This window comes from Pseudomonas sp. MF5691 (genome assembly GCF_016405645.1).
GTDB lineage: Bacteria > Pseudomonadota > Gammaproteobacteria > Pseudomonadales > Pseudomonadaceae > Aquipseudomonas > Aquipseudomonas shahriarae.
This window is the reverse complement of sequence record NZ_JAEKDC010000014.1, coordinates 113628-170562: the sequence shown is the minus strand read 5'-3', so window position 1 is coordinate 170562 and position 56935 is coordinate 113628. Positions and strand designations below refer to the sequence as shown.

Sequence of the window (56935 nt, the reverse complement as noted above, 5' to 3'; positions counted from 1 at the left end):
CGTGAGACTTGGCCCACAACCCATTGATAAATGATGGCACGGCCTCAGCTATACTCCCCGGCATTTGATCGGCCTTCGAGGAATTACTGTGAAGAACTGGACCTTGCGCCAACGCATCTTGGCGAGCTTTGCGGTGATTATCGCCATTATGCTGCTGATGGTTGTGGTCTCGTATTCACGGTTGCTGAAGATCGAAGCGAGCGAAAATGTGGTACGCGACGACGCCGTACCGGGGGTGTTTTTCAGCTCGATGATCCGTAGCGCCTGGGTCGACAGCTACCTGCAGACCCAGGAGTTGATCGGGTTGCGCGAGCACCAGGGCATTTCCGACGAGGATAGGCAGGATTACAAGACGTTCGAGGCGCAGCTGGAGCAGCATATGGCCAGTTACGCCAAGACGGTCAATATCGGCCAGGATCGTACTGAGTTCGACACCTTTGAAGCCCTGCACCAGAAGTACAACCAAGTACTTGCCCAGGTCCTGGAGCTGCATGCGGCCAACAAGGAAGCCGAAGCGGTCAAGATGTTCGACGAGCGACTGACCCCGGCCTGGATCGCCGGGCGCTTGAAGCTCAATGACATCATCAACGAGAACAAAGCAGTCGCGGACAACGCCACCGCGGCCATTGATGATGCCGTGGCTGCAGCGAAAATCGGTATGGGCGTGTCGCTGCTCCTGGCGATCCTCGCCGCCGGCCTGTGCGGGCTGCTGCTGATGCGCGCGATCATGGCGCCGATGAACCGCATCGTCGATATCCTCGAAACCATGCGCACCGGCGATCTGAGCAAACGCCTGAACCTGGACCGCAAGGACGAGTTCGGTGCCGTGGAAACCGGCTTCAATGACATGATGACCGAGCTGACCGCTCTGGTATCCCAGGCCCAGCGTTCGTCGGTGCAGGTCACCACCTCGGTGACCGAGATTGCGGCCACCTCCAAGCAGCAACAGGCCACGGCTACCGAAACGGCCGCCACTACCACCGAAATCGGCGCCACCTCGCGGGAAATTGCCGCCACGTCCAAGGACCTGGTGCGCACCATGACCGAAGTGTCTACCGCCGCCGACCAGGCCTCGGTGGCCGCCGGTTCCGGCCAGCAAGGCCTGGCCCGAATGGAAGAAACCATGCACTCGGTGATGGGGGCCGCCGATCTGGTCAACGCCAAGCTGGCGATCCTCAACGAGAAGGCGGGCAACATCAACCAGGTGGTCGTGACCATCGTCAAGGTGGCCGACCAGACCAACCTGCTGTCCCTCAACGCTGCCATCGAGGCCGAAAAGGCCGGTGAATACGGGCGCGGCTTTGCCGTGGTCGCCACCGAAGTACGGCGTCTGGCCGACCAGACCGCCGTGGCCACCTACGATATCGAGCAGATGGTGCGCGAGATCCAATCGGCGGTATCGGCCGGCGTGATGGGCATGGACAAGTTCTCCGAAGAGGTCCGTCGCGGGATGTTCGAGGTGCAGCAGGTCGGCGAGCAACTGTCGCAGATCATCCATCAGGTCCAGGCCCTGGCGCCGCGGGTGCTGATGGTCAACGAGGGCATGCAGGCCCAGGCCACGGGGGCCGAGCAGATCAACCATGCCTTGGTGCAATTGGGCGATGCCAGCAGCCAGACCGTGGAGTCCCTGCGCCAGGCCAGTTTTGCCATTGATGAACTGAGCCAGGTTGCGGTGGGTCTGCGCAGCGGCGTGTCGCGTTTTAAAGTCTGATGAGCGATCCAGCGGCGAAACGCGGCGCGATGACAGCAGCCAAAAAAGCCTTGTTCCTGGTGTTTCATATCGGCAGCGAGCGCTACGCCCTCAAGGCCACGGAAGTGGCCGAGGTGCTGCCGCGCCTGCCACTCAAGCCGATTGCCCATGCGCCGGTGTGGGTCGCCGGGATCTTTGCCCATCGCGGCAACATGGTGCCGGTGATCGACCTCAGCGCCCTGACCTTTGGTACATCGGCCCAGGCCCGCACCAGTACGCGTCTGGTATTGGTCAACTATCGGCCAGAAACCTGGCTGGAGCCGCGCTGGCTGGGGCTGATCCTCGAACAGGCCACTGACACCCTGCGCTGCGACCCGGCGGACTTCCAGCCCTACGGCCTGGACAATCGCCAGGCGCCCTACCTGGGGCCGGTGCGCGAAGACGAGCGGGGGCTGATGCAGTGGATCGGCGTCGCCGACCTGCTGACCCCCGAGGTCTGCGCTTTGCTGTTTGCCCCCGACCTGACCGTTGGGGAGGCGTGATGAGCAATGATCAACGCTTCTTCGACTTCCTCAAGGAACGCATCGGCCTGGATGTCGCCTCGGTGGGCGAAGCCATCATCGAGCGCGCCGTGCGCCAGCGCAGCCAGGCGTTGCAGGGGCTGAGTGCCGATCAGTACTGGCAACGCCTGCAAACCAGCAGCGAGGAACAGCAGGCGCTGATCGAAGCGGTGATCGTCCCCGAAACCTGGTTTTTCCGTTATCCCGAATCCTTTGCCACCCTGGCGCGGCTGGCGGTGACACGGCTGGGCGAAATCAAGCATATGCGCGCCTTGCGCATTCTCAGCCTGCCGTGTTCCACCGGCGAGGAACCCTATTCCATCGCCATGGCCCTGCTCGATGCGGGCCTTTCGCCCCACCAGTTCAAGGTGCAAGGCATGGACGTCAGCCCATTGTCGGTGGAGCGCGCGCGGCGCGGGGTGTATGGCAAGAACTCCTTCCGTGGCCAGGACCTCGAGTTTCGTGAGCGGCATTTCAGCGCCGAGAGCGACGGCTATCGCGTCGCCGACCGGGTGCGTGAGCAAGTGCGCCTGCAAGTGGGCAACCTGCTGGACCCGCAGTTGCTGGCCAATGAGCCGACTTATGACTTTGTGTTCTGCCGCAACCTGCTGATCTACTTCGACCAGCCGACCCAGAAGCAGGTCTTTGAAGTGCTCAAGGGCCTGACCCATGTCGACGGCGTGCTGTTTATCGGCCCGGCCGAAGGCAGCCTGTTGGGGCGCCTGGGCATGCGCTCGATTGGTGTGCCGCAGTCGTTTGCCTTCAGTCGCCACGCCGAAGCCGCGCCGCCTGAGCCGGTCTTCACCACCATACCGGCGCCGCTGCCGCAACGCAGCGCAGCGCCGATTGCGAGTAAACCGCGAGCCTTCAGTGCATTCGCAGCGCCGGTGGCGCCGATCAAGCCTGCGCCAGTGCATTCGGATGCTGCCGATCTGCTCGGGCAGATCGCAACCCTGGCCAATGAAGGCAAGAGCCTTGAGGCCCGTGCTGCCTGTGAGCTGTACCTGCAAACTCATCCGCCGGCGGCCCAGGTGTTTTACTGGCTGGGCCTGCTCAGCGATGTGGCGGGTAGCGCCCTGGAAGCCCAGGGGTATTATCGAAAAGCCTTGTACCTGGAACCCCAGCATCCGCAGGCCTTGATGCACCTGGCCGCACTGCTGGAATCCCAGGGCGATACGGCGGGGGCGCGGCGCTTGCAAGCCCGTGCTGCCCGTAGCGAGCGAGCCGCTGACAGTGAGCGTAAACGATGAGTAGCTCCGCATCCCCGGACACCGGCCTGAACCTGACGGTCGCCGATACCCAGGCCATTGACGATTGCTGGAACCGCATCGGGATCCACGGCGATAAATCCTGCCCGTTGCTGGCCGAGCATATCCACTGCCGCAATTGTGCGGTGTATTCGGCAGCGGCCACTCGCCTGCTGGATCGCTATGCATTGCAGCAAGAGGATCGTCACCCTGGCGCTGCGACACAGGCGGACGACGAGGTGGCCACCCGGTCCTTGCTGATGTTCCGCCTGGGCGAGGAATGGCTGGGCATCGCCACTCGCTGCCTGGTGGAAGTGGCGCCCCTGCAGCCGATCCATTCCTTGCCCCACCAGCGCTCGCGGGCCTTGCTCGGGGTCGCCAATGTGCGCGGTGCTCTGGTGGCCTGCCTGTCCCTGGTGGAGCTGCTCGGGCTCGACAGCAGCGGCGGCGCCAGTGGCGGGCGGATCATGCCGCGCATGCTGATCATCGCCGCGCAGGATGGCCCGGTAGTGGTGCCGGTGGATGAAGTGGATGGCATCCATGCCATTGAGGAGCGCACCCTGAAAGCCGCGTCTGCCTCCGGCACCCAGGCCAGTGCGCGCTACACCCAGGGTGTGTTGCCGTTCAAGGGCCGCAGCCTGCGCTGGCTGGACGAGACGCAACTGCTGTCTGCCGTGACCCGGAGCCTGTCATGACCCCCGACCAGATGCGCGACGCCTCGCTGCTGGAGCTGTTCAGCCTGGAAGCCGATGCCCAGACCCAGGTCCTGAGTGCCGGCCTGCTGGCCCTGGAACGCAACCCGACCCAGGCCGACCAACTTGAGGCGTGCATGCGTGCGGCGCATTCGCTCAAAGGCGCGGCGCGGATTGTCGGGGTCGATGCCGGCGTCAGCGTGGCTCACGTGATGGAAGACTGCCTGGTCAGCGCCCAGGAAAGCCGGCTGTTTCTGCAACCCGAACATATCGACGCGTTGTTGCAGGGCACCGACCTGCTGATGCGCATCGCCACACCGGGCAACACCGTGGGCCCGGCCGATATCCAGGCGTATGTGGCGCTGATGGAACGCTTGCTGGACCCGTCGCAACCCATGGCCAAGGTGGTTGCACCGCCGCCGCCGCCGCCCGTGGCTGCGCCGCTCGCGCAGCCGCTGCCGTCCCTTGAAGAATCGCTGCTATTGCCCCCGGAGCCGGAGGTCGCGCCGCCGGTCAGCAGTGATGCGCCGCGCCACAACAAACGTATGACCGAAGGTGGCGAGCGGGTGTTGCGGGTCACCGCCGAGCGCTTGAACAGCCTGTTGGACCTGTCCAGCAAATCCCTGGTGGAAACCCAGCGGCTCAAGCCTTACCTGTCCAGCCTGCAACGCCTCAAGCGCATCCAAAGCAATAGCGCCCGGGCCCTGGACAACCTGGATGGCCAGCTCAAGACCGTCGACCTGAGCCTTGAAGCCCAGGAAGCCCTGGCCGATGCCCGCCGCCTGTTGAGCGAAGCGCAGTTGCTGCTGGCGGAAAAGTCCGCCGAACTGGATGAGTTCGGCTGGCAGGCCGGGCAGCGCGCCCAGGTGTTGTATGACACCGCGCTGGCGTGCCGCATGCGCCCGTTTGCCGATGTGCTGGCGGGACAGGCGCGCATGGTGCGCGACCTGGGCCGCAGCCTGGGCAAGCAGGTGCGCCTGGAAATCGAAGGCGAGAAGACTCAGGTTGACCGTGATGTCCTGGAAAAACTCGAAGCGCCGCTGACCCATTTGTTGCGCAATGCCGTCGATCACGGCATTGAGATGCCCGAGCAGCGCCTGCTGGCGGGCAAGCCGGCCGAAGGCCTGATCCGCCTGCGTGCCTCGCACCAGGCTGGCCTGTTGGTACTGGAATTGAGTGATGACGGTAACGGCGTGGACCTTGCGCGCCTGCGCGACAGTATTGTCGAGCGCAATCTGTCGCCACTGGAAACCGCCTTGCGCCTGAGCGAAGAGGAATTGCTGACCTTCCTGTTCCTGCCGGGCTTCAGCCTGCGCGACAAGGTGACCGAAGTCTCCGGGCGCGGTGTCGGCCTGGATGCGGTGCAACACATGGTCCGCCAACTGCGCGGTGCGGTGGTACTGGAGCAGACGGCAGGGCAGGGCAGCCGCTTCCATCTGGAAGTGCCGCTGACCTTGTCGGTGGTGCGCAGCCTGGTGGTGGAGGTTGGCGAAGAAGCCTACGCCTTCCCCCTGGCCCATATCGAGCGTATGTGCGACCTGGAACCCGACGAAATCGTGCAACTGGAAGGCCGCCAGCATTTCTGGCACGAAGGCCGGCATGTCGGCCTGGTCGCGGCCAGCCAGTTGTTGCAGCGCCCGCCCGGGCAGACCAGCCAGGATACCCTCAAGGTCGTGGTAATCCGCGAGCGCGATGCGGTGTACGGGATTGCCGTAGAGCGGTTTATCGGCGAGCGCACCCTGGTGGTGCTGCCGCTGGACGATCGCCTGGGCAAGGTGCAGGACATTTCTGCCGGTGCGCTGCTGGATGACGGCTCGGTGGTGTTGATCGTCGATGTCGAAGACATGCTGCGCTCGGTGGACAAGCTGCTCAACACCGGCCGCCTGGAACGCATTGCCCGCCGCGCGCAGCAAACCGTCGAGGCCACGCGCAAGCGCATCCTGGTGGTGGATGACTCGCTTACCGTGCGTGAACTGCAGCGCAAGCTATTACTTAATCGTGGATATGAGGTGGCGGTCGCCGTTGATGGCATGGATGGCTGGAATGCTCTGCGTTCCGAAGACTTCGACCTGCTGATTACTGACATTGATATGCCACGCATGGACGGTATCGAATTGGTCACACTTTTACGCCGTGACACTCGCCTGCAGTCGCTGCCGGTGATGGTGGTGTCCTACAAGGATCGTGAAGAAGACCGGCGGCGCGGCCTGGATGCCGGCGCCGACTATTACCTGGCCAAGGCCAGTTTCCATGATGACGCCCTGCTCGATGCGGTGGTGGAACTGATTGGAGGCGCCCGGGCATGAAGATCGCCATCGTCAATGACATGCCCCTGGCGGTCGAGGCCTTGCGCCGGGCCTTGAGCTTCGAACCGGCCCATCAAGTAGTGTGGGTTGCCACCAATGGCCTGGAAGCGGTGCAGCGCTGTGCCGAGCTGACCCCGGACCTGATCCTGATGGACCTGATCATGCCGGTGATGGATGGCGTCGAGGCCACCCGGCAGATCATGGCCGAGACGCCATGCGCTATCGTTATCGTTACGGTGGATCGCCAGCAGAATGTCAGCCGCGTGTTTGAAGCCATGGGCCATGGTGCCCTGGATGTGGTGGACACCCCGGCATTGGGGGTTGGCGATGCCAAGGAGGCGGCCGCGCCCCTGTTGCGCAAGATCCTCAATATTGGCTGGCTGATCGGCCAGCGCGGCAGCCGGGTGCGGGCCGAACCTGTGCATCCGCGGGGGACGGGCAAGCGCCAGAGCCTGGTCGCGATCGGCTCTTCGGCGGGCGGCCCGGCGGCGCTGGAAACCCTGCTCAAGGGCTTGCCTCGGAACTTTGCGGCAGCCATTGTGCTGGTGCAGCATGTGGACCAGGTGTTCGCCGCCGGCATGGCCGAGTGGCTGAGCAGCGCCTCGGGCCTGCCGGTGCGCCTGGCACGCGAAGGTGAGCCACCGCAAAGCGGCGTGGTATTGCTGGCCGGCACCAATCATCATATCCGGCTGCTGAAAAACGGCACGTTGGCCTACACGGCGGAACCCGTGAACGAGATTTATCGGCCGTCCATCGACGTGTTTTTCGAGAGCGTCGCCAGCCATTGGAACGGCGATGCCGTCGGCGTATTACTGACCGGCATGGGACGTGACGGAGCCCAGGGACTCAAATTGATGCGTCAGCAGGGCTATCTGACCATCGCTCAGGATCAGCAGAGCTGTGCGGTTTACGGCATGCCCAAAGCGGCGGCGGCGATTGATGCCGCTGTTGAGATTCGCCCGTTGGACAGAATTGCGCCACGATTGCTGGAGGTATTCGCAAAATGACCGATATAACTCGCTGTCCTGGCCTGCACGTAGTAATTCAGGTGACCGCAAATGAATGATTTACAGCTCGACGACTTCAAGACCGACGAGAACGCCGCCATGGTGTTGCTGGTGGACGACCAGGCGATGATCGGCGAAGCCGTGCGACGCGGTCTGGCCCATGAGGAGAATATCGACTTCCACTTCTGTGCCGACCCCCACCAGGCCATCTCCCAGGCGATCCGCATCAAGCCGACGGTGATTCTCCAGGACCTGGTCATGCCTGGGCTGGACGGCCTGACCCTGGTGCGCGAATACCGCAACCACCCGGCGACGCAGAACATCCCGATCATCGTGCTCTCGACCAAGGAAGACCCGCTGATCAAGAGCGCCGCGTTTGCCGCGGGGGCCAATGATTACCTGGTGAAACTGCCGGACAACATCGAACTGGTGGCGCGTATCCGCTACCACTCGCGCTCCTACATGACCCTGTTGCAGCGGGATGCGGCCTACCGTGCATTGCGGGTCAGCCAGCAACAACTGTTGGACACCAACCTGGTGCTGCAGCGGTTGATGAACTCCGACGGTTTGACCGGGCTGTCCAACCGCCGGCATTTCGACGAATACCTGGAGCTGGAATGGCGGCGCGCCATGCGGGACCAGACCCAGTTGTCGTTGTTGATGATCGACGTGGACTTCTTCAAGACCTACAACGACAGCTTTGGCCACCTGGAAGGAGACGAGGCGCTGCGTAAGGTGGCGGCGAGCATCCGTGACGCCAGCAGCCGTCCTTCGGACCTGCCGGCGCGCTACGGGGGCGAGGAGTTTGCCCTGGTGTTGCCCAACACCTCGCCGGGCGGTGCGCGGTTGGTGGCGGAGAAACTGCGCCAGGCTGTTGCCGCGTTGAAAATCCCGCATATCGCACCCTCTGAAGGGGCGAGCCTGACCATCAGCATTGGCCTGGCGACCATGACGCCGCTGCTGGGGACTGATTGCCGGCAATTGATCTCGGCGGCGGACAAGGGGTTGTATCTGGCCAAGCATAATGGGCGCAACCAGGTGGGGATCGAATAGCCTGCAGGACACCGCCAACCCAATGTGGGAGCCCGCTCCCAACTTTGATCGTTATCGGCCTGTAGATATCACACAAACCCGGCCTTTTCGGCCAAGCGGACTGCCGTTTCCAGCCTTTTGCCGTTATACTCGCCGGCTTTCAAAAGTTCGCCAACGAGTGCTGCCCGCCATGGAAATCAACCCGATCCTGAACACCATCAAGGACCTGTCCGAGCGCTCCGAAACTATTCGGGGGTATCTTTGACTACGATCAAAAGCATGAGCGTCTGACCGAAGTCAATCGCGAGCTTGAAGATCCGGCTGTCTGGAACAAACCTGAATACGCCCAGGAACTGGGCCGCGAGCGCGCTGCGCTGGCGCAGATCGTCGACACCCTCGACGAGTTGAACACCGGTCTGGGCGATTGCCGCGACCTGCTGGACATGGCCGTCGAAGAAAACGACGAAGGCGCAGTGGGCGATGTCGTCGCCGAGCTGGCCCGTCTCGAGGACAACCTCGCCAAGCTTGAATTCCGCCGCATGTTCAGCCACGAAATGGACCCGAACAACGCCTACCTGGATATCCAGGCCGGTTCCGGTGGCACCGAAGCCCAGGACTGGGCCAACATCCTGCTGCGCATGTACCTGCGCTGGGCTGACAAACGCGGTTTCGAAGCGACCATCATGGAGCTGTCCGCCGGTGAAGTCGCCGGTATCAAGGGCGCGACCGTGCATATCAAGGGTGAATACGCCTTTGGCTGGCTGCGGACCGAGATCGGCGTACACCGCCTGGTGCGCAAGAGTCCGTTCGACTCCGGCAACCGTCGCCACACTTCGTTCTCCGCCGTTTTCGTCTCCCCAGAGATCGACGACAAGGTGGAAATCGAGATCAACCCGGCCGACCTGCGGATCGACACCTACCGTTCCTCCGGTGCCGGCGGTCAGCACGTAAACACCACTGACTCGGCTGTACGTATCACCCACGTACCGACCAACACCGTGGTCAGCTGCCAGAACGAACGTTCCCAGCACGCCAACAAGGACACCGCCATGAAAATGCTGCGGGCCAAGTTGTATGAGCAGGAAATGCAGAAGCGCAACGCCGCTTCCCAGGCGCTGGAAGACACCAAGTCGGATATCGGCTGGGGTCACCAGATCCGTTCGTATGTGCTTGATGCTTCGCGGATCAAGGATCTGCGCACTAACATCGAACGCAGCGACTGCGACAAGGTACTCGACGGCGATATCGACGAATACCTGGAAGCGAGCCTGAAGTCCGGCCTGTAACACCCTCTGTGGGAGCGGGCTTGCCCGCGATCCCCAGGCCGAAGGCCTGGGGGCAACGAACCTGTGATGGAAAATTTAAAGACATGAGCGACCAACAACTCGACCAGGCCCTGCAACAGGAAGAAAACTCCCTGATCGCCCTGCGCAAGGAAAAGCTTGCTGCCGAGCGCGCCAAGGGCAATGCCTTCCCCAATGACTTCCGCCGCGAAAACTACTGCGATGCCTTGCAGAAGCAGTACGCGGACAAGACCAAGGAAGAGCTGGCTGAAGCGGCGATCCCGGTCAAGGTGGCAGGTCGCATCATGCTCAACCGTGGCTCGTTCATGGTGATCCAGGACATGACCGGGCGCATCCAGGTCTACGTCAACCGCAAGACCCTCCCGGAAGAAACCCTGGCCTCGGTGAAAACCTGGGACATGGGCGACATCATTGCCGCCGAAGGCACCCTGGCCCGTTCCGGCAAGGGCGACCTGTACGTCGAAATGACCAACGTGCGCCTGCTGACCAAGTCGCTGCGCCCGCTGCCGGACAAGCACCACGGCCTGACCGACACCGAGCAGCGCTATCGCCAGCGCTATGTTGACCTGATCGTCAACGAAGAAGTGCGCCAGACCTTCCGCGTGCGTTCGCAAGTGATTGCGCACATCCGCAGCTTCCTGATGGCGCGTGACTTCCTCGAAGTCGAGACGCCGATGCTGCAGACCATCCCGGGCGGCGCCGCAGCCAAGCCGTTCGAAACCCACCACAATGCCCTGGACCTGGAAATGTTCCTGCGTATCGCGCCGGAGCTGTACCTCAAGCGCCTGGTGGTGGGTGGTTTTGAGAAGGTGTTCGAGATCAACCGCAACTTCCGTAACGAAGGTGTCTCGACCCGTCACAACCCGGAATTCACCATGTTGGAGTTCTACCAGGCCTACGCCGACTACGAAGACAACATGGACTTGACCGAAGAACTGTTCCGCGAGCTGGCGCAACTGGTCCTGGGCAGCACCGACGTGCCTTACGGCGACAAGGTGTTCCATTTCGGCGAGCCGTTCGTGCGCCTGTCGGTGTTCGACTCGATCCTCAAGTACAACCCTGAGCTGACCGCTGACGACCTGAACGACATCGACAAGGCTCGCGCCATCGCCAAGAAAGCCGGGGCCAAGGTCCTGGGCTTCGAAGGCCTGGGCAAGCTGCAGGTGATGATTTTCGAAGAGCTGGTGGAGCACAAGCTGGAGCAGCCGCACTTCATCACTCAGTACCCGTTCGAAGTGTCGCCGCTGGCCCGTCGCAACGACGACAACCCGAACGTCACCGACCGTTTCGAGCTGTTTATCGGTGGTCGCGAAATCGCCAACGCCTACTCCGAGCTTAACGACGCGGAAGACCAGGCCGAGCGTTTCATGGCCCAGGTGGCCGACAAGGACGCCGGTGACGACGAAGCCATGCACTACGACGCCGACTTCGTGCGCGCGCTGGAGTACGGCATGCCGCCAACGGCCGGTGAGGGTATCGGTATCGACCGTCTGGTGATGTTGCTCACCAACTCACCGTCGATCCGTGATGTCATCTTGTTCCCGCATATGCGGCCGCAAGCGTAACCGCAGCAAATCATCAAGCCGCCTTTTATAAGGCGGCTTTTTTGTGGGGCCTGAACTAACGTCAAGCAAACGGCGCCAGGCTTCTGTTGATAGGAGAGGACGATCTTTCGTGAAGCGCGTAATGGCTCAAGAAGGCGCCGCTGGCATTGCTGCCGCCGTGGCTGAAAGTGTTCAGTACCAAGGGCGCAAGGCCAGTCGCCAGGGCAGCGAGCAGCGTCGGCAAGACATCCTCGATGCGGCGATGCGCATTGTCGTGCGCGACGGCGTGCGCGCCGTGCGCCATCGGGCGGTAGCGGCGGAGGCGGGTGTGCCATTGTCGGCCACCACCTACTACTTCAAGGACATCGACGACCTGCTCACCGACACCTTTGCCCAGTACGTGGAGCGCAGTGCGGCGTTCATGGGCAAGTTGTGGGTGCGCAATGAGGGCTTGCTGCGCGAGATGGTGGCTTATGGTGATGGCAGCGCCGAGTCGCGCTCGCAACTGGCCGATGATATTGCGCGGCTGACCGCCGATTACGTCCTGCGCCAACTGCTTAACCGTCGCGAGTACCTGATGGCCGAGCAGGCGTTTCGCCAGGAGGCCTTGTTGAACCCGCGCCTGGCCGACCTGGTGCGCTCCCATCAGCAGATTCTGTTGCAGGGCACTTGCCAGTTTTTCCAGGTATTGGGCTCCCGCGAACCCCAGCAAGATGCCAAAGTGTTGACGGCGATTATCAGTCGGATGGAATATCAGGGCCTGCTGTTCGAGCCCGAGGCCCTGACTGGCGAAGAAATGCTCGAGATTCTCAAGCGTTACATGCACCTGGTACTGGCCTCGGTCTAGTCGTGTGGGAGCCGGGCCACCCAAAACAGCTGTGGAGTGATGGATGAAAACCTGGCGTGTGGTTGTGACCGCGATGGTGTTGCTGCTCCTGAGCGGCTGCCTGGTGACCTTCAAGGAGCCCCTGCCGGCCAGCGAGGCCGCACCTGACGCGCTGCTGGGCAAGTGGGCCAGCAGGAACGCCTGGGGCGAACCGCTCGACCTGCAGATCAGTCGCGCTGGACAGCATCGCTACAAGGCGGTGAGCACTTCGCAAACCAAACCGGTCAAGCGCGACGAATATTTGTTCAGCGTGTCCCGCCACGGCAACCGCTGGTACCTGTCGGCGCCGCTGCCGGACAAGCTGGGTGGGCATTTTATCCTCGCCGGCTTTGAATTGAATGAGGCTCGCGAACTGGTGGTCTACAACCTCGACCCCGAGGCAATCAACCAGGCCATCGCGCAGAAAATCCTGATTGGCAGCCACGTGGATACCGTCGAAGGTGACGGCATATTGCTCGACAGCCCCATGAGCCAGATCCTGGCTTACCTGGATGATCCGGCCAACGCCGATGTGTTTGTCGAAGCCGTACGCTATAAGCGTGTGGGCAAATAACGTTTAAAGAGGGAGCACCGGGTGGACGATTACCAGCAGACGATACGCACCTTGTCCGATCGCATTGTGCTGGCGCAGACACCGATTCGCGTCCTCGACGCCGTGAAGTGGGACGACAACATTCGCAAGGGCTTCCTCCAGGGCAAGGGCAAGCACATGCCGGCCGTGGATCGCGACTATTACCTGAACCGGCCACTGTCGTTCGATTCCAGCAAGGTGAAGCTGGAGTTCCAGAACATCGAGCGCGATATCACCCGCCAATTGGGCCAGTTCAACCCGGTCGGGCAGATCATGCGGCGCATGTGCAAGGAGTACCGCATGGTGGTGCGCATGCTCGAAGCCCGTGGCACCGAGGATTTCGGCCTGATTTCCCAGGAGCTTTACGGCGCCGCCTCCGATGCGTTCCATGCCGGCGACCCGACCCTGGCCGACCTGGGCCTGATGCTTTCCGACTACCTGAATAACATCGACGGTCGTGGCGACCTCAAGGACGAAGCCAAGACCCTGACCGCCAAGGACGCTGTGGGCCTGCTGCAAAGCCGCCTGAACAAAGTGTTTGGCGAAGCCGAAGAAACCATTCGCGTGTTTGAGTCCGACGGCATCGTTGCCGACGCGGCGGCGGGCGCCGACTACATCAAGATCCGCGCCGATGCGATGTTCAACGAGCGGGATGTGCGGGCCCTGGAAGTGCACGAAGGGCTGGTCCATGTGGGCACCACCCTCAATGGCCAGAACCAGCCGATCTGCACCTTCCTGTCCAAGGGCCCACCGTCGTCGACCGTGACCCAGGAAGGTCTGGCAATCTTGATGGAGATCATCACCTTTGCCTCTTACCCCAGCCGCCTGCGCAAGCTGACCAACCGCACCCGCGCGATCCATATGGTGGAAGAGGGCGCCGATTTCCTGCAGGTGTTCGAGTTCTTCCGCGAGCAAGGCTTTGAAATGGCCGAGAGCTACGGCAACGCCAGCCGGGTGTTCCGCGGCTCGACGCCGACGGGGCTGCCGTTTACCAAGGATCTGTCGTACCTCAAGGGCTTTATCATGGTCTACAACTATATCCAGTTGGCCGTGCGCAAGGGCAAGCTGGAGCAGGTGCCGCTGTTGTTCTGCGGCAAGACCACCCTGGAAGACATGCGTACTTTGCGCCAGTTGGTGGACGAAGGCCTGGTGGTGCCGCCCAAATACCTGCCGGATCAGTTCCGTGACATGAACGCGCTGTCGGCATGGATGTGCTTCTCCAACTTCCTCAACCACCTGAGCCTGGACCGGATCGAGGCGGATTACTCCAATATCCTCTGACCAAATCCCATCAACTGTGGGAGCAGGCTTGCCTGCGATCGCGGTCTGTCAGCCACCGGTGGAGTAACTGACAGCCAGCTCCCACAGTTAGTCTTCATTGATTATCAGGGTTGTGTCCCCACCCATTTGCGAGGTTTCAACGGATGAGACTCCTCGGCATTCTATGCCTGCTCCTCACCCTCAATGGCTGCAGCTCGCTGCTGTTCTACCCCGAGCCCGGCCTGCCGTTCAGTCCACAGCAGGCGCGCCTGGAATACCGTGACGTCACCCTGACCACCGCCGATGGCCTGAAGTTGCGGGCCTGGTGGCTGCCAGCCAAGGCCGGCGTGCCGCTCAAGGGCACGGTGCTGCACCTGCACGGTAATGGGGGCAACCTCTCCGGGCACCTGGGCGGCAGTTGGTGGTTGCCGGCCCAGGGCTATCAAGTGCTGATGCTGGACTATCGCGGCTATGGCGTGTCAGAAGGCAAACCTTCGTTGCCGGCCATTTACCAGGATCTGGATGCCGCCTTCCAGTGGCTCGACCAGGCCCCTGAAACCCAAGGGCAGCCGCTGGTGGTCCTCGGCCAGAGCCTGGGCGGGGCGTTGGCCGTGCATTACCTGGCCGCACACCCCGAGCGACAGCCCCGGCTCAAAGCGCTGGTGCTCGATGGCGTGCCCGCCAGTTATCGTGATGTAGGGCAATTCGCCCTGAGCACTTCCTGGCTAACATGGCCGTTCCAGGTGCCGTTGTCGTGGCTGGTGCCAGACGCCGACAGTGCGATCCATGGCATGCCACAGCTGACTGGCGTGCCGAAACTGCTGTTCCACAGTCTGGATGATCCGATCGTGCCGCTTTCCAACGGCATCCGTCTGTATCAAGCTGCGCCGCCGCCAAGGGTGTTGCAACTGACCCGGGGCGGTCACGTGCAGACCTTTGCCGACAAGACCTGGCAAACCGTAATGCTGCGCTATCTTGACGATCCGCAGCATTTCAACGGTTTGCGCCGCCTGGGGGAAATTCCCAATTATCCGGCGGCTGCCAATCCTAAAACCGAATCATCAGAGAGCCCGCAATGAGCGAAGAACGCAACATGATCCCCCTGATCCTCACCGGCATCGGCACCATCATCGGTACCGTTGGCTGCCTGTGGTACTACGGCTACCTGCACTTCGCCAAGCCTGAGGATGCGTTGCTGCTCAGCGACTACACCATGCTCAAGACCGTGCCCGGCGAGGACTACAAAGTTTCCCTGACCCCGGCCCCTCAAGTGGCGCAATGCGTCGACGGTGTGCTGGTGCTGTTCGATACCGAGCAAAAGGGGCTGACGGGCGTGCTGGTAAACAGCAAGAAGCAGGCGGTGCGTTGCATGGGCCAGGAAACCCCGCAACTGCAGGAGTGAGCCTGCCGGTAGTTTTTGGAACCATATTCCGTATGACACCACTGATTGGGTCGTCAGCAGCGCTGACGAGTAACCCTTAATTACGTGGAGTATCACTATGAGTATTAATGGAGTAGGCGGTGGTGGCAGCGGGTTCGGTAACTTCGGCGGCGCCGGCATGGGGGATTCCGGCAATATGGTTGGCAAGGGCGTCGAAGGCGGTCAGCAGCAGGGCGGTATGGATCCTGAAGCGCTGAAGAAACTCCTGGCGCAACTGTTGGGCGGTGCGGGAGGTGCAGGCGGCTCCCAGGGCAGTGGCGGCAGTGGCGGTGCTAACGAGGAAGAGGACCCGCTGCGCAAGCAGATGAGTGGCGATCAGCAGCAAGGCATGCAGATGCCTCAAGAGAACAACAGCCAAATCAATTTCGGCTGATCCGCAGAGTCTGCCCGCAGTTCTTATGCAAAAAAGCCCTGCCTGGAACACAGGCAGGGCTTTCAGACCAGTAGCTGTCAGTCGGTTATTGAACCGAAGAACGTGGCTTGACCGGCTGGTTGTCGTTGGAGATGGTCACTTCAACGCGGCGGTTCATGGCACGGCCCGAAACGCTGGCGTTATCGGCAACCGGGTATGCTTTGCCGTAGCCAGCAGTCACGATGCGGCTTGGGTTAACGCCCATCTTGATCAGTGCAACCTGCACCGAAGTAGCGCGGCGCTCGGACAGGGTCTGGTTGTAGGCATCGCTGCCGGTGCTGTCGGTGTAGCCTTCGACGATGACTTTACGATCCGGGTTTTCCTGGAGGAATTGCGCCAGTTTGTTGATGTTCACCAGGCCGCTGGATTTCAGATCAGCCTTGCTGGTAGCGAACAGCACATCACCAAAGGTCACCAGGGTCCCGCGTTCAGTCTGCTTGGCGTTCAAGCTGCTTTGCAGTTGCTTGATCTGCGCGTCACGGGCTTCGAGCAGGGCGCGGGCACGTTGGTCGCCAGCGTTTTTCAGCTTGGCTTCGGACTCGCGCAGGGCGATGGTGTCCTTGGCCACTTCAACGCGCTGGTTGGTCAGGTAGGCCAGTTGGTCGACCTTCTTCTCGTCTTCCTTGTCGCGGTACGCCTTGTCAGCCTTGTCCAGCCATTCGCTGGCGTCCTTGGTTTCCAGGGCGGCGATTTTGGTCGCTTGCGGGTTGGCTTGCAGGGCCGAGAAGTTGGTCCGTGCGTTTTCCAGGTTCGCGTTAGGCGGGGTGGAGCAAGCCGCCAGTGCAACGCTCATCGCCAGCAGGGCAGGGATCATCAATTGTTTACGCATAGTGGTGTCGTCCTTTCAATTCGATTTCGGGTGCGATGCAAACAATGGCGGTGCTTACTTCTGCTGGATCACAGCAGGGCGCATGCCTTCGTTACGCAGCTCCTCAATAGCCTTCTGAGAATCCTTCAGCGCCAGATCGGCCTTGGCAGCCTGGGCCTTGCGCTCTGCCACGCGAGCGTCCCACTCAGCCTGCTCGGCCAGACGACGGGCTTCGTCGTATTTCTTGTCATGCATGGCCAGCTCGGCTTGCTTGAGCTTGTCCTGTGCAGCTTTCATTTCCACGGCAGCGTATTCGGTACCGCCAGCGCTTACAGCGCTGTTCACGGCCGATTGGGTCACTGCGTACTGTTCGGTCGGCGGGTTGCCGGCGCAGCCCGCGAGGACGAAGCTGGTGCCGATTGCCAACGCGGCCAATTTGAGCCCGCGCAGGTGGTTAAACGAGGATTTGGCAGTGCTGGTCTTCATCGTCTTCAACTCCATTAGATAACTCCTGAAAAACATCAAATCCATCTACGGTGTTCAGCGTCTGCGTTTGGCGGTGAAGCTCAGTGTGCCTTTTCAAACGCCTGTTCCAAGTGATGGCTTACTGGCTGTGACCCGAGGCTTTTTTGAATAGTTCAGCCAAAGATGGCGATTTGCCCGAAAAAATATCTGAACAAATCTGACTGAGGGGGCGGCGATAAAAAATCGGAACTTTTGCCACCTGCAGCGGTATGCCGGGCCTATGAAAGGCCCGGTACGCTGGGGGATGGTTTTTATCAGCGAATGTGGATCAGTGTTTCTGATCGTCAGGCGTGGCTGACATGTCGTGCAGGTAGCGCCGTGACAGCGACAGGAAGCGCGGCGTGGGGCCGACGTCTTCATACAGCGGGTCACCCTCTTCATCGGTGGCAACCACATGCTGGCCCCGGATATACGGAAAGCTGGCTTCCAGCTCTTCCAGGGCGGCGCCGATCAGCTCGCCGAGCAATTCCTCGGTGCTGCGCTTGGGGTACATCTCGCGGATGGCCGCCAGCCGGGCAGCGGCCTCTACATCCAGGTGGATGGCATATTCGGTCTTGGTCAGGCGACCCTTGGCGGTTTCTTCCCATTGCTGGGCCAGTTCTCGGATTTTCATGGCAACCTCAGTGATGCCCGGGGTAGCGGGCGGTGATGAGTGACCAGTCGTAGCGTGGATAACGCGACGACGTACCCTTGAGACTAGCTGCAACCGCCAAGGTTTAAAGTTCCTTGTCAGACCAAGGCTTGATCGGCACTCTTAAAGATCAAAGCATCACGGATTCCTGGCTGGAGATTGGCTGATGAGCGATATCGATGCACGTTTGCGTGAAGATGTTCACCTGTTGGGTGAATTGCTGGGCAACACGATTCGAGAACAGTACGGTGATGAGTTCCTCGCCAAGATCGAGCAGATTCGCAAGGGCGCCAAGGCCGATCGCCGGGGCGGGACCACGGATGCGGCGGCCGGTGAAGAACTCAGCGCCAGCCTCAACCAGTTGCAGGAAGACGAGCTGCTGCCGGTAGCACGGGCGTTCAACCAGTTCCTCAACCTGGCCAATATCGCCGAGCAGTACCAACTGATTCATCGGCGCGATGAGTCCCAGTTGGCCCCGTTCGAATCGCGGGTGTTGCCCGAGCTGCTGGCGCGGCTGCAGAGTGAGGGCCACAGCAGCGAATCCCTGGCCCGGCAGTTGGCGCGGCTGGAGATCGAGCTGGTACTCACTGCCCACCCGACCGAAGTCGCGCGCCGCACCCTGATCCAGAAATACGACGCCATCGCCGCACAACTGGCCTTGCAGGATCACCGTGACCTGACCAGCGCCGAGCGCGAGCAGATTCGCCAACGCCTGCAACGGCTGATCGCCGAAGCCTGGCACACCGAAGAAATCCGCCGTACCCGGCCCACCCCGGTGGACGAGGCCAAGTGGGGCTTTGCGGTGATCGAGCATTCGCTGTGGCACGCGATCCCCAACTACCTGCGCAAGGCCGATCAAGCCTTGCACGCCGCCACCGGCCTGCGCCTGCCCCTGGAGGCGGCGCCGATCCGCTTCGCCTCGTGGATGGGCGGCGACCGTGACGGCAACCCCAATGTGACGGCGCCGGTGACCCGTGAAGTGCTGCTGCTGGCGCGCTGGATGGCGGCAGATCTGTATTTACGGGATATCGACCACCTGGCCTCGGAACTGTCCATGCAGCAGGCCAGCCCTGAGTTGCAGGCCAAGGTCGGCGACAGCGTCGAACCTTATCGAGCCTTGCTCAAACAACTGCGCGAACGCCTGCGCGCCACCCGCAATTGGGCGCACGCGGCGTTGACCGGCAGCCTCCCGGCGCCAGCCGATGTGCTGCAAAACAATCGTGACCTGCTGGAGCCGCTGGAGCTGTGCTACCAGTCCCTGCACGCCTGCGGCATGGGCGTGATTGCCGACGGCCCGCTCCTCGATTGCCTGCGCCGTGCAGTGACATTCGGCCTGTTCCTGGTGCGCCTGGATGTACGCCAGGACTCCAGCCGGCATTCGGCGGCGATGACCGAAATCACCGATTACCTGGGTCTGGGTCGCTATGAGGACTGGGACGAAGACGCGCGCATCACCTTCCTGATGAAGGAGTTGGCCAATCGTCGCCCGTTGTTGCCGGGGTATTTCAAGCCTTCGGCCGATACCGCCGAAGTGCTCAATACCTGTAAGGAAATCGCCGCTGCGCCGGCGGCTTCCCTCGGTTCCTACGTCATCTCCATGGCGGGCGCGGCATCCGATGTGCTGGCAGTGCAGTTGCTGCTCAAGGAGTCCGGGGTGCAGCGGCCGATGCGTGTGGTGCCGTTGTTCGAGACCCTGGCCGACCTGGACAACGCCGGCCCGGTAATCGAGCGCCTGTTGCTGCTGCCCGGTTATCGCGCGCGGTTGCAAGGCCCGCAGGAAGTGATGATCGGCTATTCGGACTCGGCCAAGGACGCTGGCACCACGGCTGCGGCCTGGGCCCAGTACCGGGCGCAGGAACGTCTGGTGGATATCTGTCGCGAGCAGCAGGTGGAACTGTTGTTGTTCCATGGTCGCGGCGGCACCGTGGGCCGTGGCGGCGGCCCGGCCCATGCGGCGATTCTGTCGCAGCCACCGGGCTCGGTAGCCGGGCGTTTCCGCACCACCGAGCAGGGCGAGATGATTCGTTTCAAGTTCGGCTTGCCGGATATCGCTGAGCAGAACCTCAATCTGTACCTGGCCGCAGTGCTGGAGGCGACCTTATTGCCACCGCCACCACCGGAGCCGGCCTGGCGCCATTTGATGGATGAATTGGCGGCTGATGGTGTCAGCGCCTATCGCGCAGTGGTGCGGGAAAATCCGCAGTTCGTCGAGTATTTCCGCCAGTCCACCCCCGAGCAGGAACTGGGCCGCTTGCCCCTGGGCAGTCGCCCGGCCAAGCGCCGTGCCGGCGGCATCGAGAGCCTGCGTGCAATCCCGTGGATCTTCGGCTGGACCCAGACCCGCCTGATGCTGCCGGCCTGGCTCGGCTGGGAAGCGGCATTGAGCAAGGCCCTGGAGCGCGGCGAAGGTGAATTGCTGGGGCAGATGCGCGAACAATGGCCGTTCTTCCGCACCCGTATCGACATGCTGGAAATGGTCCTGGCCAAGGCTGACGCCGATATCGCCCGGCTCTATGACCAGCGTCTGGTGCAAGCCGACCTGTTGCCATTGGGTGCGCATTTACGCGACCTATTGTCGCAGGCCTGCGCCGTGGTGCTTGGCCTGACCGGCCAGTCGCAGCTGCTGGCCCATAGCCCCGACACCCTGGAGTTCATCCGCCTGCGCAACACCTACCTCGACCCGTTGCACCTGTTGCAGGCCGAACTGCTGGCCCGCTCCCGCCAGCAGGAGGCGACACAGGACAGCCCTCTGGAACAGGCGCTGCTGGTGTCCGTGGCCGGTATTGCCGCCGGGCTGCGTAACACCGGCTGACATTTCTGGCGTGTTCTCAAGGGCTTGCACACAAAACCGCCGGCTGACCCGAAAGGGCTGTGCCGGCGGTTTTGTGTCCGGGTTGCACCAAGGGATACCGCGACCAAAAGGCTTGTGTGGTGCGGGTTCTTCCGACTTTTGGCGGCTTGTGTGGTTAGGGCTCGCTGTGTATCTTGATCAGCCTTTGGCCGGTTGGGCGGCCTGGATTCGTATTTTTACGAGCATATTCTACGAGATTGGCCCCACGCGGCGAATCCGAGCGTCATCTCTATAAAAAATTGAGGAGCACATCGATGCGCGTCATTCTGCTGGGAGCTCCCGGGGCCGGTAAAGGTACTCAGGCAAAGTTCATCACTGAAAAGTTCGGCATTCCACAAATCTCCACTGGCGACATGCTGCGCGCTGCCGTCAAGGCCGGCACCGAGCTGGGCCTGATCGCCAAGAGCGTGATGGACAGCGGTGGCCTGGTCTCCGACGACCTGATCATCAACCTGGTCAAGGAACGCATCAGCCAGGACGACTGCAAGAACGGTTTCCTGTTCGACGGTTTCCCACGCACCATTCCCCAGGCCGAAGCCCTGGTGAAAGCCGGCGTCGAGCTGGACGCTGTGGTTGAAATCGCCGTTGAAGATGAAGAGATCGTCCAGCGTATCGCCGGTCGCCGCGTTCACGAAGCCTCGGGTCGCGTCTACCACATCGTCTACAACCCGCCAAAAGTGGCTGGCAAGGATGATGTAACCGGTGATGACCTGGTGCAGCGCAAAGACGACACCGAAGAAACCGTGCGTCATCGCCTGTCGGTCTACCACTCCCAGACCAAGCCGCTGGTAGAGTTCTACCAGAAGCTGTCGGCTGCCCAGGGCAAGCCGAAATACAGCCACATCCCGGGCGTTGGCTCGGTGGAAGCCATCACCGCCAAGGTGCTGGAAGCGCTGAACTGATCTGACGATTGGCTTGACGTTCAACGGCCCGCTTGCGGGCCGTTGTTGTTTATACTGGCGCACTTTTTTTCGATTTGGACACCCATACCGATGAGCACCCTGCTGGCCCTGGACACCGCGACTGAAGCTTGCTCCGTTGCCCTGCTGCATAACGGCAAGGTCACGAGCCACTATGAGGTGATCCCGCGCCTGCACGCGCAAAAGCTGCTGCCGATGATCAAGCAGCTATTGCTCGATGCCGGCACCACCCTGTCGGCGGTAGACGCCATCGCCTTTGGCCGCGGCCCGGGTGCATTCACCGGTGTGCGCATCGCCATCGGTGTGGTGCAGGGCCTGGCGTTTGCCCTGGAGCGGCCGGTACTGCCGGTGTCCAACCTCGCCGTGTTGGCCCAGCGCGCGTTGCGTGAACATGGCGCACGCCAGGTCGCGGCCGCCATTGATGCGCGGATGGATGAGGTCTATTGGGGCTGCTACCGCGAAACCGCTGGTGAGATGCGCCTGGTCGGCGTCGAGGCCGTGCAGCCGCCCGAGGCCGCCGCGTTGCCGGCCGATGCCAGTGGCGACTGGTTTGGCGCTGGTACGGGGTGGGGTTATGGCGAACGTATCGCCGTGGCCACGGCCGGCCAGGATGCCGGGATGTTGCCCCATGCCGAAGACCTGCTGAGCCTGGCGCGTTTTGCCTGGGAGCGCGGCGAGGCGATCCCGGCTGATCAGGCCGCTCCGGTGTACCTGCGCGATAAAGTGGCACAGACCAAGGCCGAGCGCGGGCTCTAGGCTTATTGCGCTCAGCCTCTAGTGTGGGAGCTGCCGAGCCCCACCGTTGATCGCAGGCAATTCGCGCCAATCGTCAGAATTTGTCCCTGGGTTTAAACCTTTGCCCGTTTATGTGTTCTAGTTATCACCAGAGCATTTGCGTGCCAAGGAAAGTGCCGCTAAATTGCCATCATTGATAGCGGATCTGCATGTATGCGTATAGACGGCTTTTCTACCCAGTCCTACCCCCTCAAGCGCAAGCCACGCAAGGCGAACGTGACGGTAGACGAGTCCGTCGAAGAATCCCCCGACTTTATTGAAGTCCAGCCCGAAACCTCCCAGGGCGCGGCAGTTTCCGCCCGTGCCCAAGGTGCCAGCGGTTCGCGTATCGGCGGCGTTCCGGCCCGCCAGCAAGACATGATCTTCCCGCGCTCCATGAGCAAAAACGTCGCTACGGCCCTGGCCAGCTACCTGACCACTGCCGGCTTTGTCGAATGGGATATGGAAGTGCTGGGTCTCGATATCCACATCTGATGCTGTTGCCTTATTTCCTCGGTTGCCCGTCCTGGAGTGAAAACGCCTGGCGCGAGTACCTGTATCCGCAAGACGCCCGCGCCACGGATTTTCTCGGGCTGTATTGCCAAGTGTTCAATGCCTGCGAAGGCAACACCACCTTCTACGCGCGGCCCTCGGTGGCCACCGTGCAGCGTTGGGCCGAGATCATGCCCGCGCACTTTCGGTTTACCGCCAAATTTCCCGGTGATATCAGCCACAGTGCCGACCTGCGCGAACAGTTGCCCGCCGCCGAAAGCTTTCTTGGCTTGATGAGCCCGCTGGGCGAGCGGGTGTCGCCGTTGTGGCTGCAACTGCCGGCCAGCTTCACCCCGCAGCGGCTGGGGGAGCTGGCAGGGTTTATCGACGGCCTGGAGCGCCCGTTGGCGGTGGAGGTGCGTCATCGTGAGTTCTTCGCCAAGGGTGACGCCGAGCGCAGCCTCAACCGCCTGCTGCGTGATCGCGGGGTCGAGCGTATCTGCCTGGATCCACGAGCTTTGTTCAGTTGCACGTCGACTTCGGCAGCGGTGCTCCACGCCCAATCGAAAAAGCCCAAGGTACCGCCCCGGCCAGCGGCGTTGACCCAGTTTCCCCAGGTACGCTTTATCGGTCACCCGGACCTGGAAGCCAACGACCCGTTCCTCGTGCCCTGGCTTGAAAAAGTCGCTGGCTGGATTGAGGAGGGGCGCACGCCTTACGTGTTCCTGCACACCTCGGATAACCGCCTGGCGGCCCAACTGGCCATACGCTTTCATCAGCAATTGATGGAGCGGTTGCCGGGGTTGCCGGCGCTGGCGCAGTTGCATCGGGAACCCGCGGTGGAGCAACTGGGGTTACTCTAGGGTTTTTTTGTGCCTGGAGTCAGTCATGGATGCCCAAACCCTTCGCGCCGAATCCTTTCGAGCCCTGCACGAGCGTGATCGTGCATTCGTGATGCCCAACCCGTGGGACGCCGGTTCCGCCAAGATGCTCGCCAGCCTCGGTTTTGAAGCCCTGGCCACTACCAGCGCGGGTTTTGCCTTCAGTCTGGGGCGTCCGGATGCTGAAGGCGCGCTATCGCTGGAGGATACTCTGGGCAACGCCGGGATGATCGTTCAGGCCACCGCGCTGCCGGTGGCGGCGGACCTGGAAAACGGCTTCAGCGATACGCCTCAAGGTTGTGCCCAAAGCCTGTTGCGGGCAGCCGCTACTGGCATCGTCGGCGGTTCTATCGAAGACGCTACCGGGATTGCGGTCGACCCGATCTACCCCTTTGATCTGTCTGTTGAACGCATCGAGGCTGCCGTCGCTGCGGCACGCAGCTTGCCATTTCCCTTCATGCTGACGGCCCGTGCGGAAAACCTCCTACATGGTCGCCTGGATTTTCCCGACACTATTCGCCGTTTGCAGGCCTACGCCGAAGCGGGTGCCGACGTGCTGTATGCCCCGGGCCTGCGCAGTGCTGAGGAAGTATTGGCGGTGGTACGGGCGGTGGCGCCAAAACCGGTGAATGTGTTGATGTCAGGTGGCCTCAAGCTCTCGGTGGCGCAACTGAGCGAGATGGGCGTCAAGCGCATCAGCGTCGGCTCGGCCATGGCCCTGGCGGCCTATGGGGAGTTCTTCAGGGCCGCGCGGGAGGTTCAGGAACTGGGAACCTTTACCTTTACCGAGCGCTCGATGCCGTTCAGCCAGGCAAATCAGTTGTGCAAGGGTTGAGACGTGGCTTTTTTCAAAGTGTTGGGTGTGTTGCTGCTACTCGCCGGCGGCCTACTCGTAGGCATCTGGCGCGGCTGGGTGCCGCTGCCCGCTGAGTGGAACCCCTGGGCGCCCTTGGATGTGCAAGCTGCGCCTAACCTGCTGACCCGCTTCAAACTGGGGCGCTTGCAGGACGATCCCGCCCTGTGCGACCAGGTGCTGAAAACCTCCGGGTTGCGGGTCAGCCATCAAGCGGACAGCCCGGCGGATGCGGCTTGCCCATTGCGCAACACGTTGCGGGTTCAGGGCGCGGAGGTGGGGTTGAGCAGCAGTTTTCTCGCCAGTTGCCCCTTGGCGGTGGCGTTTGCCCTGTTCGAGCGCCACAGCTTGCAGCCGGCTGCCCAGGCGGTGTTTGGCCAGGCGGTGACGCGGGTCGATCACCTCGGCAGTTTTGCCTGCCGCAATATGTATGGGCGGGCTGAAGGGCGACTCAGCCAGCATGCCTCGGCCAATGCCCTGGACATTGCCGGGTTTCGCCTGGCGGATGGACGCAGCATCAATGTGTTGAAGGATTGGCCAGGAGAGGGGGCCAGCGCGCGTTTTTTGCGGCAGGTGCGCGACAGTGCGTGCAATGATTTCAACGTGGTCTTGAGCCCGGATTACAACGCCGCCCATCGCAACCATTTCCATTTGGATATGGGGCGTTGGTGGGTGTGCCGCTAAGGGTCAGGCCGCCAGGCGCAGGTTGTTGAGGATCAATGGGCGGGCCCAGCCGCAATCGAAGTCCAGGGCCTTTTGCTGTTGCACCAGTTCCTCGTCGGGGTATGGCTCGGCCGCCGGTGGCAGCAGGTCCAGTTCGAATTCGGCAATCGGCAGGAACAGCGGCTTGGGTTGCGGCGCCGGGCCTGGCTCGGGCAATGGCTGGCCGGCGGTCAGGACAATCGGCCGTACCCAGCCACTCTCGAAGTTCTGCTGGCGTTGCTGGGCAACGATTTCATCCTCCGGGAACGGCACGGCCGCCGGTGGCAGCAGGTCCAGTTCGAACTCGGCAATCGGCAGGAACAGTGGCTCAGGCGGGGCGATCTCGGTGTCCTGGACATCGCAATGACGCTGGGTGACGATTTGCGTCAGCAGGTCGCTGCCGGCGCTGGGTTCGACCGAGGCATCCACCGGCACCGGATCGGCGGCCAACTGCGCGCCTGGCTCCTGGCCAAGCTGCTCGGCCAACGCCCGGGCGAAGAAGTCCTGCCACACATGACTGACGCCGGCCAGCGCTTGGGTATTGCGCAGGCCGAAGTGGTTGTGGGTCGGCAGGACACCGGTGAATAGGGAATGAATGTCTGACATTTCTCTCGGTCGACGCTCAGGGTCTGGCAAAATGCCTGATCCTTTTTTATCGGCCGCTGTTTGCCGATCCTTAATATTTTTGAGCGTAGTAAACGATGAGCGAACAACCCGCGGCCAGCCGCATTCGGGTCGAGGCCTTGGCCGACGGTTTTCAGGCCCGTGCCCAGCACTGGGCCGAGCAGCTCGGCCTGCCGTTGCAACTGGCGGACGCCGATTTTGCCCTGCAAGTGGGTGAGCATGGCCTGCAGCTGCAACAGCTGGGCCCGGATGCGCCTGGCCCGGTGCGGGTGGATTTTGTCGAGGGCGGTGCTGCCCATCGGCGGCTCTATGGGGGGGGCAGCGGGCAGATGATTGCCAAGGCGGTGGGGGTCTCCCAAGGCGTGCGCCCGCGAGTGCTGGATGCCACGGCCGGCCTGGGTAAGGATGCCTTCGTGCTGGCCAGCCTGGGCTGCGAGATGAGCCTGATCGAACGTCAGCCGTTGATCGGTGCCTTGCTCGAAGATGGCCTGGCGCGTGGGGCGGAGGATTTTGAAGTGGCGCCGATTGTTGCGCGGATGACCCTGCTCAAGGGCAATTCCATCGAGGTGATGCGTAATTGGGAAGGTGAGCTGCCGCAGGTGATCTACCTCGACCCAATGTTTCCCCATCGGGAGAAAACCGCCCTGGTGAAGAAGGAAATGCGCCTGTTCCGCCCGCTGGTGGGTGACGATCCGGATGCCCCGGCATTGCTCGCGGCGGCCTTGGCCCTGGCCAGCCACCGGGTGGTGGTGAAGCGCCCACGCAAGGCGCCGTGCATTGAGGGGCCCAAGCCGAGCCATGCGCTGGATGGCAAATCCAGCCGGTACGATATTTATCCGAAGAAAGCGCTCAAGGCCGGTACGCCCGCATAAACAATCCCACCACTTCCTGCACATGCTCCTCGGCGGCCGCTTCGCTCAAGCGTTCGCCGCAGCCATACAGCAAGCAGAAGTTTGCCGTGCCCTTGAGCAGGCAAAAGAAGTGCTCGGCTGCGGTAAACGGCTTGTCGATGCGCAATGCGCCACTTTGATTGATCTTGCCCAGCAGGCGCTCCATGCCCTGCAACATCCGCATGGGGCCGGCTTCGAAGAAGATCTGCGACAGCTTCGGATCCTGATTGCCTGAGGTCATCATCAGGCGATGCAGGTTCACCGATTCCTCGCTGTTGATCAGCAGGTGAAAGCCTCGGGCGATGTTCAGCAGCACCTTCTCCACTGGCACGTCGTCCGGCAACTCGAAATACATCACCGGCAGTTGTGCTTCGCACTTGGCCTCAACGGCGGCGGTGAACAGCGTTTCCTTGTCGGTGAAGTGGCTGTAGACCGTCAGTTTCGACACGCCAGCCTCAACGGCCACGGCATCCATGCTGGTACTCGCGTAACCATTGCTCAAAAACAGGATTTTCGCCGCGTCGAGGATTGCCTGGCGTTTTGCCATGTCCTTGGGACGCCCGGGGCTATTGGTGTTTACAGGATTGTCGGACATTTTCACTTTAATACTGGACTGGTGAGTTTGGTATTAATAACATACTGGCCAGTATAATTACTCCAAGCACCATTTGCGAAAGGTCCTTCAGCATGCGCAGCATTTTTCTGCACCTCGCGTTGCCTGCCAGCCTTGCTCTTTTATTGGCTGCCTGCGGCCATGAAGAAGCGGCCCAAACCACCGTCCGCCCGGCCATGGTGGTGCAGCCACAGCCCTCGGCGCTGGCAATGGACAGTTATCCAGGCGAGGTTCGCGCCCGTTATGAGCCGGACCTGGCCTTTCGCATTGGTGGCAAAGTCAGTCGCCGGCTGGTGGAGGAGGGCGAGCGCGTCAAGGCCAACCAGCCGCTGGCAGAGCTCGACCCCCAGGATGTACGCCTGCAACTGCAGGCCACCCGTGCCCAGGTCACGGCAGCCGAGGCCAACCTGAGCCTGGTACGGGCCGAGCGTGATCGCTACAAGACCCTGATGGACCGTCAGATGGTCAGCCGTTCCCAGTACGACAATTCCGAAAACCTCTACCGTTCTGGGGTCGCACGCCTGCAGCAGATCAAGGCTGAATTCGACGTGGCCAACAACCAGGCCGGCTATGCCGTGCTGCGCGCGCCCCAGGATGGCGTGGTCGCCAAGCGTGCAGTGGAAGTCGGGCAAGTGGTGTCGGCCGGGCAGACCGTGTTCACCCTGGCCACCGATGGCGAGCGTGAAGTGTTGATCAGCTTCCCGGAGCAGAGCTTCGGTCGCTTCAAGGTCGGCCAGCCGGTCTCCGTGGAGCTGTGGAGCCAGCCCGACCAACGCTTCGAGGGGCGCATTCGCGAGCTGTCGCCGGCGGCCGATCCCAAGTCGCGCACCTTCGCCGCCCGTGTCGCCTTCAACGCCGGCAAAGTCCCGGCGGAGCTGGGGCAGAGCGCGCGGGTCTTTATCCAGGCCGACGGCGTGATTCCGTTGTCGGTACCGCTGTCTGCCCTCAGCGCAGAGAACGGCGCGTCCTACGTCTGGTTGGTCAAGCCGGATAACACCCTCAAGCGCACGGCGGTGCGCATCGGCGCGTTCGGTGAAAAAAGCGTACCGGTGCTTGAAGGCCTGAGCCCCACCGACTGGGTGATTGCCGCCGGTGTCCATGTGCTCCATGAGGGCCAGCAAGTACGCCCGGTGGATCGCTCCAACCGGGTGGTGAATCTGACGGCCAACAAGGAGTAGTCCCCGATGGGTTTCAATCTTTCCGAATGGGCGTTGCGCAATCGCCAGATCGTCCTGTTCCTGATGCTGCTGTTGGCCGTCGTCGGTACGTTGTCCTACACCAAGCTGGGGCAAAGTGAAGACCCGCCGTTCACCTTCAAAGCCATGGTCATCAAGACCAACTGGCCAGGGGCCACGGCCCAGGAAGTCTCGCGCCAGGTCACCGAGCGCATTGAAAAGAAACTGATGGAAACCGGCGAGTACGAGCGCATTGTCTCGTTCTCCCGCCCGGGCGAATCCCAGGTCACGTTTATGGCGCGGGACTCGATGCACTCGGCGCAGATTCCCGACCTGTGGTACCAGGTGCGCAAGAAGATCAGCGATATCCGCCAGACCCTGCCACCGGACATCCAGGGCCCGTTCTTCAACGACGAATTCGGCACCACCTTTGGCAATATCTACGCCCTGACCGGCGAGGGGTTTGACTACGCGGTGCTCAAGGACTACGCCGACCGTATCCAGATCCAGCTGCAACGGGTGCCGGATGTGGGCAAGGTCGAGCTGCTGGGGTTGCAGGACGAGAAGATCTGGATCGAGCTGTCCAACCTCAAGCTCGCCACCCTCGGCCTGCCCCTGGCAGCGGTGCAGCAGGCGTTGCAGGAGCAGAACGCGGTATCCACCGCCGGGTTCTTCGAGACCCCGAGCGAGCGCGTGCAACTGCGGGTGTCGGGTAACTTCAAGACGGTCGAAGAGATCCGCAATTTCCCGATCCGCGTCGGCGACCGTACCTTCCGCATCGGCGATGTGGCCGAGATTCACCGGGGCTTCAACGACCCTCCGGCGCCGCGTATGCGCTATATGGGGGACGACGCAATCGGCCTGGCCGTGGCCATGCGCGATGGTGGCGATATCCTGATACTGGGCAAGGCCCTGGAGGGCGAGTTCGCACGCCTGCAGAAGAACCTTCCGGCAGGCATGGAACTGCGCAAGGTGTCGGACCAGCCGGCTGCGGTGAAGACCAGCGTGGGCGAATTCGTCCAGGTCTTGGCCGAGGCCTTGGCGATTGTATTGCTGGTGAGTTTCTTTTCCCTCGGTGTGCGCACCGGCATGGTGGTGGCACTGGCGATTCCGCTGGTGTTGGCGATGACGTTTGCCTGCATGTATTACCTGGGCATCGGCCTGCACAAGATTTCCCTGGGGGCGCTGGTCCTAGCCCTGGGCCTGTTGGTGGACGACGCGATCATCGCCGTGGAAATGATGGCGATCAAAATGGAGCAGGGCTACGACCGTCTCAAGGCAGCCAGTTTCGCCTGGACCAGTACGGCGTTTCCGATGCTCACCGGTACGCTGATCACCGCAGCCGGCTTCCTGCCGATTGCCACCGCGCAATCGAGTACCGGCGAATACACCCGCTCGATCTTTCAGGTGGTGACCATCGCGCTGCTGGCCTCGTGGGTCGCCGCTGTGGTGTTTGTGCCGTATCTGGGGGAAAAGCTTCTGCCGGACCTGGCGAAAATTCATGCGGCCAAGCACGGTACTGATGGGCCGGATCCGTACGGCACGCCGTTCTACCAGCGCGTAAGGCGCTGGGTGGAGTGGTGTGTGCGCCGCCGCAAAACAGTGATTGTGCTGACCGTGCTGCTGTTTATCGGCTCGGTGGCGCTGTTCCGTTTTGTCCCGCAACAATTCTTCCCGGCGTCCGGGCGCCTGGAACTGATGGTCGACCTGAAACTGGCGGAAGGCGCCTCCCTGAGCAGCACCGCCGAGCAGGTCAAGCGTCTCGAAGGCTTGCTCAAGGCGCATGAGGGGATCGAAAACTATGTGGCCTATGTCGGCACCGGCTCACCGCGCTTCTACCTGCCCCTGGACCAGCAACTGCCGGCGGCCAGCTTTGCCCAGTTTGTGGTGTTGGCCAAGACCATCGAGGAGCGCGAAACCCTGCGCACCTGGTTGATCGAAACCCTCAACGAGCAATTCCCCGACCTGCGTTCGCGGGTCACCCGCCTGGAGAACGGCCCGCCGGTTGGTTACCCGGTGCAGTTCCGCGTGACCGGCGAGCACATCGAAGAAGTGCGGGCCCTGGCGCGCAAGGTCGCGGCCAAGGTGCGTGAGAACAGCCACGTGGTCAACGTGCATCTGGACTGGGAAGAGCCGAGCAAGATCGTCTACCTCAATGTCGACCAGGACCGCGCCCGCGCCTTGGGCGTGAGCACCGCCAACCTGTCGAAATTCCTCCAGAGTTCCCTGACCGGCTCCAGCGTCAGCCAATACCGGGAAGACAACGAGTTGATCGAAATCCTCCTGCGCGGCACCGTGCATGAGCGCACCGAACTGTCGCTGCTGCCGAGCCTGGCGGTGCCGACCGACAACGGCACCAGCGTGGCGCTGTCGCAGATCGCCACCCTGGAATATGGCTTCGAGGAGGGCATTATCTGGCACCGCAACCGCCTGCCAACGGTGACTGTACGTGCTGATATCTACGGCAAGGAGCAACCGGCGACCCTGGTCCAGCAGATCCTGCCGACCCTGGCCGATGTACGTGCCGAATTGCCGGACGGTTACCTGTTGGACGTGGGCGGCACCGTGGAAGACTCCGCCCGAGGGCAGAACTCGGTGAAGGCCGGGGTGCCGCTGTTTATCGTGGTGGTGCTGACCTTGCTGATGCTACAACTGCGCAGCTTCTCGCGCACGGCCATGGTGTTCCTGACCGCGCCGCTGGGGCTGATCGGGGTGACGCTGTTCCTGCTGGTGTTCCGCCAGCCGTTTGGCTTCGTGGCCATGTTGGGGACCATCGCGTTGTCGGGGATGATCATGCGTAACTCGGTGATCCTGGTGGACCAGATCGAGCAGGACATCAAGGCGGGCCTGGAGCCTTGGCAGGCGATTATCGAAGCCACCGTGCGGCGCTTCCGGCCGATTGTGCTGACGGCCCTGGCGGCGGTGTTGGCGATGATCCCGCTGTCGCGCAGTGTGTTTTTCGGGCCGATGGCGGTGGCGATCATGGGCGGGTTGATTGTGGCGACGGCGTTGACGCTGCTGTTTTTGCCGGCGCTGTATGCGGCGTGGTTCCGGGTCAAGCCGCACTCGGCATAAGCCTGCGTGAATCGGCTACAGGGTTTAGGAACTTTTTCCTGCGTGTTTGCCACTTAGGGGTACCTGAGTTACAGGTACCTTCTTCTGGCAACGGGGTTGTTACAGAACAAGGCTTTATCAACCTGCGAGGAATTACCTATGGGTTTATTTGCAATGGGTGGTATAGGTATAGGTCTGGGCATGATGCCGATGATGGCCTTCAAAATGGGCAAGCGCGGTAAATCCAAATGCAAGCCTCCGCCCTGCCACCACCACCACCACGCTCAACCGCCGCAGTTCTCCAGTACCATCAAGTACGAGGGGAAAATCAGCTACAGCTGATGGTAGTAAGGGGCATGTCCGCTGGGCAATAACACCAACGCCCCAATTATTCGGGGCGTTGTTGTTGGTTACCGACGGTGTACCTAGAGGGCACCGAACACTTTCTTCGCCAGGCTGGTCGCGGCGGCTGCCGGGTTCTGGCGAATGCTTTCTTCCTGTTGGGCAATCATCTTGAACAAGCCGTCCAGCGCTTGCTCAGTCACGTAGTTTTCGACGCTGTCGCTCTTGCCACCCAGTAAACCCAGGGGCGCCTTTTTGGCGAGCGCGTTGTATTGCTGGGCTACACCGACCTTGTCCGTGGATTGCTTGACGATCGGCAGGAACTTGGCGCGGATCTGCTCACGGCTGCTTTTGTCCAGATACTGGGTCGCCGAATCCTGGCCACCGCTGAGGATGCCCTTGGCGTCGTTCACGCTCATGTTTTTCACGGCATTCACCAGAATCGGCTGGGCCTGGGTCACGGCGGATTCGGCAGCCTTGTTCATGCTGTCTTCAAGCTGGGTGATCTGATCGCCCATGCCGAGCATTTTCAGGGCGCCGGCGGCTTTCTCCAGCTTGCCCGGCAAACCGATCTTGACCTCGGGGTTGTTGCTGAAGCCACCGGGAGCCCCCAGTTGCTTGACGGCAATCTGTGCGCCTTGGGTCAGGGCGTCCTTGAGGCCGCCGGTAGCGTCGCCCTGGGACAGGTCACCGAGGGACAGGGCCATGGCGTTGGCACCGAGCAGCAGGCCGGCACACAAGGTGGTGAGGCGAAGAGAGTTACGGAGCATGGGCGCTTCCTTTTAATCGACTGGATCAGTGGGCAACGGCGTCAACGCGCAGGCGCAGCGGCTGGGAATCCTGGCCGTTCAACTGCACCGAATGGCGCTCGGTGGTGATAAACATTAGCTTGCCATCCAGCTCGATGCGAGCGCTGACCGAATAGCTGTGGCCAGGCTTGACCTGGGCCGGGTCGTAGCTCAGGTGGAAGGGCAGCGGCACCTGGCCGTTGACCGGGCCTTTCTGCTCGGCCAGGGTGACGGCGGGCGCATCGGCCAGGGACACATCCTGCAGGCTGACGCTCAAGGTCGCGGCGGGCGGCAGGGCGATGCGTTGCAGGTAGAACACTTCGCCATCAAGGCTGGCTTTGGGCGCAGGATTCATCGAGTGACAGGCTCCCAGCAGGGCGGTCAGGCCCAAGAGGATGATTTTTTTCATGGTACAGCTCCTTGTCAACGGCGCCAGAAACACCCTGGCGCCCTGGTAAATCTAGCGGGTTTCGTCCGCCTCGGCGTCCGGTGCGGGCGCTTCTTCATTGCGGTGCAACGCGACCTGGCGGATCGACAGGCGAATCTCCGCCGGCAACACCCGTTTGGCTGCGCCTTCGGCCAATTCGCCGAGCAGGTCGTGGTAACTCAACTTGCCGGCTTCATCGCGACGCAGCACATCTTGCTCGAGCAACGTCTGAATAAAATGTCGGAAAAGGCTCTTATCGAAGAACTCCGGGGCATTCAGGCCATGCAGGATCGACAGGCGCTGGGCCATGACCGTGCACAAGTCTTCCAGCTCTTCGGCGCTGATGCTGTTCTGGCCACTGTTGAGCAGCAGGGAAATGGCCATGTAGAAGCGTTGCAGGGTCTGGGCAATGCTCTTGGACAGCAGGGTCAGCAGCACAAAGTTGCGCGAACTGGGCGCCGGGCGCAGGTAGATGTTGTTTTCAAAGCGCAGCAGACCTTGTTCTACCAAGGCTTCGAGCCACTGGTCGACCACTGCGTCAAGTTCGTCCAGGGTCCAGCGGATGAACAACTCCGATTGCAGGTACGGATAGAGCGCACGGGTGTAGCGCAGGATCTGTTCGCGGCTCATGCGCGAGCTGCTCTGGAAGAAGCTGGCCAACAGCGCCGGCAGGGCGAAGATATGCAGCACGTTGTTGCGGTAATAGGTCATCAGGACGGCGTTTTGCTCGTCCAGATAGAGGATCTTGCCCAGGGCATCACTCTGTTCCGACAGCAGGTTCATGTCCTTGACGTGCTTGATCAAGGCCTGGCCGTCACCTTCGGGCAGCGTGGTGTGGGGCGAGTAGGGCACCCGGCGCAGCAGCGCCAGGTACAGGTCCAGCACCCGGGCCATGGCCTGGTCGTCCAGGGCCAGGCGGCTAGTGGACAGTAGCGCCAACGCTACCAGGTTCACCGGGTTGATCGCGGCCGCCTCGTTGAGGTGCTGGGCCACGCGCTCGCCGAGGCGGTTGGTGGTCTCATTCAACCAGGCCGGCTTGTAGTTCGGTGCCAGATCCTGGGCGCGCCAGTCCGGTTGCTCCTGGTCAAGGAATTCCGCCAGCTTGATCGGCTCGCCGAAGTTGACCGCCACCTGGCCAAAGCGCTGCTTCAGCGCGCCAATGACCTTGAAGATATCGAAGATCGACTCTTTCTTTTTCGTCGCCCCGCGCAGTTCGCCCAGGTAGGTGCGGCCTTCCAGCACCCGTTCATAGCCGATATACACCGGCACAAACACGATGGGCATGCGCGAGGAGCGCAGGAAGCTGCGCAGGGTGATCGCCAGCATCCCGGTCTTGGGTTGCAGCATGCGCCCGGTGCGCGAGCGGCCGCCTTCGACGAAGTACTCCACCGGGAAGCCCTTGGTGAACAGGGTATGCAGGTATTCGTTGAACACCGAGGTGTACAGCGGGTTGCCCTTGAAGGTACGGCGCATGAAAAACGCCCCGCCGCGGCGCAACAGGCTGCCGATCACCGGCATATTGAGATTAATCCCGGCAGCAATGTGCGGCGGGGTCAGGCCGTTCTTGAATAGGAGGTAAGACAGCAGCAGGTAGTCGATATGGCTGCGGTGGCAGGGCACGTAGATCACTTCGTAGCCCTGGGCGACCTTTTGCACACCTTCGATATTGTTGACCTTGATGCCGTCGTAGATCTTGTTCCAGAACCAGCTCAGCACCACTTCGAGGAAGCGGATGGCGGTGTAGGTGTAGTCCGAGGCAATTTCGTTGCCATAGCGCAGGGCCTGGGCCTTGGCTTTTTCCGGGGTGATCTTTTCCCGCTCGGCCTCGTCGAGGATCGCCTGGCGCACCAGTGGCATATTCACCAGGCCTTTGACCAGGTTGCGCCGGTGGGACAGGTCGGGGCCGATCACCGCAGTCTTCAGGTTGCGAAAGTGTACCCGCAGGATGCGTTGGGCCATTCGTACGGTGCGTTCGTGACCTTTATTGTGCTCGATCAATTCACGCAGGTTGATTGGCGCAGAGAATTGCACTCGGGTCTTGCGCCCCAGGATCAGGATGCTCAACAGCCGGCGCAGGCGCCCGGTGACTGCCCAACTGTCGGCGAACAGCAGTTTCCAGGGGCTCGACTCGCTGGCGGGCGACTGGCCCCAGAACACGCTGACCGGAATGATCTGGGCGTTTTCTTCGGCATGCTCGGTCAGGGTGTTGACCAGGCGGGTCAGGGTCGGCGGCGCGCCGCGCTTGTCCTGGCGGCCGAGCCAGTCCGGGTCCGGGGTCAGGTAGAAGAACGCCGCCGGTTCCATCAACGGGCCAACGGACACCGGCAGCACCGGGCGCGGCAAGCCGGCCTTGGTGCACTCGGCATCCACCACGGCCAGTTCGGTCAGGGAGGGCGATTGCAGGACGTAGAACACCGGCCGGCTGCGGTCCAGGTTAAGGGTGAGGGACGACTGGTTGATCGTCTCCGAGCGAACCCAGAGGTACAACAGTCGGCGCAAGGTGCCAAATACCAGACGGCGGAACGGGGAGCGGGTCATAGGCGTGCTGCTTTGAGTGGAAAAAACCGAGCAGGCGCTCGGGCGGGTAGTGTGCCGTATTCGCCGAAAATCGGCAAAAAAGCAGCGATGTAAAGTTGAGTTGATCGTTTTTGAGCCTGTCTTATACTCGGCAGTTCAATGCGACTGACTCAACAATAAAAACCAGTGGGAGCAAACAGATGACAACGCGCGAAACCGGCAATGTGAAGTGGTTCAACGACGCCAAGGGCTATGGTTTTATCCAGCGGGAGGATGGCAAGGATGTGTTTGTGCACTACCGCGCTATCCGCGGTGAAGGCCACCGCTCCCTGGCCGAGGGCCAGCAGGTGGAATACGCCGTGGTGACCGGCGACAAGGGCTTGCAGGCTGAGGATGTAGTCGGTCTTTAAAGCAGATTTCTGCAACGCCGCTGAACCCATGTGGGAGCGGGCTTGCTCGCGAAAGCGCTGAATCAGTCACTGTAGAGGTTGACTGATTGACTGCTTTCGCGAGCAAGCCCGCTCCCACATCTGATTGGGTTCACAGTTCAGAATCAGGTGGTTTTCCAGGTGATCTGCTCTTCACCGTCGGTGCTGATCCGAATCCAGGTGTCGGCGCTTTCTTCACCTTCTTCCTCGACCCACGTCCCCGGCGCGCAGCGCACTTCAACGTTCAGCGCGGCAAAGGCCGCACGGGCGCAGGCGATGTCGTCTTCCCACGGGGTCTGGTCGCTTTCCAGGTACAGGCTGTTCCATTTGCCCACGGCCTTGGGCAGCCAGGTCACTGGCACATTGCCGGCCTTGCACTTGTAGGTCTGGCCCTTCTGTACCCAGTCGGTGCACGGCCCCAGGGCAGCGCCGAGCCAGGCGGCGATAGCCTTGTAGTCGACGTCGGCGTCCTTGAGGTAAATCTCGATATCGGGTTGGCGCATGGATGTTCCTCGTTGCGGGATTCGAAAATCCATTCGCGGATTCAGGGTGGGCGCAAAGGCCCGGAATAGTCGGTTATTGAAGCACGAAATAGTCGTAGCGCATCGACACGGTGACCAGCAGCGGTTCGGCCTGCTCGATCACCTGGGCGCGGCGCTCGGCGCTGGCACGCCAGCCATGGGGGGTCATCGCCAGCAGATTGGCGCGGTCCCCGGGGTCGGCCAGGCTGAGCTTGAACTCCAGCACTTCGCTGTGTTGCAGGCTCATGCCGTCTGGCACCAGGGCCAGGTGCTTGTCGTCGGTGTACTCGCGCACTTCGTCGTACAGGCGTTCGCGCAGTTCCATCAGGTGGCCGCTGGTCGGTCCGACCTTCATCAGGCCGCCGCCCGGGCTGAGCAGACGCTTGGCTTCCTGCCAGTCCAGGGGGCTGAACACGCTGGCGAGGAACTGGCAACTGCCGTCGGCCAGCGGCACGCGGGCCATGCTGGCGATCAGCCAAGTCAGCGTCGGGTTGCGTTTGCACGCGCGCTTGACTGCTTCCTTGGAAATATCCAGGGCATAACCATCGGCGCGCAGCAGGGCATCGGCGATTTGCGCGGTGTAGTAGCCTTCGCCGCAACCGATATCCAGCCAGCGCTGGGGTTTGCGTTCGGCTGCCAGGGCGGCCAGGCGCCTGGCCACAGGCGCGTAGTGCCCGGCATTGAGGAAGTCGCGGCGCGCTTGCACCATGGCCAGGTTATCGCCTGGGTCACGGCTGTTCTTGTGCTGCACCGGCAACAGGTTCAGGTAACCCTGGCGGGCCCGGTCGAACCGGTGCCCGGCCGGGCATACCACGCCACTATCCACCTCATTGAGGGGCGCACTGCAAATGGGGCAAGCAAGCATCAGGCGAGCAACTTGATCAGGGTCTGGTAGTAGATTTCGGTCAGCACATCGAGGTCGCTGGCCAGAATGCGCTCGTTGACCTGATGGATCGTCGCGTTGACCGGGCCCAGTTCCACCACTTGGGTGCCGAGGGTCGCGATAAAGCGCCCGTCGGACGTGCCGCCGCTGGTGGACGCCTGGGTCTCGCGGCCGGTAATGGCCTTGATGCTGGCGGACACCGCATCGAGCAGCGCGCCCGGCTCGGTCAGGAACGGCAGGCCCGACAGCGCCCACTCCACATGCCAGTCCAGGCCATGCTTGTCGAGAATCGCCGCGACCCGCTGTTGCAGGCCTTCGACGGTGGACTCGGTGGAGAAACGGAAGTTGAACACCGCCGTCAGGTCACCCGGGATCACGTTGGTGGCCCCGGTGCCGGAATTGAGGTTGGAAATCTGGAAGCTGGTCGGCGGGAAGAAGGTATTGCCGTTGTCCCAATGCTCGGCGGCCAGTTCGGCCAGGGCCGGGGCGGCCAGGTGGATCGGGTTCTTTGCCAGGTGCGGGTAAGCCACGTGGCCTTGCACACCGCGCACGGTCAGGGTCGCACCGAGGGAGCCGCGACGGCCGTTCTTGACCACATCGCCCACCAGGGTGGTGCTCGACGGTTCACCGACGATGCACCAGTCCAGGCGCTCCTTGCGTGCTGCCAGGCGCTCGATCACTGCCTTGGTGCCGTGGTGCGCCGGGCCTTCTTCGTCGCTGGTGATCAGGAACGCCACCGAACCCTTGTGGTCCGGGTAGTCCTTCACAAAGCGCTCGGAGGCCACCAGCATCGCGGCCAGGCTGCCTTTCATGTCGGCCGCGCCACGCCCGCACAACATGCCGTGTTCGTCGATCAATGCGTCGAACGGGTCATTCTGCCAGGCCTGCACCGGGCCGGTCGGGACCACGTCGGTGTGGCCGGCGAAGCACAGCACCGGGCCTTCGTGTTTGCCGTGGGTGGCCCAGAAGTTGTCCACATCTTCGATGCGCATCGGCTCAAGCGCAAAGCCGGCGTCGCCCAGGCGCTGCATCATCAGCTTCTGGCAATCGGCGTCGATCGGTGTCACCGACGGGCGGCGGATCAAGTCGATAGCGAGTTGGAGGGTCGGCGAAAGGTCGGCGTGGGCCGTCATGGGAAAACTCCGAAGGTGTGTCAGGGCGCAAGACGAGAGTGAAATATATCCAATGTGGGAGCGGGCTTGCCCGCGATGCAGGCGCCGCGGTGTAGCACTTGCACCGCAGCGATGCCATCGCGGGCAAGCCCGCTCCCACAAGGGGGGGCAGTGGCTGCCTGAACCCATAAAGGGCCGTTATCTTATAGCAAAACGGCGACCAGAGGCCGCCGTTTAGTGCATTGCGCAAGTTTTTACGCGGCCGTCGCGGGCTCCGCCACCGCTGCCGGTTTCGGCAGTGACGACAGGAACGCCATGATCAGCGCCGCCACATACGGCAGTGATTGCACCAGCAGCATCACCACCCAGAAGCGCATGTCATTGCTTGGCAGGCCCTGCACCAGGTAGATCCCCAGCGCCGCGCCCCACAGCAGCAACATAATGAACATCTCTTCGCGGGCTTCGGAAATCGCTACCCAGAAGCCGTGGTTATCCGCGTTTTTCGGTGTACGAAAGAACGGAATACTGGTGGTGAAGAAGCCATACAGCACTGCCTTGGCGATGGTATGGGACAACGCTAACCCGGCCAGGGCTGCGCAGAACGCATCCTTGAGGTTCACACCAACGGCGCGGCGGTAGAGGAAGATGATCTTGCCGACCTTGAACACAAACAGCGCCAACGGCGGGATTGCGAAGATCAGCAACGGCGGGTCGACCCGGGTCGGCACAATGATCATCGCCGCCGACCACAACAGGGCACCGACGGTGAAGAAGATGTTCATGCCGTCCGCTACCCACGGCAACCAGCCCGCGAGGAAGTGGTAGCGCTGGCCACGGGTCAGCTCGGTGTCCTTGCCGCGCAGCAGGCTGGCGGTGTGGCGCTTGATGATCTGGATCGCGCCATAGGCCCAGCGGAACCGCTGTTTCTTGAAGTCGATAAAGGTATCGGGCATCAGGCCCTTGCCGTAGCTGGTGTGGTAGTACGCAGCCGACAGACCTTTCTCGAATACCCGTAGGCCCAGCTCGGCGTCTTCACAGATGCACCAGTCGGCCCAGCCCAGTTCTTCGAGCACCGAGCGGCGGGTCATGGTCATGGTGCCGTGCTGGATGATCGCGTCGCGGTCGTTGCGGGTGACCATGCCGATATGGAAGAAGCCTTTATATTCGGCGTAGCAGAGCTTCTTGAAGGTGCTTTCGTTCTGGTCGCGGTAATCCTGGGGCGACTGCACCACGGCGATTTTCGGGTCGGCGAAGTGCGGCACCATGTGCTTGAGCCAGTTGGGCGACACACAGTAGTCCGAGTCGATCACCGCGATCACTTCGGCATCCTTGGCGGTGTGCGGGATCAGGTAGTTCAGCGCGCCACCCTTGAAGCCGGCCAGGGGCGCGACGTGGAAGAACTTGAAGCGCGGGCCCAGGGTCAGGCAGTAGTCGCGTACCGGTTCCCACACCGCCGGGTCCTTGGTGTTGTTGTCGATGATCAGGACTTCGTAGTCCGGGTAATCGAGGGCGGCCAGGGCGTCGAGGGTCTGTTTGACCATTTCCGGCGGCTCGTTGTAGCACGGCACATGGATGGAGACTTTCGGGCGGTAGTGCGAATCCCCTTCAACCGGCAGGAATTCACGCCGGCGTTTGTGGGTCCAGACCGCTTCCGCCAGTTCATGGGCCTCGGTCAGCAACACGATAAACACGCCCATGGCACCTAGCGCGAGCAAGAAGCCCACGGTCAGGCTGAACCACGTGCTGTATTGCTGGCTGTAGTCATAGCCGATCCAGACCAGCACCGAGCCGCACAGGAACGCGATGAAGGTCAGGAAGGTACGGCCACGCTGGCGCAGGGACGAGCCGTCGATCATCAGCAAGGTCAGCGACAGCAGTGCCAACACCACCGAGCCGATGGCCAGCACCCGCCATTGCGGAATCGCCACGACCGGCCCTTCAAAGTTGAATTTCTGCTGGCGCGCAGCGTCGAACACGCCCCAGTAGGCGCCCACCGAGCCTTCGTCACTGGCTTTCCAGGGTTGGTCGAAGGCTTCGATCACGAAGTAGTTGTAGCCCTGGCGGTTAAGCTTGTTGACCAGAGTGCGCAGGTAAATGGCCTGGTCAGCCGGGGAGGCGTCCGCGCCACCGCGCATGCGGCCATTGCTCGGCCAGCCGACTTCCGACAGCAGCAGTGGCTTTTTCGGGAAGGTCTTCTTCAGGTCCTTGGCCCGGTCGAGGACGAATTGCCCGGCCTGGGCCATCGGCACATGTTCCCAGTACGGCAGAACGTGCGCGGCGATCAGGTCGACATGCTTGCCCAGTTGCGGGTTGTGTTCCCAGATGTGCCACTGCTCGGAGGTAGTCACTGGCACTTTGACGGCGGCGCGCACCCGGTCCAGCAGGACAATCAGCTCCTCGGGGGTGATCTCCTTGCGGAAGATGGCCTCGTTGCCGACCACCACACGCACCACGCTGCGCGAACTGTTGGCGATCTCGATGGCCCGCTGGATTTCGCGCTCGTTGCGCTCAAGGTCCGGGCTGATCCAGATCCCCAGGGTCACACGCAGGCCGAACTCTTCCGCCAGCTTGGGGATATTCCCCAGAGGACCGTCGACCGAATAGGTCCGAATGTTGTCCGTCAGCTTGCTCATGATCGCAAGGTCCTGACGCATTTGTTCGTCGGTCGGGTACTGGTCTTTTTGCGGGTACTGGCCCTGCTGGAACGGCGAGTAAGAAAACCCGGAAATCTGCTGAGGCCAGTTGGGGGTAGTGACCGGGCGGTTGATCAGCGCCCAGAAACCGGTGAACAGCGCGGCAATTGCCAGCACCACCACCAGGTTGAGTCCAAATTTACGCGATGACATAGCTGTTTCGGGTTCCAAAGGGTGTGGAACGAATAGACGTGTTGGTGTACGCCGAACGGCGCGCATCCTACCATCGGCCCTGCACTCTGCGTACAGCAAGCCAGGAAAAACCGGGCATTGGGCAGCGAAAGCGTCGGTAAGTTCTTTACTTATAGCTTGTAGCTTAGAACTTATCGCTGCGTAGCCCTATAATGCGCGCCGGTTTTTGGGGTAATGGTCATGAGTACAGAAGATCCACGGTTTGCCGGCGTCGCCCGCTTGTATGGCATAGAAGGCCTGGAACGCTTGAAAGCGGCCCATGTGGCCATCGTCGGCGTGGGCGGTGTCGGCTCTTGGGCCGCTGAAGCCATGGCCCGTTGCGGGGTGGGCGAGATTTCGCTGTTTGACCTGGACGACGTGTGCGTCAGCAACAGCAACCGTCAGTTGCACGCCCTGGACAGCACGGTGGGCAAGCCCAAGGTCGAAGTGATGGCCGAACGCCTGCGTGCGATCAACCCCGCTTGCACGGTGCACGCGGTGGCGGACTTCGTAACCCGCGACACCATGGCTGAGTACATCACGCCGACCATCGACTGTGTGATTGACTGCATCGACGCGGTCAACGCCAAGGCGGCGCTGATTGCCTGGTGCAAGCGGCGCAAAATCCAGATCATCACCACCGGCGGCGCCGGCGGGCAAATTGACCCGACGCTGATCCAGGTGTGCGACCTGAACCGCACCTTCAACGACCCGCTGGCCTCGAAAGTGCGCTCCACCTTGCGCCGCGACTACGGGTTCTCGCGCACCGTGACCCGGCACTACAGCGTGCCTTGCGTGTTCTCCACCGAACAACTGCGCTATCCCAAGCCCGATGGCAGCATCTGTTTGCAAAAGAGTTTTGTCGGTGATGGCGTCAAGCTGGACTGCGCCGGCGGGTTTGGCGCGGTGATGATGGTGACGGCGACTTTTGGCATGGTCGCGGCGACCAAGGCGGTGGACAAGATTGTGGCTGGGGTGCGCAGGCCGTCCGAGCGGGTCAAGCCCGCCTGAATCTCACGGCTGGACATCCATCACAGTGTGGGAGCAGGCAAGCCAGCTCCCACATTCAGTTTTGTGCTTGGCTCAATTGGCGCATGCGCTGCAGGACCGCATTCAGGCCATTACTGCGCGATGGCGACAACTGGCGGGAAAGCCCCAACTGGTTGAACCAGTCGGGCAGGTCGACTGCCTGCAAATCCTCCGCCGACAGCCCGTTGACCCGCGCCAGCAGCAACGCCACCAACCCGCGAATCAAGCGTGCATCACTGCTGGCGGCAAACTGCCAATGGCCGTCGCGCAAGCATCCCACCAGCCACACCAGGCTTTCACAGCCCTGCACCAGGTTGGCGTCGACCTTGTCCTCAGGCGCCAACGCCGGCAGCCGCTCGCCCCATTGCATCAACAAGCGCGCGCGTTGCTCCCAGCTGCCGACGGCCTGAAAGGCCTGCAACGCGACACGTGCATCTGCGGGCAGGCTCATCGCAGCATGTCCAGGGCCTGATCCAGCGCTTCAAAGAAACGCTCCAGGTCATCGGAGTCGTTGTACAACGCCAGGGAAACCCGGATCGCCCCCGACAGATGCAGGCTCTTGAGCAAAGGCATCGCACAGTGATGACCGGCGCGTACCGCGATGCCCTGCTCGGTCAGCAGGTGGGCGAGGTCGGCGTTGTGCACGCCCTCCACCACAAAGCTGGCCAGGGCGACTTGAGGCGAGCCCAGCAGATGGACGCCCTTGCGTGCCTGTAGACCGCGCAACAGGTAGTCGTGCAGTGCCGCTTCGTGGGCGATCACCGCCTGTTGATCCAGGGAGTTGAGGTAATCCAGGGTCGCCCCCAGGCCAATCACCCCGGCAATCGGTGGCGTACCCGCCTCGAAACCCAGGGGCGCCGGGCGGAAGCTGGCGCTGTGGTAGTCCGCCTGCTGCACCATCTCGCCGCCAAACTGCCAGTGGCGCAGCCGATGCAGGGCTTCGGTGCGGCCGTAAAGCACGCCGACGCCGTCCGGACCATAAAGTTTGTGGCTGGAAAATACGTAGAAGTCGCAGCCCAGGGCCTGCACGTCATGGCGGCCGTGGACGATGCCCTGGGCGCCATCCACCACGGTCAAGGCGTCGTGGGCCTTGGCCAGTGCCAGCAACTGCGGCAACGGCTGCCAGACGCCCAGCACGTTGGACAACTGGCTCACCGCCAGCAGGCGGGTGCGTGGGCCGATCATCGTGGCGGCGGCTTGCAGGTCGATCAAACCCTCATCGTCGAGGGGCAGCACCACCAGCGTGAGCTCGCGGCGTTTGGCCAGTTGCTGCCAGGGCAGCAGGTTGGCGTGATGTTCCAGGGCGCTGATGACAAGCTCATCGCCCGGGTTGAAAAGGTGCTCCAGGCCATAGGCCAGGAGGTTCAGCGCAGACGTCGCGCCGTGGGTAAAGATGATCTGCCCGCTGTCACCGACGTTGAGCCATTGCGCCACTTTGCTGCGACTGTCCTCGAACGCCTGGGTCGCATGGGCGCCTGGCAAATGCTGGGCACGGTGCACATTGGCCGCGCCATTGGCGTAGTAATGGCCAAGGGCGTCCAGCAGGGCTTGAGGTTTTTGCGTGGTAGCGGCGTTGTCCAGATAGGTCTGGTCTTGCCGTTGCAAGGTGGCGATGGCCGGGAAATCGGCGCGCCAGGGCGAGGGCACAAGCATGGGTTCAAGACTCATATGAACCGGCCGTGCTGCAAGGCACGGCCGGCTCCGGTGGCATCGAGTCGCTGCTTAGTTGTGAGCGTGCAGCGCTGCGTTCAGTTCGATGGCCGACTTGTGGGTTTTGCACTCCACGGCACCGGTCTCGGAGTTACGGCGGAACAGCAGGTCCGGCTGGCCAGCCAGTTCACGGGCCTTGACCACCTTGACCAGTTGGTTCTGCTCATCGAGCAGCGCCACTTTAGTGCCGGCAGTCACGTACAGGCCCGATTCCACGGTGTTGCGGTCACCCAATGGGATACCGATACCGGCGTTGGCGCCGATCAGGCAGCCTTCGCCCACCTTGATCACGATGTTGCCGCCGCCCGACAGGGTGCCCATGGTGGAGCAACCGCCGCCCAGGTCCGACCCCTTGCCGACGAAGACGCCAGCCGATACACGGCCTTCAATCATGCCCGGGCCTTCGGTGCCCGCATTGAAGTTGATGAAGCCTTCGTGCATCACGGTGGTGCCTTCGCCCACATAGGCACCCAGGCGCAGACGTGCGGCATCGGCGATACGCACGCCGGCCGGGACCACGTAGTCGGTCATTTTCGGGAACTTGTCCACCGAGAACACTTCCAGCAGCTCGCCACGCAGGCGCGCTTCCAGTTGGCGCTCGGCCAGTTCGCCGATGTCGATCGCACCCTGGCTGGTCCAGGCTACGTTCGGCAGTTGCGGGAACACACCCGCCAGGCTCAGGCCATGGGGCTTGACCAGGCGGTGGGAGAGCAGATGCAGCTTGAGGTAGGCCTCAGGGGTGGAGGTCAGTGCGGCATCTTCGGCCAACAACGTGGCGACCAGCGGCTTGTGGCTTTCGGCCAGGCGGGTCAGCAGGGCGGCCTGGGTGGCATCTACACTTTTCAGTGCATCAGCCAGTTGCGAGGCTTGGGCAATGGTGAAGGTGATCGCCTGGTTGCCTTCGGTGTAGCCAAGGATCGGCGCGATGGCAGCGACGATTTCGGCCGAAGGGTTGAGCAATGGCTGCGCGTAAAACACTTCCAGCCAAGCACCTTGGCGGTTCTGGGTGCCGACGCCGAAGCCCAGGCTGAACAGGGAATTGGACATGCTGTTACCTCTACAAAAATGAAGTGGCTGGCCTACTTGAGGGCCGCCGAATAACTATCTGGCTTGAAGCCAATCAGGGTTCTGTCACCGAGATCGAGCACTGGGCGCTTGATCATCGAGGGTTGTGCGAGCATCAGTTCAACGGCTTTCGCCTGGTCGAGATCGGCTTTGCGTTCGTCTTCGAGTTTGCGAAAGGTCGTGCCTGCACGGTTCAAAACCACCTGCCAACCGTGCTCATTGCACCATTGGGTCAAGTGTTCGCGGTCGATACCGGCCGTCTTGTAGTCATGAAACTCATAGCTGATGGCATTTTCATCGAGCCAGGTACGGGCCTTTTTCATGGTGTCGCAGGCTTTGATGCCAAAAAGGTGCAATGTTTTGCTTGAATCGGTCAAGGAACTGCCCCCTTTGGGCTGCTGGAAACAAACGATCACGGATTATGCCACGACAAAACAGTTTCGGTGCCGCTCGTCACTCCTTACGGTACGAGGTGCGACTTATGTGCAAAAGCCCGGCAACAGCATAGGCAGCTAATATGGCACTTCAAAGGCGCGTTGTTGCCTCAAGTGTGTCATTGCAAGTCGATTGTCCAGGAACCCCGCTTTATGCAAACCGCCTACACCGTTCTTATCCTGCTGATGCTGGTCAGCGTTTCGCGTCTGGTCGGGCGTGTGATCCCTTTGCCGTTGCCGTTGGTGCAGATTGCCGCTGGTGCCTTGCTGGCGTGGCCGACCCTGGGGCTGCATGTGGCGTTGGACCCTGAATTGTTTCTGTTTCTATTCCTGCCGCCGTTGCTGTTCTCCGATGGCTGGCGCATGCCCAAGCGTGAGCTGTGGCGCCTGCGTGGGCCGATCCTGACGTTGGCCGTGGGGCTGGTGCTGTTTACCGTGGTGGGCGCCGGGTACTTTATCCACTGGTTGTTGCCGAGCATTCCCTTGCCGGTGGCTTTCGCCCTGGCGGCAGTGTTGTCGCCGACGGATGCGGTGGCGGTGTCGGCGATTTCCCAGAACCGCTTGCCCACGCCTTTGATGCACATGCTTCAGGGCGAGGCCTTGATGAATGATGCGTCGGGCCTGGTGACCTTCAAGTTCGCCCTGGTGGCGGCGTTGACTGGGGTATTTTCCCTGGCCGATGCCAGCCTGACATTTGTGCTGGTGGCGGTCGGTGGCCTGGCCATTGGCGTAGCCTTGAGCTGGCTGGTGGGGCGCCTGCGGGCCTGGATGATTGCCCGGGGCTGGGATGATCCGGCGACCCATGTGGTGTTTATGTTGCTGCTGCCGTTTGCGGCGTATGTGTTGGCTGAACGCCTGGGCGCCTCGGGGATTCTCTCGGCCGTGGCGGCGGGCATGATGCAGAGCTGGCTGGACCTGCTGCCACGCCAGACCAGTACACGCTTGCTCAATCGCAGTGTCTGGTCGTTGCTGGAGTTTGCCTTCAACGGTTTGATCTTCCTGCTGCTGGGCCTGCAGTTGCCGGACATCATCAAGGCGGTGACCAGCCACGAAGCCACGCTGTGGCCGACCTTGTTCTATCGCTGCCTGGACGTGATCGCGATCTTCCTGGTGTTGTTGGTGTTGCGGTTTATCTGGGTACAGAGCATTTGGCGTCTGTCCGGTCTGCTGCGTCGCCTGCGCGGTAAAAGTGAGCTGACACTGGTGCCCACCGCGCGGTCCTGCTGGCTGTTGACGGTTGGCGGGGTGCGCGGGGCGGTGACCCTGGCCGGTGTGATGTCAGTACCGTTGCTGATGGCGCCTGGCCAGGCGTTTCCCGAGCGCGACCTGCTGATCTTCATTGCCGCCGGGGTAATCCTGTTGTCATTGGTCGCCGCCTGTATCGCCTTGCCCTTGTTGTTGCGGGGGATCGAGAAGAGCCCGGATGACAAGCGGCGCGGCGAGGTGCGTGATGCCTGGAAGAAAACCGCCGAAGCCGCGATTCATGCCCTGGAAGCAGAGGAGGCCGCCGACGCGGCGCCCCTGGATGCGGCCCAGGCTGCACTGGCGGCAGAGCTCAAGGCACGGATCATGTCGGAATATCGCCATCAACTGGAGGTGTTCAATGACTCGGCCGAAGCCCAGGCGCTGGCGCTGCAGATGGATCATCTGGAGCGCAAGTTACGGCTCAAGGCCCTGCGCGCGCAGCGATTGGAGCTGTATAGCCTGAGCCGTCACCACCAGATTGGCGATGACGTGCTGCGCGAAGTGCTGGCCGACCTGGATATGAGTGAGGCCAACCTGGGGACCCAGAAGTAGCCGTGTGGGCTGACTTACCCCTGTTGCCCTTGCGCGATCTCAACGCGCAGGCCGCTCCTGGGCGGGAGCGGCCCCTGTCATCAACGACGACGCTGGATGAAGTTGCGCATCCGTTCGGCGGCTTCAACACATTCGGTCAATGGCGCAACCAATGCCAGGCGCACCCGTCCGGCCCCTGGATTGAAGCCATCCACTTCCCGCGACAGGTACGAGCCCGGCACCACGGTCACATGTTCTTCCGCGAACAAATCGCGGCAGAACGCGGCATCGTCGCCCTCGACGTTCGGCCATAGGTAGAAGCCCCCATCGGGGTTTTGCACGTCGAGTACCGGCTTGAGAATCGCCAATACGGCGTCGAATTTTTCCCGATACAGGTCACGATTGGCCTGTACATGAGCCTCGTCCTGCCACGCGGCGATGCTTGCCAGCTGGGTTTGCACCGGCATCGCGCAGCCGTGGTAAGTGCGGTACAGCAGGAAGGCCTTGAGGATTTCCGCATCTCCGGCCACAAACCCCGAGCGCAGGCCCGGCAGGTTGGAGCGCTTGGACAGGCTATGGAACACCACGCAGCGCTTGAAGTCCTGGCGGCCCAGCTCGACGCAGGCGCTGAGCAGGCCTGGCGGCGGAGTTTGCTCGTCGAAGTACAGCTCGCTGTAGCACTCGTCGGCGGCGATCACGAAGTCGTACTGGTCGGCCAGGGCAATCAGTTTTTTCAGGGTGTCGACCGGGATCAGTGCGCCGGTCGGGTTGCCGGGGGAGCACAGGAACAGGATCTGGCAACGTTTCCAGATGTCGGCCGAGACCGCGTCGAAATCCGGGTTGAAGCCGTTTTCATCCAGGCACGGCAGGTAGTGCGGCTTGGCGCCGGCGAGGAACGCTGCGCCTTCGTAGATCTGGTAGAACGGGTTCGGGCTGACCACCAGGGCATCGTCGCCCCGGTTGACCACGGTCTGGGTGAAGGCGAACAGGGCTTCGCGGGTGCCATTGACCGGCAGGATATTGCGCGCCGGGTCCAGCCAGCCCTTGGGCACGTCGAAGCGCCGCTCGCACCAGGCCCCAATAGCCTCGCGCAACGCGGGGATCCCCAGGGTAGTGGGGTATACCGCCATCTGATCCAGATTGTTGGCCAGGGCCTGGGCTACAAAATCCGGGGACTTGTGCTTGGGTTCACCAATGGACAGGGCAATCGGGCGCTTGTCCGGGTTTGGTGTGACGCTGCCCAGCAGGGCACGCAATTTCTCGAACGGGTAGGGTTGCAGTTGGTTCAGAGCGTTGTTCATCGGGGCCTCTATCGTTGAGCGCGGCCCTGTGGGAGCTGGCTTGCCTGCGATGGCATCGCCTCGGTGCACCAGATACACCGCGCCGCCCGCATCGCAGGCAAGCCAGCCCCTACAAGGTCCGCGTCCACAGGGAAATTAAATTCAACTCAAATGGTTATTCTGGACAACTCCGCGCCAGGCTCCTGATTCACGCTCAATTGCGCGACGATGGCGTCCTGCAAGCGGCGGCACAGTTCAGGGTCGGACAGTGGCTGGTTGTCGGCATCGGTAATAAAAAACACGTCTTCGACCCGCTCGCCCAGGGTGGCAATCTTGGCGTTCTGCAACGACAGGTCAAACTCCAGGAAAATCCCGCCGATCCGCGCCAGCAGGCCAGGGCGATCGGGGGCGCTGAGCTCGAGTACCGTCACCGGGCGCTGGGCATCGTTGTGGATCGTCACCACGGGCGCAAAGGCGAAGTGCTTGAGCTGGCGCGGTACCCGGCGCTGGATGATGGTCGGGTAGTCGTCCGGGTTGCGCAGGGCCTCGGTCAGGCCCTCGCGGATCTTCTTCACGCGTTCGGGGTTGTCGCCGATGGACTCGCCTTCGGTGTCGAGCACGATATAGGTGTCGAGGGTGAACTGGCTGCTGGAGGTAATGACCCGCGCGTCATGGATGTTCAGGTTCAGCTGGTCCATCGCGGCCACGGTCACGGCGAAGAAGTCATGCTGGTCCGGCGCATAGATAAAGATCTGCGTGCCGCCTTCGAACTCGCGCTGGGTGGTTTCCTTGATCAGCACCAATGGGCCGCCGTCGGCCGGCTGCTGCAGGATCGCGTCGGTATGCCAGGCCACGTCGCCTGCGGTGTGGCGCAGGAAGTAATCATCCCCCAACTGCGACCAGAGCTGCTCGACATCGTCCGGGTCGTTGCCGCCGCGCACCAGGATATCCAGGGCCGCGTTCTGGGTGCGGCGGATCTGCTCTTCGCGGTCCACCGGGTTCTCCAGGCCACGGCGCAAGGCGCGCTTGGTCTCGGTGTAGAGCTGGCGCAACAGACTGGCGCGCCACGAGTTCCACAAGGTCGGGTTGGTGGCGTTGATGTCGGAGACGGTCAGCACGTACAGGTAGTCGAGACGGGTTTCGTCGCCGACGATCTGCGCAAAGTCATGGATCACCTGCGGGTCGGACAAGTCCTTGCGCTGGGCGGTGGTGGACATCACCAGGTGGTTCTGCACCAGCCAGACGATCAGGCGGCTGTCCCACTGCGGCAACTGGTGGCGCTGGCAGAAGGCTTCGGCATCCACTGCGCCGATTTCCGAGTGGTCGCCATGCCGGCCCTTGCCGATATCGTGATACAGGCCGGCCAGGTAGATCAGTTCAGGCTTGGGCAACTTGGCCATTAGCTTACTGGCCAGCGGGAATTTCTCTGACACCTGGGTGTATTGCAGCTTACGCAGGTGTTTGATCAGGTTCAGGGTGTGGGCGTCGACTGTATAGATATGGAACAGGTCGTGTTGCATCTGCCCGACAATAAAGCCGAACTCCGGCAGATAGCGCCCGAGGATGCCGTAGCGGTTCATGCGCCGCAGGTTGCGGTGAATGCCGACCTTGCACTTGAACAGCTCGATAAACAGGCTGGTGTTGCGGATGTCGTGGCGGAATTCGTCGTCGATCAGGTGACGGTTTTCCCGCAGCAAGCGGATGGTATCGGCGCGCACGCCCTTGATTTCCGGTTGCTGGGCCATCAGCACGAAGATTTCCAGCATGGCAAACGGCGTGCGTTTGAACACATTGTCGTTACGCGCCTCGATATAGCCATCGTGCAGTTGGAAGCGGGCGTTGATCGGTTGCGGCGGCGCTTCGTCTTCGGGGGCCAGGATTACTTCTTCGAAGTGCTGGATGATCAGGTCGCTGAGCTGGGCGATGCTCATGACCACCCGGTAGTACTGCTGCATGAAGCTTTCGATGCTGGTCTTCGCGTCTTCGCCCTCGAAGCCCAGCAGGGTGGCGATGGAGCGCTGGTGGTCGAACAGCAGGCGGTCTTCGGAGCGTCCGGCCAGCATGTGCAGGGCGTAGCGCACCTTCCACAAGAACTCCTGGGACGAGGCCAGCAGGGCGTTTTCGCTCTCCACCAAAAAGCCTTCGCCGGCCAGGGCCCGCAGGTTGAGGGTGCCGTACTGGCGACGGGCGACCCACAAAATGGTCTGGATATCCCGCAGCCCGCCGGGCGAGCCCTTGACGTTGGGTTCCAGGTTGTATTCGGTGTCGTTGTACTTGTGATGCCGGGCTTTCTGCTCGGCGCGCTTGGCCAGGAAGAACTCCTTGCTCGGCCACATATGCGCGGTGCTGGTGACTTCCAGCATGCGCTGGCGCAGACGCTCGGGGCCGCAGATGGTGCGGCTTTCCATCAGGTTGGTGACCACGGTCAGGTCGGCGCGGGCCTCTTCGGCGCATTCAGCCACCGAACGCACGCTTTGGCCGACTTCCAGGCCGATATCCCACAACAGCGTCAGAAAACGCTCGATGGAGTCACGAAAGATCTCATGGTCGGCGCTGTCCAGCAGGATCAGCAGGTCGATATCGGAGTAGGGGTGCAGTTCGCCACGGCCGTAGCCGCCGACGGCCACCAGGGCGATGTCGGCGTCCTCGCTCCAATCAAACTGCTCCCAGGCCTTTTGCAGGATGTTATCGACGAACCAGGCACGATCCTCGATCAGCCGGCGAATCTCCCGGCCGCTGCGAAAGCGCTCGTCGAGCACCTCGCGGGCCTGGCGGATGGCCTTCTTGAAGGCTGCTATGGGGCTGGCCTTCAGCGCCAGTTCCGCCTGGAACTGGCCACGGTCGAAGAGTTCTGGATCCACCTGGGGCATTGATCGGCTTTCCTTTCTATCTAGGTGTAGGTCACAACATTGCTATCTGGAAAGCCCGCTGCAAGCATCAGGCCGAAACGCGGGGAATCGTGTCGTCGGCGCGCAGGGTGAAGATCTCATAGCCCGTCTCGGTGACCAGCAGGGTATGTTCCCACTGCGCCGAGAGCTTGCGGTCCTTGGTGATGGCCGTCCAGCCGTCGCCCAGCACCTTGGTGTCGGCCTTGCCCTGGTTGATCATCGGTTCGATGGTAAACGTCATGCCTGCCTTGAGTTCCATGCCGGTGCCGGCACGGCCGTAGTGCAGGATCTGTGGCTCTTCGTGGAACACTTTACCGATGCCGTGGCCGCAGAACTCACGGACTACCGAGAAGCCGTTCTTTTCTGCGTGCTTCTGGATCACTTCTCCGATATCGCCCAGGCGGCAGCCCGGCTTGACCAGCTCGATGGCCTTGTACATGCATTCCTGGGTGACCTGGGACAGGCGCTCGGCCCACACCGGCACGTTGCCGACATGGAACATACGGCTGGTGTCGCCGTGATAGCCGTCCTTGATCACGGTGACGTCGATGTTCAGCGTGTCACCGTCCTTGAGCGGCTTGTCGCCTGGGATGCCGTGGCAGACCACGTGGTTGATCGAGGTACAGATCGACTTGGGGAAGCCTTTGTAGTTCAGCGGCGCGGGGATGGCTTTCTGCACGTCGACAATATAGTCATGGCAGATGCGGTCCAGGGCTTCGGTGGTGACGCCGGGCTTGACGTGTTCGGCAATCATTTCCAGTACGTCGGCCGCCAGTTTGCCGGCAACGCGCATACCTGCGATGTCTTCGGCGGTTTTCAGGGTAACGGTCATACAGGCTCTCTCTAGCGCGACGCGCTGAAATCAATACGGTTTACGGGCGTGCGACAAAAAGGTGCAGCGTTCGCACAAGCCCAAAAAACGCGATTCTAACAGACGCAAGGTGTAAACCATGAGTGTCTGGCTATCGCTTCTCTCTATAAGGTGTGGGTATTTTCACCCGATTCAATGGCTTGGGTGGCGCTGGCGGCAAGCAAGTGCGATTGCGGGTTTCGTTTTTGCCGATGCTGTGGTATAAAATGCGCCGCTTTCCGGGGATACCCCGCAAAGCTTAAATCCACACACGTGTCGACACGATGACCTGGGTGCCGGAGGCCTTGAAGCCGCTGGTTGGTCATTGGGATACGTGGAGGCCAAACCCGACTTATTAAGGAACTATCATGTCCCAAGTCAACATGCGCGATATGCTGAAGGCCGGTGTGCACTTCGGTCACCAGACCCGTTACTGGAACCCGAAAATGGGTAAGTACATTTTCGGCGCGCGTAACAAGATCCACATTATCAACCTTGAAAAAACCCTGCCAATGTTCAACGAAGCTCTGACTTTCGTAGAGCGCCTGGCTCAGGGCAAAAACAAGATTCTGTTCGTCGGCACCAAGCGTTCCGCTGGCAAGATCGTTGCTGAAGAAGCAGCACGTTGCGGTTCGCCGTACGTCGATCACCGCTGGTTGGGCGGCATGCTGACCAACTTCAAAACCATCCGTGCTTCCATCAAGCGTCTGCGTGACCTTGAAGTGCAAGCCGAAGACGGTACTTTCGCCAAGCTGACCAAGAAAGAAGCGCTGATGCGCTCCCGTGACCTGGAAAAGCTCGATCGTTCCCTGGGTGGTATCAAGGACATGGGCGGTCTGCCTGACGCACTGTTCGTTATCGACGTTGATCACGAGCGCATCGCGATCACCGAAGCCAACAAGCTGGGTATCCCGGTTATCGGCGTAGTCGATACCAACAGCAGCCCGGAAGGCGTTGACTACATCATCCCAGGCAACGATGACGCAATCCGCGCTATCCAGCTGTACATGGGTTCGATGGCTGACGCTGTAATCCGTGGCCGCAACAATGTTGGCGGCGGCACCGTAGAGTTCGCTGCTGAAGAAGCACCGGTCGCTGCAGCTGAGTAATTGACGCCCTGGCGTTGACTCAGTAAGCAAAAAGGGGGCTTGGCCCCCTTTTTGCCACCTCGAAAACCATTTGTGAGCGGCACAGCTACAGCATCTGTAACGTGCAGCGGTTAACAAGGGTGGTTCGGGAAGAATTGAACGCCCGTACAAGTCGGGTGGAATGGTTGAAAACCTATCCAAGAGGAATTTGAAAATGGCAGCAATTACTGCAGCGTTGGTTAAAGAACTGCGTGAGCGTACTGGCGAAGGCATGATGGATTGCAAGAAAGCCCTGGAAAAGGCTGACGGCGACATCGAAAAAGCCATTGATGACATGCGTGCTTCGGGCGCGATCAAGGCTGCCAAGAAAGCAGGCAACGTCGCTGCTGAAGGCGCTATCGCTCTGAAGGAAGACGGTAAATCTGCCGTTCTGCTGGAAGTGAACTCGCAGACCGACTTCCTGGCTCTGCAGGACGACTTCAAGGCATTTGTTGCTGCTAGCGTTGAAAAAGCGTTCGCCGACAAACTGACTGACGCCGCTCCGCTGATCGCCGCTCAAGAAGCTGATCGTCTGGTACTGGTCGGCAAGGTTGGCGAAAACGTCAACATCCGTCGTCTGGTGCGCGTTGAAGGTGATGTTGTCGGTGGTTACCTGCACGGCAACAAGATCGGTGTTGCAGTTGTCCTCAAGGGCGGCAACGTTGAACTGGCCAAAGACATCGCTATGCACGTAGCGGCCAGCAACCCTGAGTTCCTGCTGCCTTCGGAAGTTTCTGCCGAAGCGATCGAGCGCGAAAAAGCTGTGTTCCTGCAGCTGAACGAAGAAAAAATCAAAGGCAAGCCAGAAAACATTGTTGAGAACATGGTCAAAGGCCGTATCAGCAAGTTCCTGGCCGAAGCAAGCCTGGTTGAGCAGGCGTTCGTCAAGAACCCTGAAATCAAGGTTGGCGAGCTGGCCAAGAAAGCCGGTGCTGAAATCGTTTCCTTCACCTACTTCAAAGTAGGCGACGGCATCGAGAAGCCGGTCGACAACTTCGCTGAAGAAGTTGCTGCCCAGCTGGCTGCCGCTAAGCAATAAGACAGTTTTCAACTGTCGCCCAAGAGAGGCTGCCCGCTCACGCGCGCAGCCTCTTTTCAAATGGGATGCTCAATTTTATTTGGCTTCCCTTTGGAACTGGCTTACAAAGCCGTGTTCCGATGGCGCTGTGACAGCGTCCAGCTAGAGTGAACGCAAGCCGTAAACGGCTCGCCAAGAATTTTTTAAAAATACGCCGCAGGAGAGATTCGCAATGGCTCAGCAGGGCAGTGGTTATCAGGCTCGCTATAAACGCATTCTACTCAAGCTTAGCGGCGAGGCCCTGATGGGCTCGGAAGAGTTCGGGATCGATCCCAAGGTGCTTGACCGCATGGCGCTGGAAGTCGGCCAACTGGTCGGTATCGGCGTCCAGGTCGGCCTGGTGATCGGTGGTGGCAACCTGTTCCGTGGCGCCGCGCTCAGCGCTGCTGGCATGGATCGGGTCACTGGCGACCACATGGGCATGCTGGCCACTGTGATGAACGCCCTGGCCATGCGCGACGCCCTGGAGCGTGCCAACATCTCGGCCATCGTGATGTCGGCCATTTCCATGGTGGGTGTGACCGATCATTATGATCGCCGCAAAGCCATGCGCCACCTGAATGCCAAAGAGGTGGTGATTTTTGCCGCCGGTACCGGCAACCCGTTCTTCACCACCGACTCGGCTGCCTGCCTGCGTGCCATCGAAATTGATGCCGACGTAGTGCTCAAGGCCACCAAGGTCGATGGTGTCTACACTGCCGATCCATTCAAAGACCCGCATGCCGAGAAGTTCGATCATCTGACTTATGATGAAGTGCTGGATCGCAAGCTGGGTGTGATGGACCTGACGGCAATCTGCCTGTGCCGCGACCATAAGATGCCGCTGCGCGTATTTAACATGAACAAGCCCGGCGCCCTGCTGAATATCGTACACGGCGGCGCAGAAGGGACTCTGATCGAGGAAGGCCAACAATGATCAATGAAATCAAGAAAGACGCCCAAGCGCGTATGCAAAAATCCCTGGAGTCTCTGAACCACGCGTTTGGCCAGATTCGTACCGGCAAGGCCCACCCAAGCATCCTGGGCAGCGTGATGGTGCCTTACTACGGTTCCGACACCCCGCTGAGCGGCGTGGCCAACGTGACCGTAAAAGACTCGCGCACCCTGCAGGTCGTGGCCTTCGAGCGCAACATGCTCGCTGCCGTCGACAAGGCTATCCAGAGCGCTGGCCTGAACCTCAACCCGACCAACCTGGGTGAGTTGCTGCTGATCTCCATGCCGGCCCTGACCGAAGAAACCCGCAAGGGCTTCACCAAGCAGGCGCGCAGCGCAGCTGAAGATGCTCGCGTTGCCGTGCGCAACATCCGTCGCGATGCCTTGGGTGACCTGAAGAAACTGGTCAAGGACAAAGAAATCAGCGAAGACGAAGAACGTCGTGCCATCGCCGATATCGATAAGTTGACCAAGGAATCCGAGGCCCTGATCACCAAGGCCACGGAAGAGAAAGAAAAGGACCTGATGGCCGTATAAGGGGTCAGGACGCCTTCATGGAAAAGACCAAGCAGACTGTGCCCTCTGTGGTGCCGCGCCATGTCGCGATCATCATGGATGGGAATAATCGCTGGGCGAAAAAACGCTTTATGCCGGGTGTCGCCGGGCATAAAGCGGGTGTCGATGCGGTACGGGCCGTGATCGAGGTGTGTGCCGAGGCCAAGGTCGAGGTGTTGACCTTGTTTGCCTTCTCCAGTGAAAACTGGCAGCGCCCGGCCGAAGAGGTCAGCGCCTTGATGGACCTGTTCTTCAAGGCCTTGCGTCGTGAGGCCAAGCGTCTGAACGACAACAACATCAGCCTGCGTATCATCGGCGATCGCTCGCGGTTCCATCCGGAACTGCAGACGGCCATGCGTGAGGCCGAGGCTATCACTGCTGGCAGCAACCGCTTCGTCCTGCAAATCGCCGCCAACTATGGCGGGCAGTGGGACATTGCTCAGGCCGCCCAGCGCCTGGCGCGTGAAGTGCAGGCCGGTCATCTGCGGCCGGAAGACATCACGCCCGAGTTGTTGCAAACCTGTCTGGTGACCGGCGACCTGCCGTTGCCGGACCTGTGCATCCGTACCGGTGGCGAGCACCG

General features: G+C 61.5%; 53 protein-coding genes (1 of these 53 running past the window's edge). 34 read left to right on the top strand and 19 right to left on the bottom strand.

Annotated elements, in window-relative coordinates; genetic code table 11:
• The first annotated feature begins 88 nt into the window (after positions 1-88).
• From JFT44_RS20110 to JFT44_RS20040, 15 genes are all read left to right on the top strand, one after another.
• The gene (locus JFT44_RS20110) at positions 89-1711 is read left to right on the top strand and encodes a methyl-accepting chemotaxis protein (protein WP_057958666.1); all 1623 of its coding nucleotides are present in this window, start codon (positions 89-91) and stop codon (positions 1709-1711) included.
• Positions 1711-2232, top strand: coding sequence for a chemotaxis protein CheW (locus JFT44_RS20105; protein ID WP_128593473.1), 522 nt, complete (start codon positions 1711-1713; stop codon positions 2230-2232). The genes JFT44_RS20110 and JFT44_RS20105 overlap by 1 nt, the downstream gene beginning before the upstream one ends.
• The gene (locus tag JFT44_RS20100; RefSeq protein ID WP_198831053.1) at positions 2232-3500 is read left to right on the top strand and encodes a protein-glutamate O-methyltransferase CheR; all 1269 of its coding nucleotides are present in this window, start codon (positions 2232-2234) and stop codon (positions 3498-3500) included. Before JFT44_RS20105 ends, JFT44_RS20100 begins: the two co-directional genes overlap by 1 nt.
• Entirely contained in the window at positions 3497-4192 is a 696-nt protein-coding gene (locus JFT44_RS20095) for a chemotaxis protein CheW (protein ID WP_198792455.1), read from the top strand. Before JFT44_RS20100 ends, JFT44_RS20095 begins: the two co-directional genes overlap by 4 nt.
• The gene (locus tag JFT44_RS20090; protein ID WP_120731776.1) at positions 4189-6495 is read left to right on the top strand and encodes a hybrid sensor histidine kinase/response regulator; all 2307 of its coding nucleotides are present in this window, start codon (positions 4189-4191) and stop codon (positions 6493-6495) included. Before JFT44_RS20095 ends, JFT44_RS20090 begins: the two co-directional genes overlap by 4 nt.
• Positions 6492-7502, top strand: coding sequence for a chemotaxis response regulator protein-glutamate methylesterase (locus JFT44_RS20085; RefSeq protein WP_120731778.1), 1011 nt, complete (start codon positions 6492-6494; stop codon positions 7500-7502). The genes JFT44_RS20090 and JFT44_RS20085 overlap by 4 nt, the downstream gene beginning before the upstream one ends.
• Before the next feature lie 51 nt (positions 7503-7553).
• Positions 7554-8555, top strand: coding sequence for a diguanylate cyclase (locus JFT44_RS20080; protein ID WP_057441800.1), 1002 nt, complete (start codon positions 7554-7556; stop codon positions 8553-8555).
• 169 nt (positions 8556-8724) lie between these two features.
• Positions 8725-9820 (top strand): peptide chain release factor 2 gene (gene prfB / locus JFT44_RS20075; RefSeq protein WP_104911704.1). Its coding sequence is split into 2 segments (ribosomal slippage): positions 8725-8796 and positions 8798-9820, totalling 1095 coding nucleotides; the frame shifts between segments, so codons are not numbered across the junction.
• A gap of 83 nt (positions 9821-9903) precedes the next feature.
• The gene (gene lysS / locus JFT44_RS20070) at positions 9904-11403 is read left to right on the top strand and encodes a lysine--tRNA ligase (RefSeq protein WP_057441798.1); all 1500 of its coding nucleotides are present in this window, start codon (positions 9904-9906) and stop codon (positions 11401-11403) included.
• Between the two features lie 109 nt (positions 11404-11512).
• Positions 11513-12229 carry a TetR/AcrR family transcriptional regulator gene (locus tag JFT44_RS20065; protein ID WP_081044192.1) on the top strand — a complete coding sequence of 239 codons (717 nt, stop codon included), beginning with the start codon at positions 11513-11515 and terminating at the stop codon, positions 12227-12229.
• Positions 12230-12272: 43 nt separating this feature from the next.
• On the top strand, positions 12273-12821 hold the full coding sequence (locus JFT44_RS20060) for a hypothetical protein (protein ID WP_120731781.1): 549 nt from the start codon (positions 12273-12275) through the stop codon (positions 12819-12821).
• 21 nt (positions 12822-12842) lie between these two features.
• Positions 12843-14120: a flavohemoglobin expression-modulating QEGLA motif protein gene (locus tag JFT44_RS20055; protein ID WP_057441794.1), complete on the top strand. Its 1278-nt coding sequence runs from the start codon at positions 12843-12845 to the stop codon at positions 14118-14120.
• 143 nt (positions 14121-14263) lie between these two features.
• Positions 14264-15178, top strand: coding sequence for an alpha/beta hydrolase (locus JFT44_RS20050; protein WP_057958671.1), 915 nt, complete (start codon positions 14264-14266; stop codon positions 15176-15178).
• A complete protein-coding gene (locus JFT44_RS20045; protein ID WP_057441790.1) occupies positions 15175-15501 on the top strand; it encodes a hypothetical protein in 327 nt (108 codons plus the stop codon). The genes JFT44_RS20050 and JFT44_RS20045 overlap by 4 nt, the downstream gene beginning before the upstream one ends.
• A 97-nt stretch (positions 15502-15598) precedes the next feature.
• Positions 15599-15913, top strand: coding sequence for a hypothetical protein (locus JFT44_RS20040; RefSeq protein WP_057958672.1), 315 nt, complete (start codon positions 15599-15601; stop codon positions 15911-15913).
• An 85-nt stretch (positions 15914-15998) separates the two neighbouring features.
• On the opposite strand, the gene JFT44_RS20035 is transcribed toward JFT44_RS20040, so the two are convergent.
• From JFT44_RS20035 to JFT44_RS20025, 3 genes are all read right to left on the bottom strand, one after another.
• Positions 15999-16781 carry an OmpA family protein gene (locus JFT44_RS20035; RefSeq protein ID WP_057958673.1) on the bottom strand — a complete coding sequence of 261 codons (783 nt, stop codon included), beginning with the start codon at positions 16779-16781 and terminating at the stop codon, positions 15999-16001.
• A gap of 54 nt (positions 16782-16835) precedes the next feature.
• Positions 16836-17261 carry a DUF4398 domain-containing protein gene (locus tag JFT44_RS20030; protein WP_057441784.1) on the bottom strand — a complete coding sequence of 142 codons (426 nt, stop codon included), beginning with the start codon at positions 17259-17261 and terminating at the stop codon, positions 16836-16838.
• Between the two features lie 292 nt (positions 17262-17553).
• A complete protein-coding gene (locus JFT44_RS20025) occupies positions 17554-17898 on the bottom strand; it encodes a hypothetical protein (protein ID WP_057441782.1) in 345 nt (114 codons plus the stop codon).
• Positions 17899-18082: 184 nt separating this feature from the next.
• On the opposite strand from JFT44_RS20025, the gene ppc reads away from it, so the two are divergent.
• The 7 genes from ppc (at position 18083) to JFT44_RS19990 (ending at position 25371) form a co-directional block, all read left to right on the top strand.
• Complete coding sequence (ppc, locus tag JFT44_RS20020; protein ID WP_198831052.1) at positions 18083-20728, top strand: phosphoenolpyruvate carboxylase; 2646 nt, start codon at positions 18083-18085, stop codon at positions 20726-20728.
• 293 nt (positions 20729-21021) lie between these two features.
• Positions 21022-21669: an adenylate kinase gene (gene adk / locus JFT44_RS20015; protein WP_057441778.1), complete on the top strand. Its 648-nt coding sequence runs from the start codon at positions 21022-21024 to the stop codon at positions 21667-21669.
• A gap of 90 nt (positions 21670-21759) precedes the next feature.
• A complete protein-coding gene (tsaB, locus tag JFT44_RS20010; protein WP_057958675.1) occupies positions 21760-22443 on the top strand; it encodes a tRNA (adenosine(37)-N6)-threonylcarbamoyltransferase complex dimerization subunit type 1 TsaB in 684 nt (227 codons plus the stop codon).
• 192 nt (positions 22444-22635) lie between these two features.
• A complete protein-coding gene (locus tag JFT44_RS20005) occupies positions 22636-22956 on the top strand; it encodes a hypothetical protein (protein ID WP_057441774.1) in 321 nt (106 codons plus the stop codon).
• A complete protein-coding gene (locus JFT44_RS20000) occupies positions 22956-23816 on the top strand; it encodes a DUF72 domain-containing protein (protein ID WP_057441772.1) in 861 nt (286 codons plus the stop codon). The genes JFT44_RS20005 and JFT44_RS20000 overlap by 1 nt, the downstream gene beginning before the upstream one ends.
• Before the next feature lie 25 nt (positions 23817-23841).
• Positions 23842-24669, top strand: coding sequence for an oxaloacetate decarboxylase (locus JFT44_RS19995; protein ID WP_057441771.1), 828 nt, complete (start codon positions 23842-23844; stop codon positions 24667-24669).
• Between the two features lie 3 nt (positions 24670-24672).
• Complete coding sequence (locus JFT44_RS19990; RefSeq protein ID WP_120731787.1) at positions 24673-25371, top strand: extensin family protein; 699 nt, start codon at positions 24673-24675, stop codon at positions 25369-25371.
• A 3-nt stretch (positions 25372-25374) separates the two neighbouring features.
• On the opposite strand, the gene JFT44_RS19985 is transcribed toward JFT44_RS19990, so the two are convergent.
• Positions 25375-25995 carry a hypothetical protein gene (locus JFT44_RS19985; protein ID WP_057958677.1) on the bottom strand — a complete coding sequence of 207 codons (621 nt, stop codon included), beginning with the start codon at positions 25993-25995 and terminating at the stop codon, positions 25375-25377.
• A 95-nt stretch (positions 25996-26090) separates the two neighbouring features.
• Between JFT44_RS19985 and JFT44_RS19980 the strand changes: the two genes are divergently transcribed.
• The gene (locus JFT44_RS19980; RefSeq protein WP_186625584.1) at positions 26091-26885 is read left to right on the top strand and encodes a class I SAM-dependent methyltransferase; all 795 of its coding nucleotides are present in this window, start codon (positions 26091-26093) and stop codon (positions 26883-26885) included.
• Here JFT44_RS19980 and JFT44_RS19975 read toward each other — a convergent pair.
• Complete coding sequence (locus JFT44_RS19975; RefSeq protein ID WP_057958679.1) at positions 26863-27498, bottom strand: TetR/AcrR family transcriptional regulator; 636 nt, start codon at positions 27496-27498, stop codon at positions 26863-26865. The two genes, JFT44_RS19980 and JFT44_RS19975, sit on opposite strands and share 23 nt — an antisense overlap.
• Positions 27499-27590: 92 nt before the next feature.
• Here JFT44_RS19975 and JFT44_RS19970 point away from each other — a divergent pair, with 92 nt between their 5' ends.
• From JFT44_RS19970 to JFT44_RS19960, 3 genes are all read left to right on the top strand, one after another.
• Positions 27591-28694 (top strand): efflux RND transporter periplasmic adaptor subunit, encoded by a 1104-nt coding sequence (locus tag JFT44_RS19970; RefSeq protein ID WP_198818019.1) that lies wholly within the window; start codon positions 27591-27593, stop codon positions 28692-28694.
• Between the two features lie 6 nt (positions 28695-28700).
• Positions 28701-31766: an efflux RND transporter permease subunit gene (locus JFT44_RS19965; protein WP_057958681.1), complete on the top strand. Its 3066-nt coding sequence runs from the start codon at positions 28701-28703 to the stop codon at positions 31764-31766.
• Positions 31767-31904: 138 nt separating this feature from the next.
• Entirely contained in the window at positions 31905-32087 is a 183-nt protein-coding gene (locus tag JFT44_RS19960) for a hypothetical protein (RefSeq protein WP_057958682.1), read from the top strand.
• An 83-nt stretch (positions 32088-32170) separates the two neighbouring features.
• Here JFT44_RS19960 and JFT44_RS19955 read toward each other — a convergent pair whose 3' ends face one another.
• Genes JFT44_RS19955 through plsB form a run of 3 tightly spaced genes read right to left on the bottom strand, consistent with a single transcriptional unit; the run spans position 32171 to position 35840 of the window.
• Entirely contained in the window at positions 32171-32857 is a 687-nt protein-coding gene (locus JFT44_RS19955) for a DUF4197 domain-containing protein (protein WP_057958683.1), read from the bottom strand.
• 25 nt (positions 32858-32882) lie between these two features.
• Complete coding sequence (locus tag JFT44_RS19950; RefSeq protein WP_057958684.1) at positions 32883-33284, bottom strand: YbaY family lipoprotein; 402 nt, start codon at positions 33282-33284, stop codon at positions 32883-32885.
• Positions 33285-33335: 51 nt separating this feature from the next.
• Entirely contained in the window at positions 33336-35840 is a 2505-nt protein-coding gene (gene plsB, locus JFT44_RS19945) for a glycerol-3-phosphate 1-O-acyltransferase PlsB (protein WP_120731793.1), read from the bottom strand.
• A 179-nt stretch (positions 35841-36019) separates the two neighbouring features.
• Here plsB and JFT44_RS19940 point away from each other — a divergent pair, with 179 nt between their 5' ends.
• A complete protein-coding gene (locus tag JFT44_RS19940) occupies positions 36020-36229 on the top strand; it encodes a cold-shock protein (RefSeq protein ID WP_057441757.1) in 210 nt (69 codons plus the stop codon).
• Between the two features lie 143 nt (positions 36230-36372).
• On the opposite strand, the gene JFT44_RS19935 is transcribed toward JFT44_RS19940, so the two are convergent.
• The 4 genes from JFT44_RS19935 to JFT44_RS19920 all read right to left on the bottom strand — a co-directional run bounded on the left by JFT44_RS19935 (position 36373) and on the right by JFT44_RS19920 (position 41609).
• Positions 36373-36750, bottom strand: coding sequence for a hypothetical protein (locus tag JFT44_RS19935; protein ID WP_057445111.1), 378 nt, complete (start codon positions 36748-36750; stop codon positions 36373-36375).
• Positions 36751-36823: 73 nt separating this feature from the next.
• Entirely contained in the window at positions 36824-37633 is an 810-nt protein-coding gene (locus tag JFT44_RS19930) for a putative RNA methyltransferase (RefSeq protein WP_057958686.1), read from the bottom strand.
• Entirely contained in the window at positions 37633-38784 is a 1152-nt protein-coding gene (gene dapE, locus JFT44_RS19925) for a succinyl-diaminopimelate desuccinylase (protein ID WP_057958687.1), read from the bottom strand. Before dapE ends, JFT44_RS19930 begins: the two co-directional genes overlap by 1 nt.
• Positions 38785-39017: 233 nt before the next feature.
• The gene (locus JFT44_RS19920; RefSeq protein ID WP_198818016.1) at positions 39018-41609 is read right to left on the bottom strand and encodes a glycosyltransferase; all 2592 of its coding nucleotides are present in this window, start codon (positions 41607-41609) and stop codon (positions 39018-39020) included.
• A gap of 219 nt (positions 41610-41828) precedes the next feature.
• Between JFT44_RS19920 and tcdA the strand changes: the two genes are divergently transcribed.
• Positions 41829-42638, top strand: a complete 810-nt coding sequence (gene tcdA / locus JFT44_RS19915) for a tRNA cyclic N6-threonylcarbamoyladenosine(37) synthase TcdA (protein ID WP_057441812.1) — start codon at positions 41829-41831, stop codon at positions 42636-42638.
• Between the two features lie 55 nt (positions 42639-42693).
• Here tcdA and JFT44_RS19910 read toward each other — a convergent pair whose 3' ends face one another.
• From JFT44_RS19910 to JFT44_RS19895, 4 genes are all read right to left on the bottom strand, one after another.
• Positions 42694-43107, bottom strand: coding sequence for a SufE family protein (locus tag JFT44_RS19910; RefSeq protein WP_120731797.1), 414 nt, complete (start codon positions 43105-43107; stop codon positions 42694-42696).
• A complete protein-coding gene (locus tag JFT44_RS19905; protein WP_057439916.1) occupies positions 43104-44309 on the bottom strand; it encodes an aminotransferase class V-fold PLP-dependent enzyme in 1206 nt (401 codons plus the stop codon). The genes JFT44_RS19910 and JFT44_RS19905 overlap by 4 nt, the downstream gene beginning before the upstream one ends.
• A gap of 69 nt (positions 44310-44378) precedes the next feature.
• Positions 44379-45413 carry a 2,3,4,5-tetrahydropyridine-2,6-dicarboxylate N-succinyltransferase gene (dapD, locus tag JFT44_RS19900; protein ID WP_198799989.1) on the bottom strand — a complete coding sequence of 345 codons (1035 nt, stop codon included), beginning with the start codon at positions 45411-45413 and terminating at the stop codon, positions 44379-44381.
• Between the two features lie 32 nt (positions 45414-45445).
• On the bottom strand, positions 45446-45754 hold the full coding sequence (locus tag JFT44_RS19895) for an arsenate reductase (protein WP_232545463.1): 309 nt from the start codon (positions 45752-45754) through the stop codon (positions 45446-45448).
• Positions 45755-46018: 264 nt separating this feature from the next.
• Between JFT44_RS19895 and JFT44_RS19890 the strand changes: the two genes are divergently transcribed.
• A complete protein-coding gene (locus tag JFT44_RS19890; protein WP_057958692.1) occupies positions 46019-47662 on the top strand; it encodes a Na+/H+ antiporter in 1644 nt (547 codons plus the stop codon).
• Positions 47663-47742: 80 nt separating this feature from the next.
• Here JFT44_RS19890 and dapC read toward each other — a convergent pair whose 3' ends face one another.
• The 3 genes from dapC to map all read right to left on the bottom strand — a co-directional run bounded on the left by dapC (position 47743) and on the right by map (position 52641).
• Positions 47743-48942 (bottom strand): succinyldiaminopimelate transaminase, encoded by a 1200-nt coding sequence (dapC, locus tag JFT44_RS19885; RefSeq protein ID WP_057958693.1) that lies wholly within the window; start codon positions 48940-48942, stop codon positions 47743-47745.
• A gap of 146 nt (positions 48943-49088) precedes the next feature.
• A complete protein-coding gene (locus JFT44_RS19880) occupies positions 49089-51791 on the bottom strand; it encodes a [protein-PII] uridylyltransferase (protein ID WP_057958694.1) in 2703 nt (900 codons plus the stop codon).
• Positions 51792-51858: 67 nt separating this feature from the next.
• Positions 51859-52641, bottom strand: coding sequence for a type I methionyl aminopeptidase (map, locus tag JFT44_RS19875; RefSeq protein ID WP_032858167.1), 783 nt, complete (start codon positions 52639-52641; stop codon positions 51859-51861).
• A gap of 386 nt (positions 52642-53027) precedes the next feature.
• Between map and rpsB the strand changes: the two genes are divergently transcribed.
• From rpsB to uppS, 5 genes are all read left to right on the top strand, one after another.
• Positions 53028-53768, top strand: a complete 741-nt coding sequence (rpsB, locus tag JFT44_RS19870; protein WP_029297291.1) for a 30S ribosomal protein S2 — start codon at positions 53028-53030, stop codon at positions 53766-53768.
• Positions 53769-53961: 193 nt separating this feature from the next.
• A complete protein-coding gene (gene tsf, locus JFT44_RS19865; RefSeq protein ID WP_003172264.1) occupies positions 53962-54825 on the top strand; it encodes a translation elongation factor Ts in 864 nt (287 codons plus the stop codon).
• A gap of 211 nt (positions 54826-55036) precedes the next feature.
• Positions 55037-55780: a UMP kinase gene (gene pyrH / locus JFT44_RS19860; protein WP_003172271.1), complete on the top strand. Its 744-nt coding sequence runs from the start codon at positions 55037-55039 to the stop codon at positions 55778-55780.
• On the top strand, positions 55777-56334 hold the full coding sequence (gene frr, locus JFT44_RS19855) for a ribosome recycling factor (RefSeq protein ID WP_057439907.1): 558 nt from the start codon (positions 55777-55779) through the stop codon (positions 56332-56334). The genes pyrH and frr overlap by 4 nt, the downstream gene beginning before the upstream one ends.
• 17 nt (positions 56335-56351) lie before the next feature.
• Positions 56352-56935, top strand: the 5' portion of a protein-coding gene (gene uppS, locus JFT44_RS19850; protein ID WP_057439905.1) for a polyprenyl diphosphate synthase. It continues 172 nt past the right edge of the window; 584 of the gene's 756 nt are visible here — the first part of the coding sequence; its start codon is at positions 56352-56354; its stop codon lies beyond the right edge, outside the window.

Coding starts and splice junctions, on each gene's coding strand:
- JFT44_RS20105 (WP_128593473.1), top strand. CDS start 1,711: ATGAGCGATCCAGCGGCGAAACGCGGCGCGATGACAGCAGCCAAAAAA.
- JFT44_RS20100 (WP_198831053.1), top strand. CDS start 2,232: ATGAGCAATGATCAACGCTTCTTCGACTTCCTCAAGGAACGCATCGGC.
- JFT44_RS20095 (WP_198792455.1), top strand. CDS start 3,497: ATGAGTAGCTCCGCATCCCCGGACACCGGCCTGAACCTGACGGTCGCC.
- JFT44_RS20090 (WP_120731776.1), top strand. CDS start 4,189: ATGACCCCCGACCAGATGCGCGACGCCTCGCTGCTGGAGCTGTTCAGC.
- JFT44_RS20085 (WP_120731778.1), top strand. CDS start 6,492: ATGAAGATCGCCATCGTCAATGACATGCCCCTGGCGGTCGAGGCCTTG.
- JFT44_RS20080 (WP_057441800.1), top strand. CDS start 7,554: ATGAATGATTTACAGCTCGACGACTTCAAGACCGACGAGAACGCCGCC.
- lysS (WP_057441798.1), top strand. CDS start 9,904: ATGAGCGACCAACAACTCGACCAGGCCCTGCAACAGGAAGAAAACTCC.
- JFT44_RS20060 (WP_120731781.1), top strand. CDS start 12,273: ATGAAAACCTGGCGTGTGGTTGTGACCGCGATGGTGTTGCTGCTCCTG.
- JFT44_RS20050 (WP_057958671.1), top strand. CDS start 14,264: ATGAGACTCCTCGGCATTCTATGCCTGCTCCTCACCCTCAATGGCTGC.
- JFT44_RS20045 (WP_057441790.1), top strand. CDS start 15,175: ATGAGCGAAGAACGCAACATGATCCCCCTGATCCTCACCGGCATCGGC.
- JFT44_RS20040 (WP_057958672.1), top strand. CDS start 15,599: ATGAGTATTAATGGAGTAGGCGGTGGTGGCAGCGGGTTCGGTAACTTC.
- JFT44_RS20035 (WP_057958673.1), bottom strand. CDS start 16,781: ATGCGTAAACAATTGATGATCCCTGCCCTGCTGGCGATGAGCGTTGCA.
- JFT44_RS20030 (WP_057441784.1), bottom strand. CDS start 17,261: ATGGAGTTGAAGACGATGAAGACCAGCACTGCCAAATCCTCGTTTAAC.
- JFT44_RS20025 (WP_057441782.1), bottom strand. CDS start 17,898: ATGAAAATCCGAGAACTGGCCCAGCAATGGGAAGAAACCGCCAAGGGT.
- ppc (WP_198831052.1), top strand. CDS start 18,083: ATGAGCGATATCGATGCACGTTTGCGTGAAGATGTTCACCTGTTGGGT.
- adk (WP_057441778.1), top strand. CDS start 21,022: ATGCGCGTCATTCTGCTGGGAGCTCCCGGGGCCGGTAAAGGTACTCAG.
- tsaB (WP_057958675.1), top strand. CDS start 21,760: ATGAGCACCCTGCTGGCCCTGGACACCGCGACTGAAGCTTGCTCCGTT.
- JFT44_RS20005 (WP_057441774.1), top strand. CDS start 22,636: ATGCGTATAGACGGCTTTTCTACCCAGTCCTACCCCCTCAAGCGCAAG.
- JFT44_RS20000 (WP_057441772.1), top strand. CDS start 22,956: ATGCTGTTGCCTTATTTCCTCGGTTGCCCGTCCTGGAGTGAAAACGCC.
- JFT44_RS19995 (WP_057441771.1), top strand. CDS start 23,842: ATGGATGCCCAAACCCTTCGCGCCGAATCCTTTCGAGCCCTGCACGAG.
- JFT44_RS19985 (WP_057958677.1), bottom strand. CDS start 25,995: ATGTCAGACATTCATTCCCTATTCACCGGTGTCCTGCCGACCCACAAC.
- JFT44_RS19980 (WP_186625584.1), top strand. CDS start 26,091: ATGAGCGAACAACCCGCGGCCAGCCGCATTCGGGTCGAGGCCTTGGCC.
- JFT44_RS19975 (WP_057958679.1), bottom strand. CDS start 27,498: ATGTCCGACAATCCTGTAAACACCAATAGCCCCGGGCGTCCCAAGGAC.
- JFT44_RS19970 (WP_198818019.1), top strand. CDS start 27,591: ATGCGCAGCATTTTTCTGCACCTCGCGTTGCCTGCCAGCCTTGCTCTT.
- JFT44_RS19965 (WP_057958681.1), top strand. CDS start 28,701: ATGGGTTTCAATCTTTCCGAATGGGCGTTGCGCAATCGCCAGATCGTC.
- JFT44_RS19960 (WP_057958682.1), top strand. CDS start 31,905: ATGGGTTTATTTGCAATGGGTGGTATAGGTATAGGTCTGGGCATGATG.
- JFT44_RS19955 (WP_057958683.1), bottom strand. CDS start 32,857: ATGCTCCGTAACTCTCTTCGCCTCACCACCTTGTGTGCCGGCCTGCTG.
- JFT44_RS19950 (WP_057958684.1), bottom strand. CDS start 33,284: ATGAAAAAAATCATCCTCTTGGGCCTGACCGCCCTGCTGGGAGCCTGT.
- plsB (WP_120731793.1), bottom strand. CDS start 35,840: ATGACCCGCTCCCCGTTCCGCCGTCTGGTATTTGGCACCTTGCGCCGA.
- JFT44_RS19940 (WP_057441757.1), top strand. CDS start 36,020: ATGACAACGCGCGAAACCGGCAATGTGAAGTGGTTCAACGACGCCAAG.
- JFT44_RS19935 (WP_057445111.1), bottom strand. CDS start 36,750: ATGCGCCAACCCGATATCGAGATTTACCTCAAGGACGCCGACGTCGAC.
- JFT44_RS19930 (WP_057958686.1), bottom strand. CDS start 37,633: ATGCTTGCTTGCCCCATTTGCAGTGCGCCCCTCAATGAGGTGGATAGT.
- dapE (WP_057958687.1), bottom strand. CDS start 38,784: ATGACGGCCCACGCCGACCTTTCGCCGACCCTCCAACTCGCTATCGAC.
- JFT44_RS19920 (WP_198818016.1), bottom strand. CDS start 41,609: ATGTCATCGCGTAAATTTGGACTCAACCTGGTGGTGGTGCTGGCAATT.
- tcdA (WP_057441812.1), top strand. CDS start 41,829: ATGAGTACAGAAGATCCACGGTTTGCCGGCGTCGCCCGCTTGTATGGC.
- JFT44_RS19910 (WP_120731797.1), bottom strand. CDS start 43,107: ATGAGCCTGCCCGCAGATGCACGTGTCGCGTTGCAGGCCTTTCAGGCC.
- JFT44_RS19905 (WP_057439916.1), bottom strand. CDS start 44,309: ATGCTTGTGCCCTCGCCCTGGCGCGCCGATTTCCCGGCCATCGCCACC.
- dapD (WP_198799989.1), bottom strand. CDS start 45,413: ATGTCCAATTCCCTGTTCAGCCTGGGCTTCGGCGTCGGCACCCAGAAC.
- JFT44_RS19895 (WP_232545463.1), bottom strand. CDS start 45,754: ATGAAAAAGGCCCGTACCTGGCTCGATGAAAATGCCATCAGCTATGAG.
- JFT44_RS19890 (WP_057958692.1), top strand. CDS start 46,019: ATGCAAACCGCCTACACCGTTCTTATCCTGCTGATGCTGGTCAGCGTT.
- dapC (WP_057958693.1), bottom strand. CDS start 48,942: ATGAACAACGCTCTGAACCAACTGCAACCCTACCCGTTCGAGAAATTG.
- JFT44_RS19880 (WP_057958694.1), bottom strand. CDS start 51,791: ATGCCCCAGGTGGATCCAGAACTCTTCGACCGTGGCCAGTTCCAGGCG.
- map (WP_032858167.1), bottom strand. CDS start 52,641: ATGACCGTTACCCTGAAAACCGCCGAAGACATCGCAGGTATGCGCGTT.
- rpsB (WP_029297291.1), top strand. CDS start 53,028: ATGTCCCAAGTCAACATGCGCGATATGCTGAAGGCCGGTGTGCACTTC.
- tsf (WP_003172264.1), top strand. CDS start 53,962: ATGGCAGCAATTACTGCAGCGTTGGTTAAAGAACTGCGTGAGCGTACT.
- pyrH (WP_003172271.1), top strand. CDS start 55,037: ATGGCTCAGCAGGGCAGTGGTTATCAGGCTCGCTATAAACGCATTCTA.
- frr (WP_057439907.1), top strand. CDS start 55,777: ATGATCAATGAAATCAAGAAAGACGCCCAAGCGCGTATGCAAAAATCC.